This window comes from Bifidobacterium sp. LCP19S3_E9 (assembly GCF_052121135.1).
Taxonomy (GTDB): Bacteria; Actinomycetota; Actinomycetes; order Actinomycetales; family Bifidobacteriaceae; genus Bifidobacterium; species Bifidobacterium thermacidophilum.
This window is the reverse complement of sequence record NZ_JBQKEV010000007.1, coordinates 57,672-113,785: the sequence shown is the minus strand read 5'-3', so window position 1 is coordinate 113,785 and position 56,114 is coordinate 57,672. Positions and strand designations below refer to the sequence as shown.

Genomic DNA, 56,114 nt, shown 5'->3' with positions numbered 1-56,114 from the left:
CTAAGACCTGGCACGGCGATGGTACTGCACCCGGAAGGGTGTGGGAGAGTAGCACGCCGCCGCACCCAAACCTCACAGGGAGGGGACACCACCAGCGTGCCCCCTCCCTTTCTCATACCCGCACACAACCGCCATCGCACCCCCGCACGCCGGAAACGCGAGGCGAATCCCATACCCGGACACACGACACCGGCACACCGGGACAACCCCCACGGCACACCCCGTCCATGAACCGGCAAAGACGCCACGGCATACACGCCCGACTCCACCTCCACCCAAACCAGTCACACCCAGGCAACCCGCCGACGCAACCGGTTCGGGAGAAGCCGGGACCGGCCCCAACACGCGGGATACAGCAGCTGACGGTAATCACCAGCCCGGCAATCAGAAGTCCACAGCATCAGGATCACTGCATGCGCCGCCGATGCCGCGCAGTTCATCAATCACCTGCATGTCTTCATCCGTCAATTCGAAATCGAACACGTCTATATTTGACCGCATCCGATTCATATGCACTGACTTCGGAAGTGGCAACACATCATGCTGCAATGCCCAGCGTACGCAAACCTGAGCACTGCTTTTCCCATACTTTTCGCCGATTGACACAAGCGTCTGGTTTGTGAGCACATCCTTGTGACCGAATGGTCCCCACGCCTCAACTTGAATACCGTGATCCTGACAGTACTTCACAGCAGTTGTTTGAGGCCAACCCGGATGCACTTCCAGCTGGTCGACCATCGGCGTGATGGCAGCCGACTGGATCAATGATGCAATATGATGGGGCAGGAAATTCGACAATCCGATTGCTTTCACGCGTCCACTCTTATACAGCTCTTCGAAAGCCCTCCAGGTCTCCGCATTGAGCTCCTGTGCCCGATCCCCGAACTGCTTGCGATTCGCCGGCCAATGGATGAGATACAGATCCAGGTAATCAACCCCAAGTTCGTTGAGCGTCTGTTCGCACGCTTTTAGGGTGTTCTCGTAGCCACGCTCGGTGTTCCATAGTTTGCTGGTCACAAACAGCTGGTCGCGAGGTATTCCGCTATCACGGATTCCCGCGCCAACTGCCTCCTGATTGCCGTACACCGCCGCAGTGTCGATGTGCCGGTACCCGGTTTCCAAGGCTTCGCGCACTGCTGTACGTGCTTCGTCGGCCGGTGTTTCGAACGTCCCGTAACCGATGCATGGGATTGCCGTCCCGTTCGATAGGGTAAATGTGTCGGTGCATGACGTGAATTGCATGATGCCTCCTGATGAGTGACAACTGATGTCTTGATGGCTATCGTCGCGTGGGTCTTGCCGGCAAGGCCCCGGATTGCTGATACGTGGCACGATGGCACGCACGGCATCGCCTCACGTATCTGCCGATTCCAGTCAAGCACGCCTAGCTGTGGGAACGGTGAGGTTGCCGCGTTTCCGCTGGAGGCGAATAGCAATCTCACCGGCAGACGGGTAGTCGCCGCCCCAGAGCATCCATGCTTCCTCGTTGGCCTCTCGCTATACTGGTAAATGAGGATCCTTCCCAAGGCCGTCCATATGACGGTAACGCAGCGTGCATGTCAACGGAAAGTGCAGACGGCTTGTCCGTCATGTTCTTGTCGCGCGAACGCACGATCTGTTCAAACTCGCCTGGCGGTTGTGCCGTCCAGACCAAGAAAGGAAAGCTGGGGACAGCCTTACTATGCATGACTGAACAACAGCAAAACCGTGATGCCGCAGAGCAGCAATCCCACGATGCCGCCCCGATCATGTCTGCCGAGAATACCCATATCACACAACCAGAACCGATTCCGCGGACCTTGATTCTTTCGATTTTGGCGACAGGAATCATGGCGTTCATCGGCATTCTCACTGAAACCTTGATGAATGTGCTGTTCCCGATTCTGATGGGGGAGTTCCATATCAGCACGTCCACGGTCCAATGGCTGACCACCGGGTATTTGCTGGTGGTTTCGCTTGTGGTGCCGTTGTCGTCATATCTCAAGCGCAAGCTTCCTGTGAAGCGGATCTTCCTGATTGCCATCGTGCTATGCATTGTCGGGTGCATTGTCGGCGCATGTACGCTGAATTTCCCGATGCTGATGCTCGCCCGCATTCTCCAAGGCGGTGGTACGGGTATCGCCCTGCCGTTGATGTTCAATATCATTCTTGATCAGGCGCCAAAATCGCGTATCGGTCAGCTGATGGGTGTCGGCAGCTTGGTTGTGGCGACGGCACCGGCGCTCGGTCCGACGGTCGGCGGATTGGTCGGCACATACATGCCTTGGCGGTGGATTTTCGTGATTCTTCTGCCGTTCCTGCTCATCGCCCTTGGATTGGGCCTCGCCAATATCCAGCAGGGGTCGCCTACGGTTGACGCGCATCTCAACCCGTTGCACGTGTTGCTCATGGCGGTGGGCTTCGTGGCGTTCGTATTTGCGATTGACGAGGGCGGCTCCGCGATCACCGCATTCAGCCAAGGAGCTTCGGGCGCCGGGAAGACCGCGGTGTTGGCCGTGGTGTTGCTGATCGTCAGTGTGGTGGCGCTCGTGGCATTCGCCCAACTGTCACGCCGTTCGTTCTCTCCGCTGGTCAGGCTCGGTGTGTTGCGCAGCGTACCTTTCCGCTGGCATCTGCTTGCTTATGTGCTGCTGCAGATTTCCATGATCGGTTTCAGTTTTGTCATTCCGAACTCTGCGCAGCTCGGGTATGGCATTTCTGCCTTGGTTTCGGGTGTTCTCGTGCTTCCGGGTGCGTTGTTCGGCGCTATGCTTGCCCCGGTGTCCGGTTCGTTGCTTGACCGCCAGGGGCCAGCCAAACCGATTTCCGCTGCCCTTACCGTCACGTTGATCGGTGTGCTGCTGTTCTCTGTGTTCGTCAACGGGTCATCCACGGCAGTGGAGTTGGGTATCTTCTACTTCGTGTTCATGGTCGGCTTCTCCATGGCATTCGCCAATACCATGACCAGCGGCCTCAACCAGGTGGACGCCCAGTTGAAAGCCGATGGCAACGCCCTGTTCAGTACCTTCCAGCAGCTTGCGGGCGCGGTGAGTACGACGATTCTGTCCGTCTTCCTCGCTTCCGCCCAGGCGGGGCATGGCGAGCCGGGAACCGCCACATACCGGGCGGCGACTGTTGTCGGAGCCCACAACGGCTACATCTTCCTCACGATTGTCGTGATCTGCGCGTGCCTGTGCATGGTTCATGCGTTCGGGTATATGAAACGCGAGGGCGCTCTCAGCTGACGCCCCGGGCGGCCGGTGGATTGTTGTCCCCGGCCGCCCGGCATTGTCTGCACCCCTGTACGTTCCCGTGCGTTGTGTCCTTGTGTTTCTTCAGCGAAACGACGTACACTCGGCTGTATTATGCATTACTTCACTCCAAAACGGTGCACTGAATCGAACAAGATCATGTACCACGATAAAGCGCAGGCGTTGCGCGCGGCCGATCAGAGCTGGCGCGAACGTGGCGCCGAGCTGTGGGTGTATCGGTGTGAGTATTGTGGCAGTTGGCATTTGACGCATCATGACCCATCGTTGCGTGATGCGGTTCCCCATATGGACGGGCCGCACAAGCCCCACTCGCGCAAACGCGGGTATAAACCTCGCAGACGATGATTCGCCGTGCTGACCGTGCATACTATGAAGGCCGTAGACATCAGGGAACCGATGTCTACGGCCTTCAATCGTTGTATGCGATGAACGGCAGGACGGCTCAGCAGGACGGCCCAGTGCAAGGGTTCAGCGCGAGAGGTCGAATCCTTGTGCTTGCGCGTCGCACAGCCCGCGATCAAGCGCCGATTCGTCCTCGGCGATGCTGGCGATTTGGTCGCTGAACGCATCCACGGGCCGCGAAGTATTGCGCAAGTCGTAGTACTGGTGGACTTCCTCGTCGAATGCCTTGAGGCCCTTGATCGGCGTGTCGTCCGTAGGGTACGCGTTGTCGAAGAACTGCATGGAACGGGGCATGCGAGGTTTGGACGCAGGTTCCTGATCAGGCTTGCCGATGGCCAGTCCAAGCACCGGGAACGTGTATTCCGGCAGCTTCAGCGCGGCGATCAGCTCGGGGATGTCGTTGAGGATCGAACCTAGGATCACACACCCCAGCCCCATCGAGTTTGCGGCGGTTTCCATGGCGTGCAAGGCGAGAACGGCGTCGTTCTGGGCCTGCGAGAACCGATAGCCGTACCGCAGGGCAAAGCGCTCGGAGGAGACGTCCACGCCTTTGGCCTGCGCAATCATCGCGTTGCGGTGCTCGTCAAGGATGAACACGTACAGCAGCGGGGCGGTGGCGATGTACTCCTGATGCCCGATACGCGCAAGCTTGCTCTTCAGCTCGGGGTCGGTTACGCGGATAACCGACCAATCGTTGAGGAACTGGCTTGACGCGGCATGCTGGGCTGCGGATTCCAACGCGTCCACGGTGTCGGGGTCAATCGCCTCCGGCTTGAATTTACGAATTGAGCGACGCTCGAGCAGGGCGTCGACGGCTGGCTTTGAAGAAATAGTCGTACTCATACAGCTATTGTCTCAGGCTCAGGTCACGGCTGCCCGGTGACTTTTGCTCTCCGTGAAGATATCTGCGAGGAACTGCGGAAATGAGGTGTCGTGGCGCTGGTGTGGCAGCGTGCGCTGTCTGATGATTGCAACGCAGCCGATTTACGCCGTGGCGTTAATCATGTGCTGGCGTAGGTATAGCGGCGCTGAACGCATGCTGACCTGCACGTTGATTGCGCGGTGCTGGCGAACGCGCCGCTCCCCAACCTTCTGTACGTCAGCGATGATGGCGAGCGACAATGGACTGCGCCGCCATGCTGGACAATTGGTTGGTTATTGCCGCGACCGCTGCGGATATCGCGGTACGTGACAAGCTCGCGAACAGGCTTGTTGTGGCTTTCGTGTTCCCACCGGCGATGCTTCGACGCTCGATGCCTGTCCATACTGATTGCATGATGCGCCCGACCACGATACCGGCAACGGTAGGCAGTGCGAACAGCAGGATTTTGTCGCCGAGCGTTTCGGGGTCGCGCTCACGCCGGTCTTTCAACGCGGCGATCGCACTGTCCACCGTTTGCAGACGCGCGATGATGGCATCCACATTGACGCCGCCTGCGCTGACGGTATGGAACGCGTTGACAGCGTGGTCCGCGTGGTCTGTGCTGCCCGACGTCGGAACTGCCTTGGCCGTGTCTCGTCCGGTTGATTTGTTGCCTGTGCTCATACGTTCATGATATGCCATCCCCATCGTCAAATGTGGCAATGACGCGGGGAATATAGCCATTGCAAAAGGCCTTGGACATGGGTCTGCGCATCGCGTCCCATGCCGAAAGCCATGCCGATTTATGTTTTCCGGTATTTCCCTGACATCCGGCCGTTTGAGCGGTACAATGCCCCTATGACTGCAATTCATCTCCCTGGCGACGACGCCACGAAACAAGGTCATCTCGTTCTGCTCCGCCACGGGCAGACTGTGTGGAGCGTGTCGGGGCAGCACACCGGACGCACCGATATCCCCCTGACACCAACAGGGCAGGATCAGGCGCGGCAGGCCGGCGCGCGGCTGTTGCAGGTGTTCCCGCAAGGATTCGCACCGGACCACGTATTCGTCAGCCCGTTGCGCAGGGCACGGCAGACCGCGGCGCTCGCCGGGTATCCGCAGGCCACAGTGCTTGACGGACTTGCCGAGTGGGATTACGGCAGGGCGGAGGGCCATACCCGGCAACAAATCAGTGAGGCGAGTGGTTTCGCATGGGATGTGTGGCGGGACGGCCCGAGCCGGGTCAGCATGGAACTCGCCGGCGACTGGACCGCCACATTGCCTGGGGGCGAGCAGGTGCCCGTGCACAACGGTGAGGGCGAGACCCTGGCGGAGGCGGCGGAGCGTACGCGCGGTGTCATTCGGCAGGTGTCGGCTGCGTTGGATGACGGGCATGATGTATTGCTTGTCGCCCACGCGCATATTCTGCGCATTTTGACCACGCAATGGTTGGGTGTGGATCCGCACGACGGCAGGTTGCTGCGGCTTGACACGGCGCATTACTGCGTGTTGGGGCAGTATCATGGCGACCATGTGATTGTGCACTGGAACTGCTAACTCTGCCCGGGCGGCAGACGCTGCTTCGTCCGTTCAGGTTTCTGGGACAGTTAGGGGCACAGGGGCTGCTGGTTTGCCGGGGTCGCGTGACGCTCAGCCCGGTGGTTGAACCTGCATCATGATGCCTGATACCCATCATTGATTGCGGCTCAGACAGGGGAAAGAAGAAACGCCGTGTCAGCAAACGGTTGCATGTTGTGCAACTCTGCAAATCCCTTGGAACAAGCCATTTATGTTTGCTCTGCCCGCTGAAAATCACGACACACCGACAACTTTTCCTGCCATCGTTTGCAAAAATCCGGGGGAACGTGCATAATAGGAAACGTCGAAAATAGGACGGCACGACGTAAGTGCCGACTTCCGAGCAACATCGGAACGACAGCGGAAGAGAAAGGTTCGATGATGAATCGTACAGTCAAGTCAGCGATCGCTATCGCAGCAGTGGCGGCTATGTCGGTTGGCGCCTTCGCAGGTTGCGGCAGCTCCAGCAGCAGCGACAACGGCAAGGGCAAGGTCTACTACCTGAACTTCAAGCCAGAAGCGGCGGATCAGTGGAAGGCCCTCGCCAAGGAATACACCAAGGAGACCGGCGTCGAGGTCACCGTGTCCACCGCGGCATCCGGCACCTATGAGCAGCAGCTCAAGAGCGAGATGGCGAAGAGCAACGCCCCAACCCTGTTCCAGGTCAACGGCCCTGTTGGTCTTGCCAACTGGAAGGACTACACCGCCGACATGTCCAACACCGAGCCGTACAAGCAGCTCATCAACAAGAAGGTCGCCCTCAAGGACGGCAACAAGGTCGTCGGCGTGCCGTACGCCATGGAGACCTATGGCCTCATCTACAACAAGAGCATCCTGAACAAGTACTTCGCTCTTGACGGCGCGAAGGCCAAGTCCATCGACGACATCAACTCCTTCGATACGCTGAAGGCCGTTGCCGATGATATGCAGGCCCGCAAGAGCGAGCTGGGCATCAAGGGCGCCTTCACCTCCGCAGGCTTCGATTCCAGCTCCGACTGGCGCTTCAAGACCCATCTGGCCAACCTTCCGCTCTACTACGAGTTCCAGAAGGACAAGGTGACCACCGAGCCGGCCAAGGTCAAGGGCACCTATCTGCCGGAGTACAAGAACGTGTTCGACATGTATCTCAAGGACTCCACTACCGATCCGAAGCAGCTGAGCTCCAAGACCGGTGATGACGCGAACTCCGAGTTCGCGCTCGGCGAGGCCGCCTTCTACCAGAACGGCACCTGGGCCTGGGCCGACCTACAGAAGGCCGGCATGAAGGCCGACGATGTCAGCATGCTGCCGATCTACTTCGGTGTCGACGACAAGAACGAGGGTCTGGTCACCGGTTCCGAGAACTACTGGTGCATCAACTCCAAGGCTTCCGAGGCCGACCAGAAGGCTACCGCGGCCTTCCTCAAGTGGGTCATCACCTCGAAGACCGGCATCTCCTCCATCAGCGACAAGATGGGCCTGACCACTCCGTTCAAGTCCTTCGACAGCGTGAAGATCACCAACCCGTTGACCCAGGCCGCTGTTGACGATCAGAAGTCCGGCAAGACCCAGATTGATTGGGACTTCGCCTTCATGCCTTCCGAGCAGTGGAAGAACGGTCTCGGCAACGCGCTCCTCGAGTACGCTCAGGGCACCGGTAAGTGGGATGCCGTCAAGACCGCCTTCGTCGATGGCTGGGCCAAGGAATACTCCGCCGCCCATGAAGGCTGAGCCGCTTATGGAATCTCGCTGACATGAGGGCCGGTTGGTTTGCGGCCGGCCCTCCATGTTTTTCTCCTTTCTTCTTTGTTTGATGGTTGGAATGACCCCCACCGTGGATCCACGGTGGGGGTCATTCTGTTGGTGTACGTAGTCAGCCGCGATAGCCGGGGCATTCCCGGACTGGGGTGATCCGGCCCGTGGCCGGCGGCGTGGCGTGCGGGAAACGGAATGGCTGGTCTTGGGGTTCAGCGCCCGGTATGCCGTGGCAATGCGCAGCTAGCGAACGCGTGCCAGGAAGTCGGCCGTGCCGGGAGTTCGTGGCGGATGAGCCTACATGACGATGTTCTCCCGGGAGAACCAACGGATTTTCCGGTTTGCGCTTGTTTTCCCATATTCGGCGTGGGAGTTTATGGGAATCCCACGCCATGGAGACTGATTTCCCAATGGAAACGCTGGAATCCCGCGGTTCCTGAAAACGCTCCCGAAGCCGGATCCGGGGAGTTCACCGGCTGACGGCCGATTCGCAAGAGATCTCCCGCGCCAACCATGGGAATCCACACAGATACGGGCTGTTATGGCGGAAAGCCCGTATCCGGCGGCACGGACGGCCGGCGGTGCGCTCACGTCTGGGCTCAGCGGTCTTCCACGCGCGCGGTTGAGGAGCGAACGACCAGATGGGCAGGGAATACCTCGTTGCGCTTCGACGGCGTATGCCCCTCGATTAGATCCAGGGTCTTGCGGGCAGCCGAGCGTGCCATGTCGATAGGCAGCTGGCGGATGGTGGTGAGCCCGACATCATGCGCATAGATGCTGTCGTCGTAACCGATGACCGAGATGTCTGAAGGCACGGAGAACCCGTTACGCTCCAGCTGGAAGATCAGCGGTATGGCGATGCCGTCTTCTTGGCAGGCGATAGCCGTAGGCATGTCGGGCAGGCTGAGGATCTGGGTGATGAGGTTGTCGATGCGGTACGTCCCCTCCTCTGCGGTGACGACGGTCGGTTCGATGCCTTGGCTGCGGCAGTAGCCCAGGAATGATTCGATACGCTCCTGCACGCTGAAATGCAGTGATTGCGCGGGGTTGGTCCGCACGTACAGGATGCGCCTGTGCCCGAGCTGGATGAGATGCCGGGCGGCGAGGATGGACCCTTGGTGGTCGTCGATGTTCACGGTTGCCGAGAAGCTGTTTTGCAGGACGGAATTCACGCCGACAATCGGCACGTCGACACTGCTCAGGCGATTGATTTCCTCCTCGTCGATGTCGAACGAGGCGATGACCACGGCGTCGGCATTGCGGCGCACCGGCAGGGTGTCGAAGAACTCCCTGCGCTGCTGGCGGCTGTCAATCTGGATGATGGACAGGTCGTAGCCGGCAGCGGAGAATTCCGCGTTCAGCCCCTCGATGACCGAGGCTGAGAACCAGTTGCTGATGTGGTCGCTCACCAGCAGTGCGATGCGCAGGGACTGTCCGGTTTTCAGCGCTGCGGCGGAACGGGAGATGGAGAAGTTCAGCTCGTCCGCCACGGCAAGCACTTTTGCCCGCGTTTTGGGAGATACGAGATCTGGTCGTGTGAATGAGCGCGAAACCGTGGAAATGGAGACTTTCGCGCGGTTGGCGACATCTTGGATTGTGGCGGTCGTGATAGGCTCCTTCGTGGTGCGGGATGCCGGCGCCGCGACGATATCGCCATGGCGTCTTGATTGCATTCGGTTGCAATGCTTTCCCCAAAAATTGTATGCTCCAGTATAGCAGCAAAATGAGCAAGGTATGAAGAATTTCCCGGAAATCAGTATCTTAAACGGTTAAGAAAAAACCGCCACGCCGAAATGAAAACGTTTGTATTTTTGGATGAAACCGCGTACCATATGAGCTGTTGGTTCAATCAGCGGGTCGAGGTAGCCCGCCGTTGAGTCGGATAGATTAGTTTTGCAAGCGTTGTCACTACGAGGTGACGGCGAGAGAGATAGAGAGGAGAGAGCAAGATGATCACCATGGCCGGCAAGTCCATTCGCCGCTGGTGGGCGCTGTTCGCGTTGCCAACCTTCGCGGCGTTCATCATCGGTTTCCTTGTGCCGTTCATCTTGGGCGTCTACTTGAGCTTCTGCAAATTCACGACGGTCACCGATGCCCATGTCGTGGGTCTGCGTAATTACCGCGTGGCGCTTCAGGACAAGGAATTCTGGCATGCAATGGGGTACACGACGGCATTCACCATCGTGACCACCATCATCATCAACGTCGTGGCGTTCGCCATCGCGTACATGCTCACCAAGGCCTTCAAGGGCACCAACATCTTCAGGTCCGTGTTCTTCATGCCGAATCTGATCGGCGGCATCATCCTGGGCTATGTGTGGTTGCTGCTGCTCAACGGCGTGCTCGCTCACTGGGCAAGGTCCATCACATACTCGTCGACATACGGCTTCTGGGGTATGGTCATGCTCCTGTGCTGGCAGCAAATCGGCTACATGATGATCATCTACGTCGCCGGTTTGCAGTCCCTGCCTACCGACGTCATCGAGGCGGCCGAGGTTGACGGTGCTAACGGGCGCCAGCGTCTGTTCCACGTCATCATCCCGCTCATGATGCCGAGCATCACCGTGTGCACCTTCCTGACCATCACCAACGGCTTCAAGATGTACGATCAGAACCTCGCGCTCACCAACGGCGCCCCGTCCAACACCTCTGAACTCGTGGCGCTCAACATCTACCGCACCTTCTACGGCCGCATCGGCTTCGAAGGCGTCGGCCAGGCGAAGGCTGTGGTGTTCTTCATCATCGTGGCGGTTGTGGCCTTGATCCAGAACCGTCTGACTTCCAGCAAGGAGGTTGAGGCATGAACGACGAAAAGGAAATCGACGCCTCGGAGCGCGTCCATCATCCATGGGCTTGGACGATTTTCTTCACCATCCTCAGCTTGGTGTGGATCTACCCGATCGTCCTGGTGTTCATCAACTCCTTCAAGAAGAAGGTGTACATCTCCAAGAACGCGTTCTCCCTGCCCGACAAGGAATCCTTCGCGGGATGGGAGAACTACACCACCGGCATCGAGCGCACGAACCTCATCGGCAGCTTCGGCTGGACCGTGTTCATCACGGTCGGCGCCGTCGCGCTGATTCTGCTGTGCTGCTCCATGTGCGCATGGTGGATTGTCCGTGTGGACAATTGGGCTGCGCGTCTGCTGTACACGCTGTTCCTGTTCAACATGATCGTGCCGTTCCAGATGGTGATGTTCACCCTCTCGAAGCTCGCCGATATGCTAAGCCTCAACACCCCGTGGGGTCTGTGGATTGTCTACCTGGGCTTCGGCGCAGGTCTGGCGGTGTTCATCTTCACCGGCGTGGTCAAGGGCATCCCGCAGGAGCTTGAGGAGTCTGCAATGCTCGACGGTGCATCCGTGCCGCGCATCTTCTTCAATATCGTGGTGCCGATCATGCGGCCGTCCATCATCTCCGTGGCCATCCTTGAGACCATGTGGATCTGGAACGACTACCTGCTTCCGTACCTGACCCTCGACCTCAACAAGTACAAGACCATGTCGATCGCCGTGCAGTACCTCAAGGGCGGCTATGGTTCAGTCGATATGGGCGCGATGATGGGCTGCCTGGTGTTGGCCATCCTGCCGATCATCATCTTCTACTTGATCTGCCAGAAGTACATCGTGAAGGGTGTGATTGCTGGCGCAGTCAAGGGCTGAAATTCTTCCTCTGAACTCCTAACAATGAAGGCGGACCGGTTTCGACTGGCCCGCCTTCATCGCTTTCACGGTGTATAGGTGCCGGTGTGTGAGGATCGGTTCCACACACCGGCCGGGTGCTTCTCGCAAACCGGTGACGCGGAGGCGGGCGTTAACGTAGACAGTTTGTGAAAGGTGTGGGTAGCAGGTGGGACGGGAACCCTCACAAGGCTGGGCTGAGAATCCCTCAAGCGATGGTATCAGCCTTGCGCCAACCGGCGCATCACATGACAACGATTGCTGGTGGCGGTTGCTAGGATGAATAGGAACCCTGCCACCCCAAGGAGTCTCCCATGCATTTCCTTTCCCCGGATTCCCCGTTCATGCGCGGGCTGAGCAACCTCATCGATGCCATCTGGATCAACATCCTGATGCTGGTGACCTCCATCCCCGTCGTCACGATGGGCGCGGCGCTTGCCGCGGGGCACGATGCCGCCCGCCGGTCCATACTCGGCGAAGGCCATGTGACAGTGAATTACTTCAGGGCGTTCAAAAACAATTTCCCCAAATCCACATTGGCATGGCTGATATTCGGGCCAATCGGGGCTGGGCTCGTGGCATCCTGGATCTTCCTGCAGATCACGCCGCTGCTTATCCCCAAATTCGCGTTTACGATCCTATGGGTCATCGGATTCGAATGGGTATGGGCGTTGCAGGCGCGCTTCGAGAACGGTTTCGGGCGCACCCTCGCCAACGCGTACATCTTCGGTGTCTCGCACATCGGCGTCACGGTGGGCATGGTGGCCATCGACGCGGTGTATATCGCGCTAATCGCGGTTTGCTGGCGGTACATGCCGCAGGGGTTGTTCCTGTTGTTGCTCATGGGGTACGGCACGTGCGTGATGCTGCACATCCCGTTGCTGGAACGCGTATTCACCCCCTACACGAAGACCGTGGAAAGCGGCAGCCATGATGATGCGGATTGGCTCAACGGCGGCACGAAAGCCATACAAGAGGCGTAAAGATAGCAGTCGGTACGGCGCACGCCATGTATGATACGGCATGATGATGGCCGCCCGCTTCCGATTGGGAAGCGGGCGGCCATCATCGTTGCCAGCCCGGCACAGCCGGCTCACTCGCCGCGCATCACGGCAGCCAGCGACAGCACGCGTGGATTCTTGAACACCTCATCCGTATGGACCAGATTGCCATCGGCATCATGCAGCGGCACGCGCCAGTTGCAGTATTCCGTGCTGGTACCCGGCTGATTCTGGGTGTGGTGTTCGCCGGTGCCATCAACCAACGCTGCTTGTAGCAGCAGAGACGGAGCGTTGAGCAGCATTCGGTGCATCGCCTCGACGATTTCCTGCTCGTGGGCGGGAACATCCTGTGCTGCGTCGGCATCCAGCCAGCCACCGTCGACCAGCAGCTTGAGCATCGCATCGCGTTCGGCGCTTGCTGCCTTTTGGAACTCCTCCACGGGTTCGCTCAGCAGGTGCAACTCTTCGCGTAGCTTGACATGCTCGAACTCGAGATATCCGGCAGTTGGCGGCAAATCGTGCGTAGTGACGGAAGCCAGCGCGTACTTGCGGTACGTGGACGGGTCGGCGTACGGGTCGCCGGCGGTCGGGGAGTTGTTGACACGGGCGAACCATTCCACCACCGTGCCGAGCACGCCATGGTCGGCAAGCACTTGGGACACGTAGGCGGGAACCGTTCCGAGATCCTCTCCGATGACCATACCGCCTGCTCGGCTCGCCTCAATCGACAGTACGGCGAGCATTGCGCGGTAATTGTACGTGACATACGCTCCGCCCTTGGCACCTTCACCCTTTGGAATCCACCACAGGCGGAACAGGCCGAGCACATGGTCGATACGCACCGCACCAGCATGGGCGAACACATTATGCACCATCTCGCGGTAGACACGATAACCGGTGCGCTCCAGATATCGCGGATTGAACGGCGGCTGGCCCCAATCCTGGCCTTGCTGATTGTAGAAGTCCGGCGGGCAGCCGACAGTGACGCTGCCGACCGCGAATCGTTCTGGATTCCACCACACGTCCACGCCGTACGCGTGCACGCCGACCGCCATATCCTGCATGAGACCGAGCGCCATGCCGGCATCCTTCGCGGCGGCCTGTGCCTGAGCAACCTGTTCGTCAGCAATCCATTGCAGCCAACGCTGGAAATCGAACAGATCCTGATGCTCGCGAACCAGTTCGGCGACTTCGGGCGAATCGCGATTCAGTGTCGAGAACCAGGGGTTCTTGTCCTCTTCCCAAGGCGCGCCCCACACTTCGAACGCCACACACCATGCGGCGAACGCATCGAGGTCCGGGCCGGCGGCCTTGACGAAGGCGTCGAACGCGGCCTGGCGTTCCGCAGAACGGCCGTGCTGGTAAATCACCCACAGCGCCTTGCGCTTGGCGGTCCAGGAAGCGTTGAGATCCAACGGATCCGGGTTGTCGTTGGCCGCCTTGACGCTGTCGTGCAGGGCGTCGACCTGTGCGCGAGCGTCGGGGTCAAGCTCGGCGTATTCTTCGATTTGCTGCGGGCGGATGTACGTGACATTGAGGAATCGGCGTGATTCCGGCAGATACGGTGAAGGTTCGATCGGCGGGATCGGGGTGCCCGCGTGAATCGGGTTGATCAGCATGAAATCGGCGCCCTGCTTGCCAGCGTCGTGCAGCAGTTCGCGCAGGTCACCGTAGTCGCCGACACCCCATGATTCCTTGGAACGCACGGAGTACATCTGGGTCATCCAACCCCAACGGTGGTGCTGCGCGACCGGCTCGGGAACGGGAATCCGCGCCGGGGCGCACAGGACCGTGGCGTCGGCGGACCGGTTGCCATCGGCTACATGGAGGGTGTGGTAGCCGGCCGGCAGGTTGCCCGGCATGGTCAGCGTGTAGGCGTGGGGAATCGCCGGATCCGCGTCGGCGTCCTTGATCAGCAGGGCGTTGAGATCGCCGTCATAGGCTTCGCCGTTTTCGAGGGTGAGCGACAGTTCGGGGGCCGCCGTGGCCGCATGGACCGGCACGCGGGTCGCGGCGCCTGAGAACACCACAACCGTCGGCGGCACCAGCTGGTCGCAGGAGGCACGGTGGAAGGTTTCCAGCGACGCTTCGATGGCGTCATCGCTGGAAGCATCGACACCGAGTGCGGCAAGCACGCTCACCAGCACTTCATCCCTGATTTCAACGTATGTGCCGAGCTGGTCGATATATGAGGTGGAAATTCCGCTTGCTTTGGCAAGCCTGATTAATGGCCGCGCGAGACGTTCCGGGCTTTCTTCCCGCCGGACGTCTTGGCTGGATGGCGACGATGCCGTCTGATCGGACATAATGCGCTCCTTCGCTCCTCTCGAGTATGCGATGACAGGTTCCTGCCGGCGGCTTTGACCGTCATTGGGACAGCCGCCGAATCTGGATATTGATATTTTAGCGCGTATTGAAATCGTTTGCAATATCTCGGGTGCGTTGAGATTGTTGATGAAAAGAGGGGGTTTGGTCTGGGGTACGGCGTATTTGGGCTTAGAATCTTACTATCGTTTGCAATCCTAATGAGAAAGACCCCACGCCCGGCGTGTCGCAGATGGAAACGACATGCGGGACGTGGGGCCTGACGGGTGTCACCGCGGGGACCTGCCGCCCGGGACGGTGAGCGCCCGTCGCAAGCGCGTCACTGCAACGCGACCACCACAAAGGTACGTGCCGGTACGGAAAGCTCGGTGCCACCGGCGACCTGCGCCTTGCCATCGGCGGCACCCGCCGCCACATCCGTCGAATCGGCGATGACCGCCCAATGCCGTGTGGCATCAGCCGTATTCTGCGGCAACCTGACTGTCACACCATTCGTGGTGGGGTTCGCGCACACCGCCAGGTCGTCGCCAACCTGCGCTGCGATGACCTCCTCGGGGGAATCCAAAGCGATGCGTCGGCCGTCATAGAAGTCCGGGTGGGCTTTTCTCACCGCAATCAGTGTCCGGTACCATTCGATCAACGATGACAGGCGGGACGCCCTGCCCCAATCCAGCCAATTGAGCTCAGCGCTGCGGTCGAAGGAATTATCGCAACCGTACTTCGTGCGGGTGAACTCCTCGCCGGAGAGCATGAACGGCAATCCGGCGGACGTGAGCACAAGCCCGGCGGCGATCGCGTTGGCCGCGAGGATATCCTGCACATCCCCAGTCGCGTCATAATCGGCGTGTGCGGGGTCGTCGCGCATGGTCAGGCAGAGTTTGTCCCACAGCGTCAGATCGTCATGCGCCGACACATACTGGATGATTTGCCCGACCTGCTTGCCTTGAGCCTCGGTGCCGCGCCAGCCGTTGAGCGCGTGACGGACCAGTTCAGCGAATTCGGACGGTTGCCCGTTGACGTATCCGGGCTTGCGCCCGAGCATGACATTGCCTTTGATGGAGTCACGGCTTTCGTCGCAGAACCAGCCGATTCGCGCGTCCAGCAGCCTGCGTCCCTGTTTGTCCGCAAGTGTGAACGACGGTTCGGCATTCGTCTTGTCGGCGGACCACGGTTCACCGTACATGAGGATGGATTCGCCGCCCGGCAGTTTGTCCAGCTCCTTGCGCGCACGATTCAAGGTCTGCGTGTCCAGCAGGCCCATCAGATCGAAGCGGAATCCGTCCACATGGTACTCGCGTGCCCAATATACGAGCGAATCCACGATGAACCGGCTGAACATCGGCCGTTCGCTGGCCATGTCGTTGCCGCAGCCCGAACCGTTGGCGAATCCGCCGGTATCGTCACGACGGCAGAAATACCCGGGGGCCATGCGCTCGAATTCGTTGTCGTTCTCGTACATGTGGTTGTAAACGACATCCATGATCACACGGATGCCCGCCCGGTGCAGCGCTGCAATCATCGACTTGCACTCGCGGATGCGGACGGCCCCGTCATACGGGTCGGTGCTATACGAGCCTTCCGGCACATCGTAAGTGACCGGGTCGTACCCCCAGTTGTAGGGGCTGCCAGTCGCCTCATCGACCGACCCGTAGTCGTAGAACGGCATGATTTGCACGTGGGTGACACCCAGACGCTTCAGATACGCGATGCCGGTGGGGAATCCGCCGGGCTGGTTGTCCAAGGTCGTATGCGCATCGGTGAACGCGAGGAACTTGCCGCGATGCCCTTTGGGGAATCCGCCGTGCGGGTCGTTGCTGAAATCGCCGACATGCGTCTCCCAAATCACGGTTTGGGAAGCGGGAATGTCGGGGGAGCGGTCGGACAGCCAACCGTCGGGATTGGTCGAATCGAGATCGACGACCATGCTGCGTTCGCCGTTGACGCCGCTCGCCTTGGCCCACGGGTCGGCGGTGCGGATGGTGACCGTGCTTTCGGCGGCGTTGATGATGGCGTCGCTGGGCACGTTGCTGACCGCGGATGCCGGGAAGGTCAGCATGTAGTCGTAGTAGGTCCCAGCGAGCCGCTCGGCGCTGCGATACTGCCAAGCCCCATCCTGGGCACGTTCCAGCGCGACGGTCGCCGACGGGCCGTCCTTTGGATCGCTGGTACTGAACAATCGCAATGTGACTGCAACCGCGGAAGGCGACCACACGGTGAAGACCGTGCCGTGGTCAAGCAGCTGAGACCCGAGCGGGCCTGCGTAATCAGGCCACGATGTTTCGGCAAAAGACATGAGTTCCCCTTGTGATACCGGGTGTCTGCCCCTGAACGGGGTATGTCCGGTCAAGATTGAATGGTGTGTGTGTGATGCGCGGCTGTTGGCCGCATACGAAAGGGGACGGCCCGGAGCCTGAATGCCCCGGATCCGTCCCCTTGATTGGTATTGCCGGGAATCAGCCCTTGACTGCGCCCGACATGGACTCCTGGTAGAAGCGCTGCATGACGATGAACAGAATCGCAATCGGGATGGAGACGCACACTGCGCCGGCGGCGAAGCGGGCGTACCACTGATTGATGTATTCCTTCTGCAGCATCTGCCACAGACCCAGAGCGACAGTGAAGTTGTCCTGGGTACGGGCGATTGCCTTCGCCATGACGAAGTCGAGCCACGGGGTCAGGAAGCCGATAATCGCCTGGTACACGATCATGGGCTTGCAGATCGGGATGATGATTTTGGTGAACACCTGCCACTTGGTGCAGCCGTCCAGGTAGGCGGCCTCGTCAAGCGACATCGGGATGGTGTCCATGTAGCCCTTCATGACGTAGAAGCCTGCGCCTGAACCCGCCGAGTAGACGAGAATCAGGGCGATGATCACGAATCCGCCTTCCGTCAGGCCGAAGGCCTTCAGGATGAAGTAGATGGCGATGACGGCCATGATGGACGGGAACATGCCCAGAATGAGGGCGATGTTCATGAAGGTCTTACGTCCGCGGAAGCGCAGACGGGACATGCAGAAGGACACGGACAGCACGAAGAACAGCGAGATGATGCACACGAAGATGGCGATGACCAGCGTGTTGAGGAACATGCGCGGGAAGTTCATCACGTCGGTCTCCGTGAACAGCTGCACGTAGTTGTGGAACGTGTACTTCGTCGGGAAGAACGTGCTCTGGTACGGCTGTGTGTTCTTGTTGAAGCTTTCGAGGAACACCCACACGATCGGCATGAGCCAGATGACGGCCATGACGGTCAGGAAGATGTAGGCGACGACATCGCCGGCGATACGGCGCTTGTACGAATTGCCCTTGGCCTTCTTGGCGACTGTGGTGTCAGCAGTTGGATTACTCACCGGAAGCCCTCCTCATTCTTGTACGAACCGGAGCTGCGGTAGGTCAGCAGCGAGACCACGGCAAGGACGATGAACGTCATGATGCCGATGACCGCACCCAGGTTGTAGTTGTTCTTGTCGACCGTCAGCTTGTACAGCCAGGTGATCAACAGATCGGTCTTGCCTGCGGACGCGCCGACCGGGGTCGGTTCGCCGCCTGTGAGCAGGTAGATCACGTTGAAGTTGTTCACGTTGCCTGTGAAGGTGGTGATCAGGTACGGTGTGAGCACGAAGAAGATGTACGGCATGGTCACGTTGCAGAACCGCTGCCACCAGTTGGCGCCATCGATTTCAGCCGCCTCGTACAGTTCGGTCGGCACGTTCTGGAGAATACCGGTGATCTGCATGATGGTGTACGGAATACCAATCCACAGGTTGATCACGATAACCGTGACGCGGGCCCATGTGGCGTTCGACAGCCACGGCAGCGGACCGCTGATCCAGCCCCAGCTTTCCAGCAAGCGGTTGATCGCGCCGTCACGCTGGAGCATGGTGTGCATAACCAGCAGGGATACGAACTGCGGCACTGCGATGGACATCGAGAAGCATGCGCGCCAGAAGGCCTTGCCCTTGATGGTCTTGCGCTCGATGATCATGGCCATGAACATACCGAGGAAGAAGTTCAGGAAGGTGGCGAAGAACGCCCAGATCAGCGTCCATGCGAGCACCGAGAAGAACAGCTTGGCGTTCACGTCGCCGCCGCTGTTGCCGAGCACGGTGCCGAAGTTCTTCAGGCCTACCCAGGAGAACAGGACCGTGTGGTTCTGGTCGTAGCTGGTGAATGCCATGGAGATCATGAACACCAGCGGCAGGATGGTGAAGACCACGATGCCCAGGGTCGGCAGGAACATCAGGCCGACGTGCGCGTTCTGGTCGAACAGGGAACGCAGGTCCTGGCCGATGGTGTTCGGACGCTCGCCGTTCTTGATGGCGACCTGTGCCTTGTACGCGCTGCGCAGGGACAGGGAGGCAAGCAGGATGAGCAGAAGCAGCACGAACACGCTCATGACGCCGTACAGCAGGATGATGACCGAGTTGTCGCCGGCCTGGTAGACCCAGAAGCCGTTGACCTTGACCTTGGTCTGCTTGGCGGTGCCCAGTGTTGTGAGCTTGCCCAGATAGGTGCCGCCTTTGTTGATCAGGTACAAGATGATAAGCACTTCACTGGCCAAGAACGCCAGACCCTTGACGATTTGCTTGCGGGCGAGATCGCCGAGGCCGAAGATGAAGAGTGAGAGACGTGTCAGGACATCCCCGTTCTTCCACGCCACGGAGAATCTGTATGGTGACGGCTGAAGACCATCAGAGTTGCTGCGCTTACGCTTGCGCACTCTGCGTCCCGCCGCGGCTGTCGCAGTTGTCATGCGGACGACCTTTCGATTGTTTGATGGGTACTATGCAAGACGCCCCGCCCCGCAAAGCCGGGGGCGGGGCGTCTTGCAGACACTGTTACATTATTCGCTTACGCGAGCCTGCTCACTTGGAGCTGCTGCTGGCGGAAGCGATGTTCTTGTAGCCGTCGAGCCAAGCCTGAGCCTTCGCCTGAGCGTTGCCAGCGTTCACATCGCCGTTGACGATGGCGGTGCCGAAGGTCTTGCACGGATCCCAGAAGTTGCCCATCGCGGCGATGGTCGGCTGCAGGGTCGAGGTGTTCGCGATGGTGTCGTTCTGAGCCACGGCAGCCGGATCGTTCTTGTAGGTCGAAGCCAGGGACTTGTCGGTCGGGACGATCTGACGCATGGTGTAGTGGGCCTTCTGAGCCTCGGTGGAGCCGAGGTAGGTGGCGAACTCAGCAGCAGCCTGCGGATACTTCGAGTTCGGGTTGAAAGCGACTGCCTTGGAGCCGTAGAACGCCTTCATCTGGTAGGTTTTGCCACCGGAGGTGGTGAAGGAAGGCAGCTGGGCTGCGGCGTAGTTGTCACCGAGGGCCTTCTTCACGTCAGAAGCGGACCAGGTGCCGGAGAAGATGGCGTCCACGGTGCCGTTCTGCATGGCGGCGAGGCCGGCGCCCTCGTCGTTGTCCACGACGAAGTTCGGGTTCTTGACCAGGTCAACGAGGTACTTGGTGACGTCGGTCGCGGCGGCGGAATCCATCTTCACGCCGTCCTTGGCGGTGGCGCTGTCCTTGCCGAACAGGGTCATGCCAGCGCCGGTGTAGAAGGCCGGCAGGTACCAGGAGTTACCGAGGTTGAAGGAAACCTTGCCCTTCTGGAGCATGGTGTCGAGGGACTTGATGTCGTCAGACGAGAACTTGGACTTGTTGTAGTACATGAAGTAGGTGTTGCCGGTGAACGGAACGCCGTAGATCTTGCCATCGGTGCCGGTGACGGACTTGATGACAGCCGCGTCGTCCTGCTTCTTGATCTGTGCCTTGGCGTCATCGGAAACCTCGCCGATTGCCTGGGCGTCGATCAGGGTACCGAGCTGATCGTTCGAGAACATGTAGACATCGGCTGCGGCGGACGGATCCTGCTTGACGGTCGTGCCTGCGTCACCTTCGGAGACCACTGCGTTCTTCCACGTGATCTTGTACTCCGGGTGAGCCTTCTCGAACTGCTTTTCCATGGTGGGCAGCCAGGAGCTGGACTTCGCCTGATCCTCGGACGGGCCCCACACGGTCAGCTTGATTGCCTGGGTGCTCTTCGCTGCAGTGCCGCCATTGTTGCTGGAACCGCAGGCGCTCGCTCCGAGCAGCATCGCCACAGCGGCGGTGACGCCCAGAATCTTCTTCATGTATGTCATCCTTGACCTCCTAAAATTCCGCCCCGCTTTCGCGGAGCGAGTGTGTTTTCGGTGCAGCGGTCCGCACCCGGCCTTCTGCCCCTTCGGGCTATCTGACCGGATGCACGCCCGCTCACCGAAGTGGGCGGATTGTTGCGTACCTCCGAACCACAACACAGTATACATGGATTTGCATACGTTCGCAAAAAACGATGCAAATTTCACGGTTTCGCGTGTCTTTTTGCGGTGGGGACCCGGCGAAATGATTTTGGTACAACGGTTACGGGTTGATATTATGCGGTTTTTGACTCCTTCTGAGATGTCTGCACCGTCTGCGGGTGTCGAAGTGCATCTCGTGTGCTAGCGTTTGCTGAACTACTGAACACAGTGGTGCAACAGACACAGACGGGTGCGTGCTGGTAAGGCGCATCCCCAAGCGTGCGCAGCGTCGCATACGCGGCATCCGCCCTTGTACCGGCAAGGCAAACAGGCCGGATGGCGGAAGCCAGAAAGAAGGGAACGACATGACGACAACATTCACGCGGCCGGCATGGCTGGATACAGCCGTGTTCTACGAAATCTACCCGCAAAGTTTCTGCGACACGAACGGCGACGGCATCGGCGACATTCCCGGCATCACCGGCAAGCTCGACTACATCGCCTCGCTGGGGTGCAACGCGTTATGGATCAACCCCTGCTATGACTCGCCTTTCAAGGACGCCGGGTATGACGTGCGAGACTACCGCAAGGTCGCCCCGCGTTACGGTACCAACGACGATCTGGTCGAGCTGTTCCGCCAGGCGCATGCGCGCGGCATCCACGTGCTGCTCGACCTTGTGCCCGGGCACACCAGCGAGGAACATCCGTGGTTCAAAGAAAGCCAGCGCGCCGAACGCAACGAGTACTCCGACCGCTACATCTGGACCGACAGCGCGTTCGAAGGTTACTCGATGCCGTTCATCGGCGGGGAAAGCGAACGCAACGCCACATATATCCTGAACTTCTTCAAATGCCAGCCTGCACTGAACTACGGCTTTGCGAAGCGTGACCGGCGGTGGCAGTCCTCCACCGATTCGGCCGCGGCGAAGGCTACGAGGGACGCGATGGTGGACGTCATGCGCTTCTGGCTTGGGCTCGGCTGCGACGGATTCCGCGTCGATATGGCGAACTCGCTGGTCAAAAACGACGGTGAGGACAAGCCGGAGACTATCAAGGCATGGCAGGAGATGCTCGGCACCATCAAATCCGAATTCCCACAGGCGGCTTTCGTCTCCGAGTGGGGTGTGCCCGAACAGGCCCTGGAAGCCGGTTTCGATATGGACTTCTACCTCGACTGGCGTTTCGGCGGCAATCCGAACGGCTACAACCTGCTCGCGCGGAACACGGACAATGCGCTCGACACCGCGGACGACCACAGCTATTTCAGTGCCAAGGGTGGCGGAAGTGTGCAGGAGTTCCTCAGCCAGTACATCCCGCAGTATCAGGCGATCCGCGGCAAAGGGTATTTCTGCTTCATCACCTGCAATCACGACACGCCGCGTCTCGCGCCGCGTCTGACCAAACGTGAGCAGCAGGTGGCGTTCGGTATGTTCCTGACCATGCCGGGCGTGCCGTTCATCTATTACGGCGACGAAATCGGCATGCGCTACCGCGATCTGCCGACCAAGGAAGGCGGGTACGCGCGCACCGGCAGCCGCACGCCCATGCAGTGGGACAGGTCGAAGAACATGGGATTCTCCAGCGCGGACTCGGATTCGCTCTACCTGCCGGTCGACCCGGCTGAGGATGCGCCGAACGTGGCCGAACAGGAGCGGGAGACCGATTCCATGCTCGCATGGGTGCGCGCTCTGCTGTCGTTGCGTGCCGACCATCGCGCGTTGCGGGCCAAGGCGCCGCTCGTCGTGCTCGCCCAACCCGAGCGGGGGCGGTCCTTCGCCTACTCGCGGGTGGCGGAAGACGGTTCGGAGCGTCTCGTCGTCGCGATGAACCCGGGGCTGAATACCGAAACGATCACCGTCCCCGCGCAAGGCGACAAGGCCAATGACCCGACCGTGCTGCTGTGTCTGGGCAATGCGCAGGCGCGCGGTAGCGAAGTGACCTTGGGGCCGCAGAGTTTCGTGATTGTACACGTGTGACGGTTGCCTGGTTGTTTGCGACCGTTCGGCTGTTATTGGCCGTTTGATCGTCCGATTGCGGGCGGTTGCGCAGGTCCCGGCGGTATGCTGCACGGTTCGGCCAGTGTGCCAGCGTGGTCTGGCGCATGGTGCCGTTCGGACTTAACATGCATCCGCCCGCCGTCATTCCACAAAACCGCCCATATACGCGTCATGGCATCATTGTTCTGCGTACAATGGCAGGAAAACCGGTTGAATTGAAGCGGGCCGTCACGACGTCCGTCATCTGGTGGGTACTGCAAAGCACATGATTTGGAGGAGCGAGGAGCGTGACTATGCGATACGAGGTGGTGCTATTCGACCTGTACGGGACATTGATTGACATCCACACGGACGAACAGGCGGCGAAGCCGTGGCAGGAGTTGTGGGAGTTCCTCGACGCCACGGGCGCCCATTACGATGACGCAGCCCATTTGAAGGCGAGTTTCGACCAGCTCAATGCGGTCAACGTTCAGGAAGCGCGCAAGGGCGCGGAACACCCTGATTGGGTGGAGCCAGACGTGCTTCCGGTCTTCCAGCGTTTGTATGCGGCCGGCGGTTCGATGGCTTCGCCGCAGCTCGCTGCGAAGGCCGCGTGGGTGTTCCGCAAGGCCAGTACCAGCAAGTTCGGCCTGTACCCCGGCGCCCTCGAGATGCTCGGCAAACTGCGTGAAGCCGGCATTCGCACTGTGCTCGCCAGCAATGCGCAAGCTTGCTATACGCGTCCTGAAATCGAGGTGACCGGACTGAACAAGGCCCTCGACCGCATTGTCATCTCCAGTGAGGAAGGCATGCGCAAGCCATCGCCGAAGTTCTTCCTGCGCGCGTTGGAGTACGAGTACACGACGCCTGACCGCGCGCTGATGGTCGGCAACGAGGAGCGGTGCGACATCCAAGGTGCTGCCTCTGCAGGCATCGATGGGGTCTACTTGCACACCGCGATTTCACGCCAGGACGATCCTGAAATCTGCGAACAGGCGGTGCTTTCCCTCAACGGCGCCGATTACGGTGCGCTGACCGCTTTTGTGCTCGGCGAGTGAAAACGCCGCATTTGCAGACGGCCTCCAGTACTGTATGGGATAATGTCCCCCAGTTGCCGGCGGCCGTGGCATTCAGGCCACGCCGCCGGAGTCATGGACACGACTGACGGATAGGTGGTGCAAACCGGATATGGAAGACACCGTGACGGAGGAGTACGCGGACAATCAGGCGGCGCGCGGAGGGCGTAACCGCCGGCGGGGAATGACGACATTCCGCGTGAAAACCGTCGGGTGGCTGTTTGTGCTTCTTGCCACCATCGGCACGACCATCCTGCCGTCCATGCTCGGGTATCAGCCCGGATCCGACGACATGGTCGCGATGACGGTTCTGGTCATCTGCGAAGTGGTCTCCTGGACCGCCGTGCCCCTGTACGCGTGGTTGCTGGTGCAAGGGTATCGCCACACGCATAGCGTCGTGCAATACGGGATACGTCTGCTGGCGCTCGCCATCATCTCCGAAGTTCCATACGATATGGCGACATCTGGCAAAGTCTGGGATATGAACTCGCAGAACCCGGTGTTCGCGCTGATGATCGCGCTGATCGTGATCGCGGCGGTCGACTGGGTGCGCAAGAACCTACAAGGTGTGGCGAAATGGGCTGCCATCGTGCTGGTTGCCGCCGCAGGGCTCGCCTGGGCGCTGCTCCTGCATGTCGGTCTGCGCCAAGGCATGTTCAATATGGGTGTGCTGCTCATCGGCATGGCGTTGGTGTTCTACGCGTTGGACGCGCACGAGAACACGATGATGATGACCGCAGGTGTGCTCGGGGCGGTGTTCTTCATCATGCCGGCGGTCGGCGTGGCGATGCTGCACACGCGGCGCGACGAACTGGGGTACGGCCATCCGTGGACGAAGTGGGTGTTCTACGCGTTGTACCCGGTGACGTTGCTGTTGTGCGCGCTGCCGGTGATGTGAGCTGCCGGTGGTGTGAACCGCCGAGCTGCGCTGCCGTTACTTCTTGAACACGGCGTCTGACCCGCGCAGCACCAACTGGGGTTGTATTGTCTCGTGCGGGTTGTCCAACGGTTCGTCGGCGATGAGCTTGAGCGCCTTCATGGCGGCGTTTCGTCCCATATCGCGCGGATTTTGCCGCATGGTGGTCAGATTGATCGTGTCGGCGTACGGGCTATCGTCGAAGCCGATGATTGAGTAGTCCTTCGGCGTGAAGTGGCCGTAATGCTCGAGCTTGAGCACCAGCGGAATGGCCATCATGTCCATCTGGCAGCAGATGGCGTCCGGGAATTCGTCGAGCGCAAGCAGCGCCGTGAGTGCGGAATCGGCGAACGCACGGCCGCGGGGGACGGACAATACCTGCCATTGCAAGTCGTGATTGTGCTCGGCGGCCTTGCACGCGCGTATGAATCCGCGCCCGCGGTCGTCGATGCTTGATGTGATGCCTTTGGCAGGTTCCGAGCACGTGTACACGATGTGACGGTGCCCGAGATTGATCAGATGCTGGGCCGCCATGAACATGCCCTCTTCGTCATTGATGCTGACGGAGGCGTCGAAATTCGAGGCGGACGGTGTGTTGATGCCGATGATCGGGACGTGGATGCGTTTGAGCTGTTCGACCTCGTAAGGGTCGATGGAGAACGAGTTGACGAATACGGCGTCGACGTTGCGGCGGACCGGCAGAGTGGTGAAGAACTCCTTGCGGTTCTCGGCTGTGTCGATGTGCTGAAACAGGGAGATGTCATATCCGGCATCGTGAAGGATGTCGTTGATTCCGGCGAAGACTTCGGTGTTGAACCAGCTGGTGATTTCCTCGTTCATCAGGAGCGCGACACGGTATGCCTGACCGGTTTTCAGAGCGGTGGCGGAGCGGGAGATGTTGAAGTCCAGCTTGTCCGCGGCACTGAGCACTTTCCGTCGGGTTTTCTCTGATACCAGTTCTGGGCGCGTGAAGGCGCGCGAAACCGTTGAGATGGATACTCCCGCCACTTTGGCGACATCTCGAATGCCAGCTTTTGCCATTCCTGCCCCTTTGCTTCATGCTCGTGCCATCAAGATTCAACGCTGATTCCGTCTCGCAATTGTACAGCTGTTTCATAATATTTGCAAACGTTGTCAGCTTCGGCGCCGATGATTGCGCCACCATCTTTCAAAAATCGCGAGAAAGCACGAATTCTCTGAGAATTCACCAAGAGTTGGGATGCCCCTCGACTGTGCGAACGTTGCCCGATGCTTTGCCGGCATAGCGTGCAATCGGACGGAAACCGGCCCAGCAGCAATCGGTTTGCAGATGAACGAACAGGAGCCTGCCGGTTTTCGTCGAGGAAAGGAATAGAAGTGAAACGACATGCAATCATCGCCGGGGCTGTGGCGGCCGTCACCGCCTGCAGCCAGATCGGTGAGACCGACGACCTCGACAAGGCGATCTCCGCTGCGCTGAAGAAGGTCGATCTGTCCAACACCTTGATCATCGTCACCGCTGACCACGCGCATACGAGCCAGATCGTCGGCGAGCCGCCGGCCTACGCGCTCAGCACCATCCTCAAGTCTCCGGTTGATGGCGCCCAGATCGTCGTGTCTTACGGCACCGCGACCGTCACCGATCCGGATGCGGAGGACGCTTCCAGGGGATACAACGACGGTGGCATGGAGCACACCGGCACCCAGCTGCGCATCGCGGCTTCCGGCCCCGGCGCATCTCGTGTCGACGGCTTGACGGATCAGACCGACAATTTCTACACCATCGCCAAATCCCTTGGACTCGCGGCCGATACTGACGCGCAGAACGCGCTGTCCTCCAACGCCAAGGTTTCCGTCAAGGACGGCGTGGCGAAGGTCGCCGGGTTCAACGGCGACGCAGTGCTCGGCTACCAGCTGCAAGACACGGAAACCGGTGCCGTGCTCGCCTCATCGAACGATGACACCCCGGTCTCCGGAGTGCGCGTCGCCACCGGTGAGACCACGACCATCGGCTTCAACGGCGTCAAGGGCTTCGACCCGAGCGCATCGACCTACACGCTGACCGTCACCGGCAAGCAGTCCGGCACGAAGATCGCGACCGAGTTCGGTCTCACCGGCAACGGTGCAAGCAACGTCGTGATTGCGCCGAAGACTGGTGACAAGGCTGGTAACAAGGCTGGTAACAAGGCCCGGCAAGCCGGGTTGGGCGGCGCCTTGGTGGGTGCCCTCGGCCAAACCGGTACCCGCATCCTCGGCACGGTGATGATGGCGCTTGCGCTCGCCGTCGCCGGTGGTTTGCTCGCCGCATGGCGCCGCGGCATATTCGCTCGGAAGTAAGCCCTGCGGCGGTGTCAGCGGTGGCGCCGCCAAAGAGCTCCGGCGAATGCCGCGATAACTGAATAGGGAGTCCCCGCATGTCCTTCGGTGTGTTGTGGCTGCTGCCGCTGTCCCCGGAGGGCATTCGGGTCGGCCGATTGGCTGGACTGGCCTTTCGCGGGTCGGGTTTGGCGAGTACGGCAGGCTCGAAATCATCCGGATGCCCTGTCGGGGCTCCGTGGGGAATCTCTGAATCCTTCTTCTCATATTCCTAGTGTGTGACGTCCTTCGGGGCGAACAACGCCGGCAGGTCCGCGATTGCGCGGGCGGCCGGCGTTTGTTGTTAGGGGGAGCTGGTCTGGCCCGTTTCAGGCATGCGTGTTGTTGGCTTGCTGACGGCATCGGTGTGGCTCGCTTGCATGGGCGGAAAAAATTTTCGTGACATGTGGGAATAAAAGTTGGCCATCCAAAGTTGAGTGATGTAGGCTCAAGTTTGGAAGCATCCAACGGCACGGCCTCCGGGCGGTGCCGATTGAGCGAAGACGTAGATAACAGAACAACAATAAAGGAGAACATATGGGACGCGCAGTTGGTATCGATTTGGGTACGACAAACTCCTGCATCGCAACGCTGGAAGGCGGTGAGCCCACCGTTATCGAGAACGCGGAAGGTGCTCGCACCACCCCGTCGGTGGTCGCCTTCAGCAAGTCAGGTGAGATTCTGGTTGGCGAAGTCGCCAAGCGCCAGGCCGTCACCAATGTCGATCGCACCATCAGCTCCGTCAAGCGCCATATGGGCACTGACTGGACGGTTGGGATCGACGGCAAGAAGTGGACCCCGCAGGAGATTTCCGCGCAGATCCTGATGAAGCTCAAGAGGGACGCCGAACAGAAGCTCGGCGAGCCCGTCACCGACGCCGTCATCACCTGCCCGGCGTACTTCAACGACGCCCAGCGTCAGGCCACCAAGGACGCCGGCAAGATCGCAGGCCTCAACGTGCTGCGTATCATCAACGAGCCGACCGCCGCGGCACTGGCCTACGGCCTTGAGAAGGGCAAGGAAGATGAACGCATCCTGGTCTTCGACCTCGGCGGCGGCACCTTCGATGTCTCCCTGCTGGAAATCGGCAAGGACGACGACGGCTTCTCCACTATTCAGGTGCAGGCCACGAACGGCGACAACCACCTCGGCGGCGACGATTGGGATCAGAAGATCATCGATTGGCTCGTCGGCGAAGTCAAGAACAAGTACGGCGTTGACCTGAGCAAGGATAAGATCGCGCTGCAGCGGCTCAAGGAAGCCGCCGAACAGGCCAAGAAGGAACTGTCCAGCGCCACCAGCACGCAGATCTCCATGCAGTATCTGGCCATGACGCCTGACGGCACCCCGGTTCACCTCGACGAGACGCTCACCCGTGCGCACTTCGAGGAAATGACCTCCGACCTGCTCAACCGTTGCCGCACGCCGTTCAACAACGTGCTGTCCGACGCGGGCATCTCCGTGAGCGACATCAACCATGTCGTGCTCGTCGGCGGTTCCACCCGTATGCCGGCGGTCAAGGAGCTCGTCAAGGAGCTCACTGGCGGCAAGGAAGCGAACCAGTCCGTCAACCCGGATGAGGTTGTCGCCGTCGGCGCTGCCGTGCAGTCCGGCGTCATCAAGGGCGACCGCAAGGACGTCCTGCTCATCGATGTGACCCCGCTGAGCCTCGGTATCGAGACCAAGGGCGGCATCATGACCAAGCTCATCGACCGCAACACCGCCATCCCGACCAAGCGTTCCGAGATTTTCTCGACCGCCGAGGACAACCAGCCGAGCGTGCTCATTCAGGTCTATCAGGGCGAGCGTGAATTCGCCCGTGACAACAAGCCGCTGGGCACCTTCGAGCTGACCGGCATCGCTCCGGCCCCGCGTGGCGTCCCGCAGATCGAGGTCACCTTCGATATCGACGCCAACGGCATCGTGCACGTGTCCGCCAAGGACAAGGGCACCGGCAAGGAGCAGTCCATGACCATCACCGGCGGCTCCGCCCTGCCGAAGGACGAGATCGACCGCATGGTCAAGGAAGCGCAGGCTCACGAGGCCGAGGACAAGAAGCGCAAGGAAGAGGCCGAGACCCGCAATCAGGCCGAATCCTTCGCCTACTCCACCGAGAAGCTCGTCAACGACAACAAGGCCAAGCTGTCCGACGATGTGGTCAAGGAAGTCACCGAGAAGGTCAACGCCCTCAAGGAAGCCCTGAAGGGCGACGACATCGAGAAGGTCAAGACCGCACAAAACGAGCTGATGACCTCCGCGCAGAAGATTGGCCAGGCGCTGTACGCCCAGCAGGGCGCTGAAGGTGCCGCTGGCGCCACTGGTGCAGGTGCCGCCGGTGCAGCAGGCCAGGCTTCCGGTGCGGCTTCGTCCTCCGACGACGACGTGGTTGACGCCGAAGTCGTGGACGATGACGACGACAAGAAGGACAACAAGTAATGTCCGACTTCAACAAGGACGATTACCTCAAGGACCTGCCGGATGTCGACTCGCTCAACGGCGAGGGCGCGTCCGGCCAGGCCGGAGGATCGCATGAGCAGAACGCGTCGGCATCCGCGGGCGGACAGTCCGTAGGTGCCGGCAGTGCCGCCGATCAGCCGCACGAGCAGGCATCGGACACCGCCAAGGCGGGCAGCGCAGCGTCGTCAGACGCCAAGTCTGCCGCAGATGAAGACGGCAAGAAGCAAGCCGCGCAACCTGCGCAAGATGACGCGCAGCATGCTTCCGCCGGTGCTGCCGACAACGGCAAGGACGGTGACGCCGACCATGATAAGGACGGCTCCCTGACCCCTCTGGGCCAGGCGAAGAAGGAAGCCGCCGAGTACTTGGAGGCGTTGCAGCGTGAGCGGGCGGAGTTCATCAACTACCGCAACCGCATGAACAAGGAGCGCGAACAAAGCCGCCAATACGGCATTGTGGACGTGCTCACCTCGCTACTGCCGGCGTTGGACGATATCGACCGAATCCGTGAACACGGGCAGATGGACGATTCGTTCAAGGCCGTCGCCACCAAGATCGACAAGACCTTCGCCAAATTCGGCGTCGAGAAATTCGGCGAGAAAGGCGAGGATTTCGATCCGACCAAGCATGAGGCGGTCCTGCAGAAGCCGGATCCCGAAGCCAAGAAAGAGACAGTAGACACCGTCGTCGAGGCGGGGTACCGAATCGGCGATCGCGTCGTGAGGGCGGCCCGCGTCGTGGTGTCCATGCCTCAGAACTGACCGAAGTGGCGGGAACCATACTCCCGCCATGCCGGTCGCCGTGCATCCCGCGGGTGGCGCCATACGCTTCCTGACAGATGCGGCCGACGGCCGGATATACGTTCGCCGGGCCGCGCCAGTCCAGCTCAACGGTTTGGCGCGGCCCCGGCATCAAACAAGCAAACACTACACGTGTGGAAAACAGGAGCGGAAACGCAATCACGTACCGCGCAAATCTATGGGGATTGGAGGCATAGATGGCTGAGAATGAATGGCTGAGCAAGGATTTCTACAAAGTCCTCGGTGTCTCCAAGGACGCCAGCGAAGCCGATATCACGAAGGCGTACCGCAAGCTGGCGCGCAAATATCATCCTGATCTGAACAAGACCAAGGAAGCGGAGGAGAAGTTCAAGGACATCTCCGAAGCGTACGACGTACTGAGCAACAAGGATCAGCGTCAGAAGTATGACGCGATCAGGCAGTTCGGTATGGGTGGTGCGAGGTTCGCCGGCGGCTCCGGGCAAGGCGGATTCGACGCGTCCGGATTCTCCGACATCTTCGGGTCAATGTTCGGAGGTGGTTCCGGCAACGGAGGCACGCGCATCCGGTTCTCGACATCCGGGGGCGGCCAGCCGAATATGGACGATATCTTCTCAATGTTCGGCGGCGGTGCAGGCGCCGGCGCAGGTTCGCCGTTCGGCGGGGCGCGCAGCGAATACCAGGAGACGCCTCGCCCGCAGCAGGGTGCCGACCGCAAGTCGAAGATCACCCTGACCTTCCGTCAAGCGGTCAAAGGCGCCACGGTCTCCTTGCGCGTGGACGGCAAGCAGTTCAAGACCCATGTGCCGGCGGGCGTCGAAGATGGGCAGAAGATTCGTATCCCCGGCAAAGGCAAGCCGGGACTGTACGGCGGCAAGCCGGGCGACATGTACCTCACCGTCCATGTCAAGGCGGATCCGAAGTTCTCGCTGCGTGGCCACGACATCGTCATGGACCTGCCGATCAGCGTCGGCCAGGCGGTGTGCGGCGGCAAAATCAGCGCGACGGATATTGACGGCAATGACGTGACGTTCAAGGTGCCTGCCGGTTCCTCGAGCGGCACGGAAATCAGGCTCAGTGGACATGGCGTTCCCGGGCATGACGGCGATTTGGTCGCTCGCGTGCAGATCCAGGTGCCGTCGAAGCCGGGTCTGGGCATCAAACACGCGGCGAAGGAATTCGACTCCGCGACTGGCGATTTCGTGGACAAACTCGCCGAAGGACGCTGAGACGTTGACATTGATATGTGCCGATGCGTGGCGATACGTGCGGCACATACCGACTCGTAATGAAGAGAGGAATTATGGCACGGGTGACACCACAAGTGCGCGCGCTGTACGACATGTGCGCGATAGCGCTGGTCGAAGGCCGTGCCGACCTCGATGGCGCGGACGATGTGGGTTTCGATATCGACATGCCGCTGTTCACCGTCGGGCATACCGCGCAGCTCTCGGACATGCACCCGCAGACGCTCCGGCAGTACGACCGACTGGGGCTGGTCACGCCGCAACGTACGGAAGGCGGCGCCCGCCGGTACTCGCTGCGCGACATCCACCGGCTGGTTCAGGCGCAGCGGCTCAGCCAGGATGAAGGCGTCAATCTGGCCGGTGTCGCGCGGATTCTGGAGCTTGAAGAGGAAAACCGCCAATTGCGCCGACAGAACAAACGGTTGCGTGAGCCGAAGGATTCCAGTATCTTCGCAGCTGACGCGGATGGTGGCATCATGCAAGTGAAGCGTTCACGACGTGCCCGTATGTGGCGGCGCGATATTCACGAGGACACCCGTGCATTGCCGTCAAGCGGGACGGACGCGCAACGCTCCGCATCGCGATCCATGGTCATCTGGGGGTACCGGTAAACCGTGCCCATGACCGTACCGCGGGGGAATCCCGCGTGCCGCTTACGCGTCGAATGCCGGTGACGGCCCCGGCAATTCAATCGTGCATCTACCGCATGCCCACTTGGGTGTGCGGTTTTTTGTTGTGTCTGGGCGGGCCGCAGAGGCATCGGGTGTGTAGGGGCGTTTGAGGGCGGCGCGAATCCCGGGTGGTTTCGGGAGATTGTCTTGAGATGGGCTAGTGGCTGATGATGTCCCGGTTTGGCGTGGGAGTTTGTGCAGCCATGGGATGGTGTGCGGTGATGTCCCGGATTTGTGTGGGAGTTTGTCACGGATGTGCTGATTGGGCGGTGTTCTCCCGTTTTGGGCTTCTGGGGTGCTTTTCTTGAATCGCGGATTTCCAACGTTCTTGTTGGGAGTTTGTCCGGTGGATGACCGATTCCCTGCAATCTCCCGCGCTCGATGTGGGAGTTTGTGCGGGGATTGGGAAAATCCGTCAGTTCTCCCGGAAGAATTACGCCTGCAAGGCTTTGTGCGAGGCTGCTGTCCATGCCGATGGCTCCTGCGCGCTCTGACAGCTTAACCGAACCAGCTTCTATGTGCCATATGAGAAGATAGCGACGGTGGGTTGCCCGGGCAATGTCCCGCAGGCGGCCGCGCATCCGCACGACTTTTTACAAGTGAGGCAGACATGTTGAAAGCAGTGTTCTGGGATATGGACGGCACGCTTATCGACTCAGAACCGTACTGGCATGAATCCGAGCTGCGTCTCGCGGCCGCGCACGGCGGGTACTGGGACGAGGATCTCGCTTGGCAGGGCTCCGGAACCCCCGTGCCCCAAGTCGCCCGGCAGATGATTGAACGCGGGACGGCGCTGACGGTTGAGGAAATCTCCAAAGGCATGGTTGATTATGTCGCCCAGCAGGAGCGTCTGCGCATGCCTTGGATTCCGGGCGTGTTGGATGTACTGCGCTCGCTGGCGGCGGCGCGAATCCCCTCGGTGCTGGTGACCACATCGCCGCGCAATCTTGCACAAAACCTGGTCGCGCAGGCGCCGGAGGGCGTGTTCGCCGGCTATATCTGCGGGGATGATGATGTCGCGAAGAAGCCAGATCCGGCGCCTTACCTTGCGGCAGGGAAGCTGCTTGGCATCGGGGCGGATATGATGCCGTACTGCGTTGCCGTCGAAGATTCGATGAGCGGTCTGCGTTCGGCCGCCGCATCCGGGGCGACTACCATCGCCCAGACTGGATATATGCGGGCGGATACGTCCAACGGACCGCAGTATGCGTCGATACGCGGCTATCAGGGAGTCACCACCGAAACGTTCGAACGGTTCGTGCGGGAACGTGTGGCTGGGGCGTCCGGAGCGGCTGGAATGTCCGGGGCGGCCGGGGCGGCTTCGAATCCGCGCTAGGCTTGGAATCAGGAGGTTTGCTGTCGAGTAACGCGGAGGTGACCATATGCGAGTGGTGCCGTTGTCATGGATGGATGTCGTCGCCGTCGTGGCGGCGCTGGTGTTGTGTGGTCTCATTGGTTTCGAGCGCGAGGTGCGGCGCAAGGACGCGGGAATCCGCACACATATTCTGGTCGGTCTGGGCAGCTGCCTGTTCGCCATGGTGTCGATTGAGGGTGTGCCGGCGGTCGTCGGAGCTTCTGTCACTTGGGATGCTTCGCGTATCGCCGCTCAGGTGGTGACGGGTATCGGATTCCTCGGTGCAGGCGTGATTTTCTTCAACCACGATACGATTCGCGGGTTGACGACCGCATGCGCGATTTGGATTGCGGCGGCCGTGGGCATGGCGTGCGGGGCAGGGATGTTCCCGCTGGCGTTACTGATTACGGGACTGTATTTCGTGGTGGTGCTGGCGATTGCGCCTTTTGTGGTCTGGGCGCTTAAGCGCGACCGCGACTACGTGATTCGGGTCACCTACCAGGACGGTAAAGGTGCTTTGCGTCAAGCCTTGTTGATCGCCGCGCGGCATGGGTTCGAGACGCAGGTCGTCTCCACGCACGATGTCGACGGGGATTCATGGCAGGGTGCTGCGGTCGAACTGCGGCTCGCCGGCAACAAAAGTGATCTGCACGACTGCATCGGCGATATCGCGCAAGTCGACGGCGTGCGCGACATCGACGTCCTCTCCCGCGACGACTGACGGACGGCCACGATTGGTTGATCAATCAATCAGCTAATCGATCAATCGGCCCAACGAGTCAACGCCTCCCTCCACAAACTGTCTACGCAAACTAGCCGTCTGGCGTAACTGGTTTGTGTAGTTGTGACCGCGGCGGTGCTATCGGGCTACTTCGCCGTGGTAGTTGGTGTCGGGGCGGTGGATGATGCTTCGTCGTTGGCTCGCGTGCCTGTGAATACTGAAAATCTCGAGCGATGCGCCGTTCTCGTTGAGTTTTTCAGAGAAAAGTCTGAAAATCTCACGCTCGAGGGCGGATTCCAAGAGAAATTGAGATTTCGAAGCAGGTTGGCTCCTGTTGCCGGTTCGCAAAAAGCTTGAAATATCTACGATTCTGAGTAATCAACACCGCTCGGCGGCAACCGCGAAATCTGAAAAACTCGCCGTATCTCCCTCAACGCAGAGATTTTCGGACTTTTTTCTGAACAACTCTCCCGATTGGGGCTGGCACGGGAGATATTGAGATTCCGACGCATGATGGCATCATGCAGATCGCCCTGCCGCAATAGTCGGGTAATCGTCAACGCGTCGAGAACATCGATCATGAGACGTCGTGATTGCTCTTCAGTTCCTGCTTCTGCCGACGCGGGGATGCCGTTGAACGTCGGCAGAAGGTAAGGTATGGGTAAACCGCTGGTGGATGCCGTCGTCGGACAAACCTTTGGCCGTAACCTTGATAACCCATAACTTCGACGGTTACCCCAGAACCCCGCCATCACCTCGCATGGTAAAGAAAAACCCTCCTGCGGTGGAATGCAGAAGGGTTCTTCGTGGAGCTGATGGTAATCGAAACCACGACCTCTTCGATGCGAACGAAGCGCTCTACCAACTGAGCTACAGCCCCGTGTCCGGTGATTGCTCATCGAGACAACTCACCAAAGTCTAGTACAAGATGTTGCCAAGTGCAATCCAGCACGGTGTCATAGGCGTGTTGCGTCTGATTGTGCCCGGGTTACCGGCAACCAGCCGCAACACAACAGCCGTCATGCGCAAAGTCGCCATTGCGCCAACGACGACGATGAGCCCGCCTGCGTTAGTCCTGCTTCAGTCCTGCGGCGTCGCCTCGGTCAGATCGGCGGCGTCCTTGACGGTTGCAGCGGCGATGGTTTCCGCGCTCAGCACGTCTGCCCCTGACAAGTCATTGGAAAGCATCTCAGCACCGATACCGGCGTCAGCGGCCGCATGCCGGGCTGGTTCCGCACTGCGCCCGCGCTGTTTGCCGGTCCGCGCCTTGATCAGCCCGACGAAGGTTGGCGTCAGCGAAATCAGCAGAATCGCGACAATCACCAGCTCAAAATTGTTCTGCACGAACGGAATCCCGCCGAAGAAATACCCGAGCAGCGTGAACAGGGTCGACCAGGTCAGGCCGCCCAGCACGGAGAACGGGGTGAAACGGCGCCATTTCATGCCGGAAATGCCGGAAATAAACGGCATGAACGTGCGGATGAACGGGAAGAAACGCCCTAGGAACACGGCGAGCGGACCCCACTTGTCGATCATGCCTTCGGTGCGTGCGAGGCGTTCCGGCGTCATCGCCTTGACTTTGCCGGATTCGATGATCCGCCGGCCGAAGAAATGACCGATGAAGTAATTGCATTGGTCGCCGATGACCGGGGCGGCCCACACAACGGGCAGTAGCATATTGAGCGGGAGCGCGGCCTTGCCTGTCGTCGCGTCCGCGGCGGCGAAGCACCCGGCGGCGAACAGCAGCGAGTCGCCCGGCAGGAACGGGAAGAACACCACGCCGGTCTCAATGAACACAATCAGGAAGATGAACCCCAACGTGGGCGCGACGCCCATGGCAATCCAGGATGCGATGGCCGCGCGTGGATCCTTGAGCAGCCGGATCAGAAAATCAATGAACCCCATAATATCCTTGTCGAATGTCGGATGTCGCGTGCCAACAGGCAGCGGCCGTCCGTCTGGCGGTGATACGATTGCCGTTCAAGCCTACCGCGTGCGCCCCGCGAGGTAGGGTGTACGACCGCCAGTTTCACGAGATTATCGTATAGAAACATATGACGAACCCGCGGTGAACATATGGTGTCACAAGCTGAACTCCGGCTTGGGCAAAGCGTTGATGCCGGTTTCGCCCTGAGATGCAGAATCCGTGGTGGCGCCTGAAGACACCGGCTCCGACGAGCTTGATTGGTCGTCTTATCGGGGTGACGGTACGTGAATCGCGGTAATCCTTGATAATACCCAGGCTGAATCTGGTGGTTCTGGCTGGGATGTCCACGAGAGCGGAAATCTCACAGTAAGTGATGCGGCTCGGTGCCGGGAATCGACGCAATCAGGGGGGGTGTCAAGGCGGTACGGGCGCGGACCTGCGAATCCATCAGGTTCCTGGATGAGAAGCAGTGCACGCCAGCGCGTGCTGACGGAAGCTATCCAGGCGCGGTGCAATCGGGAGGGCGCATGCCTACCGGGTAGCGTCGGCCGTGGGCGGATTTGGGATGGTATCTGGCTGTGGTGCGACTGTGTGGTCGCACGGCGCCCGGATACCGCAGGCGGCGTCTTGGCACGGCACACAGGTACCGGTTCACCGTGCGACTTGTCAGTCGCACCACACGCCGATAGGTCGGCATCGGTCGCGGCCGGTTGCTGCCGATCCCGACCGGAGCCTCAAATCCACGACTTGAACCACATGTGGCTCAGCCAGAACTCGTACGGAACGGGCATCGCCGTCCAGATCGGGTAGAAGAACACCGACACCAGCAGAATCGGCAGCAGCGTGGCCGCCAGCGTAATCCGCCATGTTCCGGCGCTGACCCGTCGGCGTACATGGTCGCCGACATAACAGATCGCGAGAATAATCCACGGCAAGATGACAATCGAGTAGAACGTGAAGGTGGTGCGGTGCAGGTATTGCGCCCACGGCAGCCACCCGCCGATGAAGCCGGCGAGCACCGCCCAGATGCGCCAGTCACCGTGCTTGACGATGGCGATGATGATCCCGATGATCACGCACAGGGAGCCAAGCCACCAAATCAGGGGATTGCCCAGGGATGTCACGGCCGCCACGCATTTGGAGTGGGGTGCCAATGAGCACAGCCCCGGATGCCCGTCAAGCTCCTGCCAGTAGAAACTGGTCGGACGTACCTGCAACGGCCATGTGAGCGGGTTCGCCTTGTAATCATGCGGCGTGTCGAGCGTGGTGTGGAACTGCCACATTTCCACGTGATATTCGGCAAACGACCGCAATCCCTCCGGCAGCCAGGTGATGCCTTGGCCGGGGTTGTTGCGCGCCCAGTCGTGCATGTACGAATCCGGGTGGATGAACCAGCCGATCCATCCGGCAAGATACGTGCCCGCCCATAGCGGGAGCATATACAGCGCGGTCAGCGGCGCGTCGCACAGCAGCCCGGTGGACAGCCAGCTGCGGTAGCCTGCGCGGTAGCGTTCCCATGCGTCCCAAATCACACTGATGACGCAGAACGCCGCCATGAAGTAGATGCCGGACCATTTGACGCCGGTCGCCAGACCGATAAGAATCGCGGCGGCGGCACGATACCAGGAGAACGCGATGACCGGGCCGCGCGCGTCAAGCAGCATGCTTTGGTTGCGTCCGGCCGTGTTGGCCGATGACGATACTGCGGCGCCGGCGGTACCGGTCGTATCGTTGGCATCGCCGCCGGCAACACCCGAATCGCCGGCTGCTGCCTTGCGCTGCGCCCGGCGTGCGTGACGGGACGTGTCCGGGACCCAGTGCGCATCCCGACGCGCGGCATCGACCGCGTAATGCGCCCGGAGCTTGACCCGCGCCCAATCGCGGTGCATCAGCAGTAAATCAAACGCGCCGAGTACGAACACCATGATGAAGATATCAAGCAGGCCGGTGCGACTGAGTGTGATGCCCACGCCGTCGACGGACATGAGCAGGCCCGCGGACAGCGCGATCGACATGTTGTTGAAGAGCCGCAACGCCACGCGGATCATGATGATAATCGCGATTGTTCCCGCAATCGCCGTACTCGCACGCCATGCGAAGGTGTTGCCGGCGCCGCCGAACAGTTTCAGCCCGAGCGCGATGCACCATTTGCCGACTGGCGGATGCACGACATATTCGGCGCTGCTCAGCCACCGGTTCGTGTCGCCTTGCGCGAACAAGGTGTTGACGGGGAAATCCAGGCTGTCGCGCGTCAAGAACTCCGGCCAGTTGCGCGGCTCGCCGGTCAGTAGCATCGTCCACGCGTCCTTGACGTAATAGGTTTCGTCAAACACCACAGCGCGTGGCTCGCCAAGCCGGATGAACCGCAGCAGGCCACCGAAGAAGGCCACCAGCACAGTCAACAGCCAGGAAACCAAACGGGGTGCGGCAGCGAGCCGCGCACGCAAGCGGAGCTGGGAGCCGCCGACGCTCGCCGACGGGCGTGTTCGCCCAGAATTCACGGAACTCAACACCATCACTCCTAAAGGTAGAGGATACTGGATATATGACCAGTGACATCGAAGGACGCCAGTCGGCGCCGCAGTCCTTACATGATAGACACCAACACGCGGAAAACGACATGTGCACGGAGACATCCGCCGGTGTGCGTGTCGAAGTACCCGCCGGGACGGTGGTACTTGCAGCCACGCCGATCGGCAATGTGGGCGACGCATCGGCGCGGCTGGTGGCCCTGCTGGAGCGCGCGGACATCGTCGCCGCGGAAGACACCCGGCGCCTGTACGACTTGGCGAACCGCCTCGGCGTGCATGTCAGCGGCAAAGTCGTCGCCTACCATGACCACAATGAGCGCAACAAGGCGGACGGGCTGCTGGACAGTGTTGAGGAGGGTGCCACGGTGCTGGTGGTTTCGGACGCCGGCATGCCCACCATCAACGATCCCGGCCTCGCGATTGTGCGCCGAGCCATCGAGCGTGGCCTGCCGGTGACATGCGCACCCGGGCCGAGCGCCGTGCTGGATGCGCTCGCGCTATCGGGGTTGCCTACAGACCGGTTCTGCTATGAGGGTTTCGTGCCGCGCAAGCATGCCGAACGTATGCAGCGTCTGCGTTCGCTGCATGCCGAGCAGCGCACCATCGTATTCTATGAGACGCCGCACCGCATTGCTGAGACCATGCCTGACCTGCTGGGGGAGTTCGGGCCGGATCGTCGGATGGCGTTGTGCCGCGAGCTGACCAAGGATTATGAGCAAATCAGACGCGGCACGATTGCGCAGATCAAGCAGTCGGTGGATGACGATCCGCCGCGCGGCGAAATCGTGCTGGTCATTGAAGGCGCGAGCGACGACGAGGCGCGGAATAGTGCGCCTTCCGCGTTGAGTGTGGAGGATCTGGCCGTGCTGTCAATAGACCGCGCGCGCGAAGACGGACTGCGCATCAAGGACGCCATCGCGCAGGTTGTACAGGAACACCCCCTGCCGGACGGCTCACTCGCCAATCGCAAGCAGGTGTATACCGCCGTGCTTGAGATGCGTTCCTGATTCGCGCGTCCCCGATTGCGCTGTTTTCGGCGCGTCCCCGGCATCGTCCGACTGTGTGCCGCTCGCTTCCGTCCGCCTCGTCTCTGTGGTAATCGGCCGTCTGCCCGTTCAGCCGTCTTGGGCAACCGCGCCCGTCCCACGTTTTGTCCATCATGCGGTCATGCTCATCCCGTGGTCTCCCCGCTCGTGGCCTCCCCGAACAGAATGTCGAACGCGTCGCGGACACCGGGCCCGCCCGCCTGTGACACATATTCAAGCAGGGCGGCATCCGCCTTGGGATTGGCGATGAGCCATTTGCGCAGATGTGGGTGCTCGCGCGCAATCAGCCACAGCGTGGACATATCGGTATCAGGGTCGCAAGCCATGCCGGGCGTAACCACCAGCGGCGGAGGCGGGGGAGACAGCACACCCGGCGCGGCGATCGGCGCGGCGCCCGGCTCCACACCCGGATGCCCCGCAGAGTCTGCAGGCGCCCATCGTTGTCGTCGCAACCGTTGCGCTGCTCCCATCGCTCCCGTCGCCTCAGCTGTCCTGTTCGGTTTGGATGTCGCCGATAAGCGTCGTCGTATGCTCATGTCGGCTCCTGTCTGCCGTCCGGCGCGCCCGCCGCGGCGGTCAGCAGCTCGCGGGCTTGCCGGATATTCGGCCAGTGTCGGCTGTCCGTATTGAAGATGGCAAGACAGTCGGCCATGCCGAATGAGTAGCGGCTCATCAGGCATCGGATGGTTCCTGCCACCTCAAGCTGTTCGTCTGACGCGTCGATCTGCACCAATGCGAGGTCACACGCGGTCCTCGCCGGCGACGTGACTTTCATCCCCCCGACCGTGATGATGTACTGACTGTCGATCTGCCGGTTGAACGGACGGATTCTGCGCCCGTGCGCCGGCGAACGGTAATGCGCGTCAGACACCACATCGATGGTTGAGGGAAAGTCCCCTCCCACCCAGATCCATGCGGCGAGCGACGCACAGGCGACCACGTTCATCGGCGATGCATGCCGGCAAATCAGTCCTCTGCCGTCAGGAGTATCGGAATGTTCCCCCAGATATACGCTGATGTCATCGAAATTGTGCAGCACGCCATAATCGGTCATACGCGTGATGCACATCGGGCCGGGCAGGCGGCATGTGCGGATGATCGGATGACCGTGCTGAATCGCGCGACGGCGTTCCGGCGTCCCCTTGCCGCCCGCACGATATCGCGCATCCCCCTCGTAATCGCCGGCGTGCCTCGATGCCGCCGGACATGATTGGTGACGCCGCTCGGATGCCTCCGGACGACGGTGAGCCTGTGCGCACCCTGGCGGTGCGTTTCCTGTCAACATAGTCATACGAGGAAAGATACCGGCGGGATTTCGCGTCGGCAACGACGTCGGACCGAAATGTGCATAACCGTGATTACCCGTTGCATGACAATCATCTGCCCTGTGGATAACTCGCGGACCGCAGAACGGATTGGCGGTATTTTGCGCAAAATTCCGATGCGGATTCCGCACGCTTGGCAAGGTTGTCGCCGTGCCGGCCCGTACTTGGTCAACGACGACCGTGTCAGACCCGTATCAGGCGTGCCAAGCGTGTGTGAGACCCGCGTGAAGCCTGTGCGGGGCACGCGTGGCGTCTGCCGCGCCCTTGTGCGCGGCTTCCTCTGTCCGCGCTGGGCCTGATAATCGGGCGTATGAGTCATATTTTGGTCAATGTTGCGTGGCCGTACGCGAACGGTCCGCGCCATATCGGGCATGTCGCCGGCTTCGGCGTCCCGTCGGATGTGTACGCGCGCTATCAGCGCATGAAGGGCAATGACGTGCTGATGGTGTCCGGAACCGATGAGCACGGCACCCCGATTCTCGTTGAGGCCGATAAAGAAGGGGTCAGCGCGCAGGAACTCGCGAACCGCTACAACCGCGTGATTGCCAAGGATTTGTGCGATCTCGGCCTGAGCTACGACCTGTTTACCCGCACCACCACCACGAACCACGAGCATGTCGTGCAGGAACTGTTCAAACAGTGCCTGAAGAACGGGTACATCTACAAGGGCACGCAGAAAGTCGCCATCTCCCCGTCCAGCGGGCGTACCCTGCCAGATCGTTACATCGAAGGCACCTGCCCGATCTGCGGCGCCGACGGTGCACGCGGTGACCAGTGCGACAACTGCGGCAACGAACTCGACCCGGACGAGCTGATCAACCCGGTCTCCAAAATCAACGGCGAAACCCCGCGTTTCGAGGAAACTGAGCATTTCTTCCTCGACCTGCCGGCGCTGGCCGAAGCGAACCTCGCCTGGCTCAAGACGCGTGAAGGTTGGCGTACCAACGTCATCAACTTCTCGCTCGGTCTGTTCAAGGAAGTCAAGCCCCGCGCCATCACGCGCGATATCGACTGGGGTATCCCCGTGCCGGTCAAGGGCTGGATTGACAACCCGAACAAGAAGCTGTACGTGTGGTTCGACGCGGTGATCGGCTACCTGTCGGCATCCATCGAATGGGCCCGTCGCAAGGGCGATCCCGAGGCGTGGCGCGCCTGGTGGAACGACCCGGAAACCCCGGGTTATTACTTCATGGGCAAGGACAACATCACCTTCCACTCCCAGATCTGGCCGTCCGAAATGATTGCTTACAACGGCGCCGGCTCAAAGGGTGGCGAGACCGGCAAGCTCGGCCCGCTCAACCTGCCGGAGCAGGTCGTGGCCAGCGAGTTCATGACCATGGAAGGCAAGAAGTTCAGCTCCTCGCGCGGCATCGTGATCTACGTGAAGGATATTCTTGCACGCTACCCGGTGGACGCCGTGCGCTACTACATCTCCGTGGCCGGACCGGAAACCTCAGATTCCGATTTCACGTGGGCCGAATTCGTGCGGCACAACAATGAGGAGCTCGCCTCCAGCTGGGGCAACCTGGTCAACCGTGTCGCCAACCTCATCTACAAGAACTTCGGTGCGATTCCGGAGCTTGACGAGGATTCGATGACCTCCGAGGACCGTGCGCTGCTCGAGGAGACATCGGCGGCCTTCGACGTGGTTGGCGGGCTGATTGAGCGCCACCACCAGAAGAACGCGCTGAACGAGGCGATGCGCGTAGTCGGCGATATCAACAAGTACATTTCCGCCACTGAACCGTGGAAGATCAAGGATGACGAGAAGCATCTCGCCACCGTGCTGCATGTGGCCGCGCAGGCCGTCGCGGACGCGAACCACCTGCTCGCTCCATTCCTGCCGCATTCCGCGCAGAAGGTGTGGGAGGCGCTCGGCGGCAAGGGCACGTTCTCGCCGCTGCCGCATATCGAGGAGGTCGAGGATCTTGATAATCCGGACTTCCACTACCCGGTGATCACCGGCGATTACAAGCTCGGTGTGAATGTGCACCCGTGGAAGAGCGAGGCCATTGACACCGGCGCTCCGGTCGCCAAGCCGAAGCCGCTTTTCGCGAAGATTCCGCAGGAAGCTGTGCAGGAGGAGCTCGATCGCTTCGAAGAGCAGCTTTCCCAGCGCAAGGCCGCGGAAGCCGAGCGTCTGGCCAAGGCGAAGGCACAGCTGGCTGAGGAAGAGGACGCTGACAAGCCGGCCAAGACGGCTGAATAATCGCCGGCTGAACAATCGCGGATTGCGTGAATCACGCGAATCAAGCGAATATGCCAGGCGGCGGGATCTGCCCTGTGGGGTGGGCCCCGCCGCTTGGTTGATTTTATGATGGTTTTCAGCCTGATATTCTGCGAACCGATTCACCTTCTCGAAGCGATATCGCGCAGCGTGGCGTCGATGTCGGCGTCGATGAGGATGGACCGATCGGCGATCTGCGGTGCGGTGACCGCCTCGCCGAGATTGATGCTCGTGTAGATTGCATTGCGGTTGACCGAAGTCCACTGCATGAACGGGAATTTGAAGATGATCGGCGTGTTCCCGCCGCTGCCCAAGTCAAGGAACAGCGTCCGACTGCCGTCAGCCTCGCATGCCCGGCGGGTGTCGAGGAAAGTCTGGTATCGTTCCGCGCACTCATGCCATGTCTCGTCCTCAGCGAAGGTGTCATCGCAGCGCAGGTTCGGCGCCATGGGGGAGCCATCTTCCGGGCAATACGGGATAAGGTCGTCCGGAATTGTCATGCCGATGCCGGCCCATTCGCCGGCCTCGTCTGGCGCAATCAGCTCACCCCAGTCGTCGGCGGTGTCGGCGGTCATGTGCGCGAAGGTGAAGCCTTGCGCGAGTAGCATGCGCTTGATATCCCGCTCGTTACCGTAGGTGCGGGAGGTGCCGGTGCGTGAGCTTTGGAACAGCCCGTAATCGCCCTGCGTACAGAACAGGCGGTCGTCGGGGAAGCCGACCCGCTGGAAGCAGTGGTCAACATTCGTGGTGATGACCGTGTAATCATGGCCGTCGAGCAGACTGCGCAACAGCCCGTACGTATTCTTGGGCGGGGCCATATAGCGGTTGATGTAGATGTGACGGCTCCACCACGCCCAGTAGGTGTTGAGGTCCGGGTATTCGGCGAACCCGCCGGAATACATGTCGCCGATGCCGTATGCGCGTGCAAAATCGCTGAAATACCGTTCAAAGCGTTCGCCCGAATACGTGTATCCGGCGGATGTGGACATACCCGAACCTGCGCCGACCACCATGGTGTCCGCATCGTGGATAGTGTTCGTGAGACGGGTGATGGCGTCCTCGGATGTGTCGCGATCATCCGTCGCCGGTGGATTGATGGCCGATGGCGTGAACAGTGACGTGAACGGCATGGTGGCTTCTTTCTGCGGGTTCCGCGGGGTTGTGATGGATGCTGGCGCGCTGTGGGCCCGGCGCTGTGGGTCGGCGGTGTGCTTGCCGCCTATGCCGCCTGGTTCCCGGGAATGCCGAGCAGCTGGCGGTAGATATGCTCGTCCGCCTCGCCGAAGACGTCGAAGATGACGGTCGGCGTTGTCGGGGTGCTGTCATGGTCTGGATCGGCCGGTTCGCCTGATTGGTCGGCCCTGGCGCTTGTGTCCGCATGCCGGTCAAGCCACGCACGCACAGTGCGTACGGCGATTTCAGCCGCCTCCTGCTGTGGGAAGCCGAAGACCCCGGTGCTGATGCAGCAGAATACGATGCTGTGCAGGCCGTGTGTGACGGCGAGGTCGAGACAGCTGCGATAGCTCGAGGTGAGCAGTTCGCGGTCGCGGTCGCTGGGGTGCCCTGCGGCGATTGGCCCGACGGTATGGATGACATGCGCCGCCGGCAGATTGTACCCCGGCGTGATTTTCGCGCGTCCGGGCGCCTCGGGCGTGCCTTGTTCACGCATAATCCGCGCGCATTCCAGGCGCAGCTCGACGCCTGCGAAGGTGTGGATCGCGTTGTCGATGCACAGATGCCCCGGCGCCCAGCACCCCAGCATCTCGCTGTTGGCCGCATTGACGATGGCGTCCGCCCGGATCGCGGTGATATCGCCCCGCCACAACCGCAGTCGCGGGTCGGTCGCGGAAGGGATGACGCAGGCGTCGTCGATGGCGGTGATACCCCGGTCTGCGATGATATCGTGCAACAGGGCGTCCTGGTCCTTGAGCCACCCCCTGTCCGGCTCGATCGGTTCGCGCGTGTTCACGAACGCACGGAACAGCGCCCACAGGTCCTGCGCGGTCATGGCGGACAGGGCCGCTTCATCGGTGCGGATACCCGGCGTCCAGCCGCCGGTGTGGGCGCGTTCATCGGCAAGATAGCGCACCAGCGGTGTCAAGCGTTGCGCAAGCTGGTTCATGTCATGCCTTTCTGGGGGTGGGGGTTTCCGTTTTGGGTTTGTCTCGTGTCCGGGGCGCGCTCGTAACATCGCGTGACAGACAAGCCCACCTCTCATGACGGTATCGTACCGGTCGTGGGGGGTGGGCATTGGCTTGACGTCGATTATCGCGAAGAGCGGTAAGGGCGCGGTTCAGGCTCAGGCGCGCACCACGGAGATACGCTGGCCGATATGGTTGCCCTTGGCGATCTCATCGACGATGACGATGGCATAATCGGCGTAGCTGATGATGGATTCGCCGCGGTCATTGAGCTTCAGCTCCTCGCCGGCGAGAATATACTTGCCGGTGCGCTCGCCGTCGGCCTGGAAGTCGGCTGCCGGGGAGACGAAGGTCCAGCGCACGTCCTTGCGTTCGCGAAGCTCGGCGAGTGCTTTGCCCTGCGCCTTAGCGAGCGGCTTGAAGGCGTCCGGGAAGTCCGGAGTGTCGAAGAGCTGCGTCTTGTGCTCGGGATCCACATACAGGGATCCTGCGCCGCCGACCACGATGAGACGGGTCTGCGTGCCGGAGAGAATGTCCGCCAGGTGCTTGAGCGAGGTGGAGTGCTGCGGCAGGGTGTCGGGGCTCCAGGCGCCGAAGGCGTCCACAACCGCGTCGAAACCCTTGAGATCGTCGGCGGTCAAATCAAACAGGTCCTTGATGATGGCGTGCTGGGCGACGGTCTTGTTCTCGTCGCGTACGATGGCGGTGACGTCGAATCCGCGATCGACGGCTTCCTTGACGATGAGCTTACCGGCCTTGCCGTTTGCTGCGACTACTGCGATGGAGGTCATTGGTGTTCCTTACTGTTTGCTGGTTCAGGCTCGATTCGTGGCGCGTTGCCGGTCTGGCGGCCGGGCTGTGGACCATGTTGGTATCATTTCGAACCTTGGTATCTTTTTGACACTATCGACTATAACGTATATAGTTACAAAAAGAAACAAAGCAGGGAAAAGTGCCTTGGGTACTTCTCGGTAACAATTTGATAGTTCCAAGGAAAATCAGGAGAGAACATCGTGTCTGAATATACCGCCATCGGTGTGTCGCCTCGGGATTTGCCGGCCTGTCCGGTCGAAACCACGCTCAAACTGATCGGCAACAAGTGGGAAGTGCTTGTGCTGCGCGATCTGATGCCCGGCACCAAGCGGTTCGGCGAGCTCAAACAATCCATTGGCGGCATCTCGCAGAAAGTGCTGACGTCGAAACTGCGCGAGATGGAGGCCGACGGCTTGGTCGAGCGGCATGTCTTCGCGGAAGTGCCTCCTCGTGTGGAATACTCGCTGACGCCGCTGGGGCGCACCTTGAAGCCGGTTCTCGATGCGATGGAGCAGTGGGGCACGGCCTATAAGAAAAAGATGGCCGCCGGGCGATAGTGGGTTTTGGCTGGTAAATGCGACAACATGCTGGAATGTGACCACATCTACACAGTTTCGTTACATATTTGCCAGAGTTTTTTCAGAAACGCGCATCGTTATTCCAAGAATTGAGCGGTTACATAATACATGTCAACGGTTCGACCGGTGGCGAGGCCCATAGGTCGGCCCCATAATTGAACCCCTTCTTCTCTCTTCTCTCTCGCCCGGCGGCTTCTCACCGCCGGGTTTCTTCTTTCTTGCGACAACATGACGTGCGGCGGCATGGCACGTAGTGACGCGATACGCGGCGGCACGACAGCCAAGTGCTGCGCCGCGGGCCGGACCGCCGTTCCCTTTTACAAACTGGCTACGCTGGGATCTCGCTCAGCGTAGCCAGTTTGTGAGGATGACGGGGATTTCAGTCGCAGCGGCGGGTCAGCGGCTGCCACGGCTCGATATCCACTGGCTCGGTTTCGAGAATCGCCTTCGTCGCCTCGTCCAGATATTCCTTGCGGATGATCAGCTCGGTGACAAACCGATCGAACCAGTCGGCCGACGCGACATAATAGCCGTCCTTGCCTGCGTCCTTGCCCCAGCTGTTCTCGACCTTCCAACGATTCGGCTTGCCGTTGGCGTCCAGATTCACGCCGGTCAGCGTCATCGCGTGATTGCTTGCGGAATCCCAGTATTCCAAGCCCTGACCCTTATCAAAGGTGAACTCGGTGTCGAACAGCTGGTCCACGCGCACGGTGCCGCGGTCGAAAATCCCGGCGTCGCGCAGCGAGAACTGCATGCAATCGCACGCGAACCAGATCGGATGCCCCGCGCTGAGCTGGTCGATGGCCGCCTTGCGGAACACATCGAGCGGCACGTTGACGAACTCCATATCCCCGGCTTCCGCCACATTCGCGGTCCATTTGATTCGGTAGCGCTTGCCGAACGGGGTGCGGGCCATCGGCGCGTTGCACAGCGTGACCGCGTCATTGACATCTACCGGCACATACTTGCGCACAAATTCAAGCGGCGTGATGCCGTATTCACGGATTTGCGGGCGGTCGTCGCGGCCGTCCTCGCCTTTGCCGCCCTTGCCTTCGGTGTCCTTGTCACCCTTGGCATCAGTTGTCTTGCCGGCATTCGACGCATCCGCAGACGCCTTGTCGTCGCTCTTCTTGCTGTCGGCGTCATCGTCACCCTTGGTGCGGGCCAGGAAATCAAACCGTTCCGGCGGCTCGCCCAGCGCGATGCAGCAGATGCGGTACACGGTCGCCATGTCCTCGGTTTTCGCCGCGCGCAGCGCTTCCAGACTCTCGCCCGCCGCATGACGGTCACGCAAATCGGCGGCGAACTCGCGCAGCTTGGTGTTCAGATATTGTTTGAATGCGTCGGAATTGCGGGAATTCGCGGATTCCGGGTATGCGGACTTCGGGACCAGACCATACTTGTTGACCAGCGCAACGAACATCTGCCACCAGCCGCCGTCATCGGCAACAGTATCGTTGATGATTTCGAACACGCGGCTGTCGGTCGGCTCGTCAAGGGTTGCGAGCACGTTCTCTAGATACGTATTCGATTTCTCGATTGTGTCCCAGAAGAACAGGTAGGATTCGGAGAACTCGAAATCCTCAAGCTTCCAACGATGCATGAGCTCATAGCGCAGGGTGTTGAGCGAGGCGAACATCCAGCAGCGGCCGGAATGTTCCTGATTCGTGATCGAGCCCTGCTTGAGTTCAATCGAGAAATCGCGCGGCAAGGCGCGCACGCCATGGTAATCGGTGGCGGCCTTCAGTATGCCCACGCTGGTGGCTGCGTTTGCCGCGACCGCGTTCGCCCGGTCGGCGTTGAACCGCTGGGAGAATTCGTGCAGCTGTTCTGGCCGCAACGCCTTGGAATCGTCTGGATTGGTGGTGTCGTTCTTCGCCATGATGCTCCTTGCTTGTGTGTGTCGGTGTTGAGTGTGTACGCGTGCCATGCGTATATGTCCAAAACCTTCATCGTACTCCGGGCTGGTTCCGGGCGGTTGCTTGCCGTCGGCTGTGTGCCGTCGGCTGTGTGCCGTCGGTTGTTTGCTGTCAGTCGCGTGCGGTATCGCGTGTATGCCAAGACATACGTCGCGTGTCAGAAGCAAGCGTTCGGCAGTCCGCAGATGTCGCTTGTGCGCTGTCGCGTATGTCCGGACATGCGTGAGTTGACGGATACCAAGGGGTTTCGCCGTCCTTCTGCGCCTTACGCATGGTTGCGTATGTCATCGCATACGCGACCGGGCGGAATATTTCGGGCAACCGGGCAGTCGGAAACCGGGCAGTTGGACAGCCGGGCAACCGGGCGATCAGGTAGCCAAGCAATCAGGCAGTTGGACAGTCAAGCGGTCAAGGAGCCAATCAGCCAATACCTTGGCCCATCAACGCCGCCCCCGATTGATTAGACTGGAAGCCATGTCCAAGCATCACCATCGCGACCGCAGCTGGGCGCCCGCCCCTGAGCCGCTTCCCACCGACGCGCGCGTCATCGACGATCACACGCATGTGGCGAGCGTCGTCCCCTTCTCCCGCGAAATGAACCGGCAAGCCATCGAACGCGACCAGCCGCCGGTGCCCGTGTACTCGGTCGATGAGCTGCTCGCACAGGCGCAGGCCGTCGGCGTTGAGGGGGTCATCGATGTCGGCTGCGAATATCCGAATCTCGACACCGCCGTCCAGATGTCCCTCGACCACCCGGGTGTCGTGCATGCGGCGCTCGCCATCCACCCCAATGAGGCCGTATTGCACGGTCACCGCGGCGTTCCTGGGCCGGACGGTCTGCCACTGAGCTACAAGCCCTACCATGACGTCAGTTTCGAGGATGCTCTCGCGAGAGTGCACCGGCTGGCCCTCGACCACCCGCGCGAAGTGGTAGCGATCGGCGAGACCGGCATGGACCTGTTCCGCACTGGTGAAGGCGCCAAAGAGCTGCAACGACAAGCATTCCGCGACCATATCGCGCTCGCCAAGGAGTTGGGCCTGCCCATGCAGATCCACGACCGCGACTCGCATCGGGAAGTCATCGACACGCTGCTTGCGGACGGCAGCCCCGAACGTACGGTGTTCCACAGCTATTCCGGCGACGCCGAGATGGGTCGCATCGCGGCCGAACACGACTGGTATCTAAGCTTTTCGGGAACCGTCAGCTACAAGGGCAACGACGGGATCCGTGAATCGGCGCGGCTCGTCGGTCTCGACCACATCATGGTGGAGACAGATGCTCCGTATCTGAGCCCGATGCCCTACCGCGGGCGTACCAACGCGCCGTACATGATTCCGTACACGCTGGCCGCGCTCGCCGAGGTCTTCGACCTGCCGGTGGCTGAGGTCGCGCGCGCCACCCGTCGCACTACGCGTAAGGTGTACGGCATTTGAGCGGACGGATTGCCCGGCGTCTCAGGGATGTGCAGCAAGTTGCCGATGACGGCGTATTCCCGGTGGTTGTGAAAATTAGACAGAACCGTGGAATACCCCCATTTTGCGCCCGGATTGTTGCAATATCTCGTGACCGTCGTATAGACTTGCGGCTGTCTGTAAAGGAATCGTGATGGTACTACGATTCGCTTGCCAGGCATGAGTGTTCACGAGCGGGGAGGGTCCCCGCCGATGGAGGAATGTTATGGCGGAATCACGGCAGCGCGAATCTTCGCATACCGCCAATCAGTCTAAGCAATCAGAAGAGCAGCAGGCTGATGAACGTATGCGTGAGACGTTGCTGAAGGCCGATACCTTCACCAACGCGCCCAAGGTCTCTCGCAAGACGACAACCAAAGAAGAGCGCGAGGTAATCGCCAAGCAGCAAGAAGAAGAACATAAGGAAGCAGAAAAGCTCGCGAAAACAGCGACCAAGGGAGCTATCGGCCGCTGGTGGACCCGCGTGCAATCCGGTCCGAACAAGGTCACCTTCGCGATGGCGATTGTCGCGCTGGGCGTGGTGTACGGCGATATCGGCACCTCGCCGCTGTACACGATGCAGACCTTCCTTGCCGGACAGGGCGGCATCCAGCACGCCGACAGGGAAGCGATCCTCGGTGTGCTGTCGTTGGTATTCTGGTCAATCACTCTGATTACCACCGTCAAATACGTGCTGATTGCCATGCGCATCGATAACAAAGGCGAAGGTGGTATCTTCGCCCTGTATTCGTTGATTCGTAAGTATGGCGGCTGGCTAGCGATCCCCGCGATGCTCGGCGGTGCCGCGTTCCTTGCGGATTCGGTGCTTACCCCTGCCGTCTCGATTTCCTCGGCAGTCGAAGGTCTGAAGACTATTCCCGTGTTCGAACCGCTGTTCCGGGAGAACACGAACCTGACGATGATCATCACCGCGATCATCATCCTGTTGCTGTTTTCGGTGCAATCACGCGGTACGGAAAGCATCGGCCGCGTATTCGGCAGCATCGTGATGGTGTGGTTCGGCTTCCTCGCCGTCGTGGGCGTGTTCAACCTGGGCAATGATTGGAGCGTGTTCGCCGCCCTCAACCCGGTGTACGGCATCCGTTTCCTGTTCAGCCCGCATAACGCGGCCGGCATCGCCCTGATGGGCACGGTCTTCCTGTCGACCACGGGCGCCGAGGCGCTGTACTCGGATATGGGCCACGTGGGTCGCGGCAACATCTACTTCACTTGGCCGTTCATCAAGATCGCGCTCGTGTTCAACTACTTCGGGCAGGGCGCGTGGATGCTGCGCAACCAGCACAATCCCGCTCTGGAGAATGTGGACAGCCTCAATCCGTTCTTCCAGATGATGAGCCCGGGTGTGCGTTATCTTGCGGTCGCGCTGTCGGTCACCGCAGGCATCATCGCATCTCAGGCGCTGATCACCGGCGCGTTCACCATGGTCGCCGAAGCCACCGGCCTCAACTGGATGCCGCATCTGCAGGTGCGTTACCCGGCCCGTACACGCGGTCAGCTGTATATCCCGGTGGTCAACGGCGTGCTGTGCGTCTCCACGCTCGCCGTGCTGTTCCTGTTCCGCGATTCGGAGCATATCTCCGCCGCCTACGGCCTCGCGCTGACCATCACGATGATCACCACGACTGTGCTGCTCGCCGTGTACATGTGGTACAACCGACATAAAGTCGGGGCAATCGTGTTTTCGATCGTGTTCCTGTCCATCCAGATCATGTTCTTCATCGCCTCGATGGCGAAGTTCATGCATGGCGGCTGGTTCACGATGCTGCTGACCTTGATGATTCTGATGATCATGGTCACGTGGAACGACGGCACGAAGATCGAACGTTCGCAGCGTCGCCATATGAAGCGCAAGGATTTCCTGCCTGCGCTCGAGAAGCTGCACGGGGACTTCCGCATCCCGTATTTCGCAGACAATATCGTGTATCTGACATCCGACAGCGAAATGAAGCGGCTTGACACCGACATCTTCTTCTCGATTTTCGCGGACCATCCCAAGCGTGCGCGCGCATGGTGGGCCGTGTCCGTGCAGACGACCGACGAGCCGTTTACCCGCGAGTATTCGGTGGAGAATTTCGGGACCGATTATCTGTTCCGTGTGAAGATTCGGCTCGGATTCAAGGTCTCTCAGTCCATTCCTGCATACATCCACCAAATCATGCACGATCTGGAGCATACGGGCGAGCTGCCGCAGCAGAAGTCTCAGTACCCGAAGCTCGACGCCGATCCGGGAGTAGGCACGATCAAGTATGTGCTGATCCACAAGGCGCTGATGCCGGAATCCACGATTTCGCAGCGTGGTGCGTTGTCCTTGCAGATGAAGTACGCGATTCGCCATGCGGCGGGTTCGCCGGTCAAGTGGTTCGGTCTGGCTCCGTACAATCCGCTGATCGAAGTGCAGCCGCTGTTCCTGTCGACGCGTCGGCCGCCGAGGCTCAAGCGTGAAGCGAATAATCTGCGGCAGATTGAGTCCAGTGAGGACGTGCTCGCGCTGACAAAGCCCACAGCGAAATCGTCGGCGAAGTCGTCAACGAAACCGGCGGTGAAACCAGCGGTGAAGTCCGAGCAAGCGTCGAAACCCGCGAAAAATGCGACTGCCGCCAAGCCCGATACTACGTCGAAAGCAGATAACTCCGTGAAGCCCGGCAGCAACGCCGACAAGCAGTCCGTTGCTAAGCCTGCGAAACAAGGCTCGCAGCAGGGCGCCGAGGCCAAGTCCGACCGCGCCTCGCAGCATCACGGCACAGCAAAATCGGGTGGTTCGTCGCGCCAATCAACAGGCCAGCGCAAGAGCCAGTGACCGAAGCCGCTGCTGAACCGGCGACAGTAGCAATGACTGCAGCGATTGAGAGCCGTCCGCAGGGGCGGCTCTTTGCTATAACCAACCCCTATAGCCACGCGCACCAGCTGTGTCCCGCCGCCCGTTAGAGTGGATGGTTATGTGCAGGTTACTGGGTTATGCGACTGCGGGGCTCAACCGCAGTCTGGAGGATGTGCTGGGCGGTCAGGCTGTCAAGGACTTCCGTGCAATGAGCGTGGTCCACAATGACGGCTGGGGCACCGCTTCGTTGCGCACGCCCGAGGAACCGCCGTACCGCAGGGATGGCGGCGCGCCTTCGCCTGAAACCGGCACTCGCCTGTACAAGACCACTACGTCGGCATTGCACGACCCGGTGTTTGAAGATCTCGCCCAGCAGCCGGCTCGCGGCGCGCTGTGGCATTTGCGTCTCGCCAGCTCGCATCTGCCGCTGATTCTGGAGAACCAGCAGCCGTTCTTCGCCAACGGGCTGAGCTTCATCCATAATGGCGATATTTCGGACGATCAGGGCCGCAATATCATTGAGAACCGTGATTTTCCCGTGGATCACAGCGTATTCCTGTCCACGGGCGGTCGCAGCGATTCCGCGGTGTTCTTCGCGGTGATTCTGGAGTACATCGGTTTCGGCTTCCCGCTGGATGAGGCGGTCGCCCAGGCGGTGCGCGAGCTGCGGCAGAGCTACCCGAAATCCAGCTACAACTGCATGATTCAAAGCGGCGACCAGCTGGTGGCGTTGCGCGCGTCCGGGCGGACGGAGGTTCCGCCACGCATCATGGAGGTCTACTCGGGGTACGGCTGGCAGCAGCATGCTATCGACTATCGCGTGATTCGGTATCGGCGAATTCTGGGCGTTGACGGCACGGCGGAGGGCGTGGTCGTCGCCAGCTCCGGCTTCTCGCAGAGCGAGGCCGACGGCTGGACGGAGCTTGACAACGACCAGATGCTCGTCGCCTCGAACCGCACCGGCGAGTTCCGCGTCGAATCCATCTGAGTTGCGGGCGGTCGCCTACAACTTGTCCACGCTAGGGGCTTATCAGGGGCAGCTCCCTGCGATTGCTCCCGTGTAGCTCCTTACAATGGATGGTATGAGTGGATATGTTCCGACACTGGCCCAAGTCGATGAGCTGCACAGGAAAATCGCGCCATCGCAGGCGGCATATGATCTGATACACACGCATTGCGTCATCGTGGCGACCATCGCCCGCGAAATCGTTCGGCACCAGAATGCGCTGTTCGTGCGGCGCTGCACCCTGCCGAAAGATGATTCCGGGCGTCCTGACCCATCGCAGGCCGCCGCATCCGACGGCATCACCGGCGGCGAAATCCCGCCGAGACTGCTGGATGAGAACCTTGTGGTGATTGGCGGACTGTTGCACGACATCGGCACGTACCGTGTGCTCAAGCACGACGGGTCCGACGGCGAGCCCCTGAAATTCGACGGGCCGCACTACATCGAGCACGGCCTGCTTGGCTACCAGTACCTGCTGGATGAAGGCGTGGACGAGTCCATCGCCCAGTTCGCTCGCAACCATACCGGCGTGGGGCTCACGAAAGACGAGGTAATCCGGCAGGGTCTGCCGTTGCCGCCGGCGGACTATGTGCCCGTGAACCTCGAGCAGGAGGTGGTCATGGTCGCTGATAAATACAACAGCAAATCCGTGCCTCCGAAGTTCCTCACCGCGCAATCTTACGCGAACAAGGCGGCCCGTTTCGGCGAGGAGAACCGCCGAGCATGGCTCGACTTGGTCGACAAGTACGGCGAGCCGGACATTCCAGCGCTCGCCGAGCAGTTCCACCAGCGCGTGGTATGAGCTTAGCTTGGTTCCGGGTTGCTACGCTCTTGCTTAGACAACCTGGGCACGGTTTGACAATGGCCTGCATCCCCACTTTCTCAGGTGCAGGCCATTGTTCTATCGCTCATCGGCGCTAGCGTTTGTTCGGCTGTGCCGATTTCCGTCAGTCGTACAGTGTGAACGCCTCGTCGCAGGCGTCGGCCACGTCATCATTGTCGGTGACGATGATGACGCAACGTCCGGAATCTGCGGTCCGCCGATTCGGGTGGGCGAGCTTGTTGAGCAGGTCGAGGATGGTCGCGGAGTCTTCCTCGTCGAGACCGCCCGTCGGCTCGTCGAGCAGCAGGACCTCTGCCTCGCAGCAGATGGCACGCGCGATGGCCAGACGCCTGCGGTCAATCTCCCGAAGCTTGCCTGCAGGCGTGTGTACGAGCGCTTCATAGTTCTCGACGGCAAGGTCGCTGCCATCGCCGAAACCGGTCTGGTCCAGCAAATCACGCGCAATATCGGGCTTGGGCTGCAGGAAGTTACGGCCGGATGCATCCATCGTGTACACGAGGTTGGCGATGGCGTCCAGATCGTCGCGAATCGCATAGCGTTGCGGCACCACGCCTAGACGGTGTGCGCGCGCTTCAGCCGGGTCGAAGGAGGCGAGATCGCTGCTTTTCAGCATGACCCTGCCGCTGGTCGGGAACACCATGCCTGAGGCGACGGCCATGAATCCTGCGCGCTGCTCAGCGTCATCGGGGTCGACCATGATCGCGTAGGTGCGGCCGATATAGCAGTCCATGCTGATGTTGTCGAGCACGTCACGGCCGGTTTTGCGGTTGCTCAGGATGACGTTGTTGAATGCGAACGACGGGTATGCCTTCAGTGTGATGTGGCGGCGTTGGC

At 60.5% G+C, this 56,114-nt stretch carries 43 protein-coding genes and 1 tRNA gene (1 of these 44 only partly in view); 24 read left to right on the top strand and 20 right to left on the bottom strand.

Annotation, left to right across the window (positions count from 1 at the left end):
• Positions 1 to 384 precede the first annotated feature (384 nt).
• Positions 385 to 1,242, bottom strand: coding sequence for an aldo/keto reductase (locus tag ACTQYB_RS05390; protein WP_441482376.1), 858 nt, complete (start codon positions 1,240 to 1,242; stop codon positions 385 to 387).
• 443 nt (positions 1,243 to 1,685) lie between these two features.
• Here ACTQYB_RS05390 and ACTQYB_RS05385 point away from each other — a divergent pair, with 443 nt between their 5' ends.
• The gene (locus ACTQYB_RS05385) at positions 1,686 to 3,224 is read left to right on the top strand and encodes an MFS transporter (protein WP_441482377.1); all 1,539 of its coding nucleotides are present in this window, start codon (positions 1,686 to 1,688) and stop codon (positions 3,222 to 3,224) included.
• A gap of 120 nt (positions 3,225 to 3,344) precedes the next feature.
• Positions 3,345 to 3,596 carry a hypothetical protein gene (locus ACTQYB_RS05380; RefSeq protein WP_026650559.1) on the top strand — a complete coding sequence of 84 codons (252 nt, stop codon included), beginning with the start codon at positions 3,345 to 3,347 and terminating at the stop codon, positions 3,594 to 3,596.
• Positions 3,597 to 3,719: 123 nt separating this feature from the next.
• Here the strand turns inward: ACTQYB_RS05380 and ACTQYB_RS05375 are convergent, their stop codons facing one another.
• Positions 3,720 to 4,496 carry a nitroreductase family protein gene (locus ACTQYB_RS05375; RefSeq protein WP_321046604.1) on the bottom strand — a complete coding sequence of 259 codons (777 nt, stop codon included), beginning with the start codon at positions 4,494 to 4,496 and terminating at the stop codon, positions 3,720 to 3,722.
• Positions 4,497 to 4,752: 256 nt separating this feature from the next.
• On the bottom strand, positions 4,753 to 5,199 hold the full coding sequence (locus tag ACTQYB_RS05370) for a DUF4235 domain-containing protein (protein WP_441482378.1): 447 nt from the start codon (positions 5,197 to 5,199) through the stop codon (positions 4,753 to 4,755).
• A gap of 174 nt (positions 5,200 to 5,373) precedes the next feature.
• Between ACTQYB_RS05370 and ACTQYB_RS05365 the strand changes: the two genes are divergently transcribed.
• Positions 5,374 to 6,072: a histidine phosphatase family protein gene (locus tag ACTQYB_RS05365; RefSeq protein WP_033507144.1), complete on the top strand. Its 699-nt coding sequence runs from the start codon at positions 5,374 to 5,376 to the stop codon at positions 6,070 to 6,072.
• Positions 6,073 to 6,471: 399 nt separating this feature from the next.
• Positions 6,472 to 7,803 carry an ABC transporter substrate-binding protein gene (locus ACTQYB_RS05360; RefSeq protein ID WP_441482379.1) on the top strand — a complete coding sequence of 444 codons (1,332 nt, stop codon included), beginning with the start codon at positions 6,472 to 6,474 and terminating at the stop codon, positions 7,801 to 7,803.
• Between the two features lie 623 nt (positions 7,804 to 8,426).
• Here ACTQYB_RS05360 and ACTQYB_RS05355 read toward each other — a convergent pair.
• Entirely contained in the window at positions 8,427 to 9,500 is a 1,074-nt protein-coding gene (locus tag ACTQYB_RS05355) for a LacI family DNA-binding transcriptional regulator (RefSeq protein ID WP_441482380.1), read from the bottom strand.
• A gap of 276 nt (positions 9,501 to 9,776) precedes the next feature.
• Here ACTQYB_RS05355 and ACTQYB_RS05350 point away from each other — a divergent pair, with 276 nt between their 5' ends.
• The 3 genes from ACTQYB_RS05350 (at position 9,777) to ACTQYB_RS05340 (ending at position 12,489) form a co-directional block, all read left to right on the top strand.
• Positions 9,777 to 10,631 (top strand): carbohydrate ABC transporter permease, encoded by an 855-nt coding sequence (locus ACTQYB_RS05350; RefSeq protein ID WP_033507060.1) that lies wholly within the window; start codon positions 9,777 to 9,779, stop codon positions 10,629 to 10,631.
• Positions 10,628 to 11,488 carry a carbohydrate ABC transporter permease gene (locus ACTQYB_RS05345; protein WP_441482381.1) on the top strand — a complete coding sequence of 287 codons (861 nt, stop codon included), beginning with the start codon at positions 10,628 to 10,630 and terminating at the stop codon, positions 11,486 to 11,488. Before ACTQYB_RS05350 ends, ACTQYB_RS05345 begins: the two co-directional genes overlap by 4 nt.
• Positions 11,489 to 11,820: 332 nt before the next feature.
• On the top strand, positions 11,821 to 12,489 hold the full coding sequence (locus ACTQYB_RS05340; RefSeq protein ID WP_044098697.1) for a DUF624 domain-containing protein: 669 nt from the start codon (positions 11,821 to 11,823) through the stop codon (positions 12,487 to 12,489).
• Positions 12,490 to 12,599: 110 nt separating this feature from the next.
• Here the strand turns inward: ACTQYB_RS05340 and malQ are convergent, their stop codons facing one another.
• From malQ to ACTQYB_RS05315, 5 genes are all read right to left on the bottom strand, one after another.
• On the bottom strand, positions 12,600 to 14,813 hold the full coding sequence (malQ, locus tag ACTQYB_RS05335; protein ID WP_441482382.1) for a 4-alpha-glucanotransferase: 2,214 nt from the start codon (positions 14,811 to 14,813) through the stop codon (positions 12,600 to 12,602).
• Positions 14,814 to 15,151: 338 nt separating this feature from the next.
• On the bottom strand, positions 15,152 to 17,125 hold the full coding sequence (gene pulA, locus ACTQYB_RS05330; RefSeq protein ID WP_412171373.1) for a type I pullulanase: 1,974 nt from the start codon (positions 17,123 to 17,125) through the stop codon (positions 15,152 to 15,154).
• Between the two features lie 160 nt (positions 17,126 to 17,285).
• Positions 17,286 to 18,182, bottom strand: coding sequence for a sugar ABC transporter permease (locus tag ACTQYB_RS05325; RefSeq protein ID WP_441482383.1), 897 nt, complete (start codon positions 18,180 to 18,182; stop codon positions 17,286 to 17,288).
• Positions 18,179 to 19,585 (bottom strand): carbohydrate ABC transporter permease, encoded by a 1,407-nt coding sequence (locus ACTQYB_RS05320; RefSeq protein ID WP_033507069.1) that lies wholly within the window; start codon positions 19,583 to 19,585, stop codon positions 18,179 to 18,181. Before ACTQYB_RS05320 ends, ACTQYB_RS05325 begins: the two co-directional genes overlap by 4 nt.
• Before the next feature lie 112 nt (positions 19,586 to 19,697).
• Positions 19,698 to 20,963, bottom strand: coding sequence for an extracellular solute-binding protein (locus tag ACTQYB_RS05315; protein WP_412171371.1), 1,266 nt, complete (start codon positions 20,961 to 20,963; stop codon positions 19,698 to 19,700).
• A gap of 503 nt (positions 20,964 to 21,466) precedes the next feature.
• Between ACTQYB_RS05315 and ACTQYB_RS05310 the strand changes: the two genes are divergently transcribed.
• From ACTQYB_RS05310 to ACTQYB_RS05300, 3 genes are all read left to right on the top strand, one after another.
• A complete protein-coding gene (locus ACTQYB_RS05310) occupies positions 21,467 to 23,077 on the top strand; it encodes an alpha-amylase family glycosyl hydrolase (RefSeq protein WP_441482384.1) in 1,611 nt (536 codons plus the stop codon).
• A gap of 314 nt (positions 23,078 to 23,391) precedes the next feature.
• A complete protein-coding gene (locus ACTQYB_RS05305) occupies positions 23,392 to 24,135 on the top strand; it encodes an HAD family hydrolase (RefSeq protein WP_321046611.1) in 744 nt (247 codons plus the stop codon).
• A 130-nt stretch (positions 24,136 to 24,265) separates the two neighbouring features.
• Positions 24,266 to 25,051, top strand: a complete 786-nt coding sequence (locus ACTQYB_RS05300) for a TraX family protein (RefSeq protein ID WP_321046612.1) — start codon at positions 24,266 to 24,268, stop codon at positions 25,049 to 25,051.
• A 36-nt stretch (positions 25,052 to 25,087) separates the two neighbouring features.
• Here the strand turns inward: ACTQYB_RS05300 and ACTQYB_RS05295 are convergent, their stop codons facing one another.
• Positions 25,088 to 26,110 (bottom strand): LacI family DNA-binding transcriptional regulator, encoded by a 1,023-nt coding sequence (locus ACTQYB_RS05295; protein ID WP_033507078.1) that lies wholly within the window; start codon positions 26,108 to 26,110, stop codon positions 25,088 to 25,090.
• Positions 26,111 to 26,425: 315 nt separating this feature from the next.
• Between ACTQYB_RS05295 and ACTQYB_RS05290 the strand changes: the two genes are divergently transcribed.
• The 7 genes from ACTQYB_RS05290 (at position 26,426) to ACTQYB_RS05260 (ending at position 34,632) form a co-directional block, all read left to right on the top strand.
• Entirely contained in the window at positions 26,426 to 27,385 is a 960-nt protein-coding gene (locus ACTQYB_RS05290; protein ID WP_441482385.1) for an alkaline phosphatase, read from the top strand.
• A 555-nt stretch (positions 27,386 to 27,940) separates the two neighbouring features.
• Positions 27,941 to 29,839 (top strand): molecular chaperone DnaK, encoded by a 1,899-nt coding sequence (gene dnaK, locus ACTQYB_RS05285; protein ID WP_441482386.1) that lies wholly within the window; start codon positions 27,941 to 27,943, stop codon positions 29,837 to 29,839.
• Positions 29,839 to 30,621, top strand: coding sequence for a nucleotide exchange factor GrpE (gene grpE / locus ACTQYB_RS05280; RefSeq protein WP_412171369.1), 783 nt, complete (start codon positions 29,839 to 29,841; stop codon positions 30,619 to 30,621). Before dnaK ends, grpE begins: the two co-directional genes overlap by 1 nt.
• A gap of 236 nt (positions 30,622 to 30,857) precedes the next feature.
• Complete coding sequence (locus ACTQYB_RS05275) at positions 30,858 to 31,868, top strand: DnaJ C-terminal domain-containing protein (RefSeq protein WP_015451196.1); 1,011 nt, start codon at positions 30,858 to 30,860, stop codon at positions 31,866 to 31,868.
• Positions 31,869 to 31,942: 74 nt separating this feature from the next.
• Positions 31,943 to 32,497, top strand: coding sequence for a heat shock protein transcriptional repressor HspR (locus ACTQYB_RS05270; RefSeq protein ID WP_152570403.1), 555 nt, complete (start codon positions 31,943 to 31,945; stop codon positions 32,495 to 32,497).
• A gap of 670 nt (positions 32,498 to 33,167) precedes the next feature.
• The gene (locus tag ACTQYB_RS05265) at positions 33,168 to 33,893 is read left to right on the top strand and encodes an HAD family hydrolase (protein ID WP_441482195.1); all 726 of its coding nucleotides are present in this window, start codon (positions 33,168 to 33,170) and stop codon (positions 33,891 to 33,893) included.
• Between the two features lie 46 nt (positions 33,894 to 33,939).
• On the top strand, positions 33,940 to 34,632 hold the full coding sequence (locus tag ACTQYB_RS05260) for an MgtC/SapB family protein (protein ID WP_441482196.1): 693 nt from the start codon (positions 33,940 to 33,942) through the stop codon (positions 34,630 to 34,632).
• An 807-nt stretch (positions 34,633 to 35,439) separates the two neighbouring features.
• Here the strand turns inward: ACTQYB_RS05260 and ACTQYB_RS05255 are convergent.
• From ACTQYB_RS05255 to ACTQYB_RS05245, 3 genes are all read right to left on the bottom strand, one after another.
• Positions 35,440 to 35,512, bottom strand: a tRNA-Ala gene (locus ACTQYB_RS05255).
• Between the two features lie 200 nt (positions 35,513 to 35,712).
• Positions 35,713 to 36,537 carry a DedA family protein gene (locus tag ACTQYB_RS05250; protein ID WP_412171310.1) on the bottom strand — a complete coding sequence of 275 codons (825 nt, stop codon included), beginning with the start codon at positions 36,535 to 36,537 and terminating at the stop codon, positions 35,713 to 35,715.
• Between the two features lie 756 nt (positions 36,538 to 37,293).
• Complete coding sequence (locus tag ACTQYB_RS05245; RefSeq protein ID WP_441482197.1) at positions 37,294 to 39,075, bottom strand: dolichyl-phosphate-mannose--protein mannosyltransferase; 1,782 nt, start codon at positions 39,073 to 39,075, stop codon at positions 37,294 to 37,296.
• Positions 39,076 to 39,179: 104 nt separating this feature from the next.
• Between ACTQYB_RS05245 and rsmI the strand changes: the two genes are divergently transcribed.
• Positions 39,180 to 40,097 carry a 16S rRNA (cytidine(1402)-2'-O)-methyltransferase gene (gene rsmI / locus ACTQYB_RS05240; protein ID WP_441482198.1) on the top strand — a complete coding sequence of 306 codons (918 nt, stop codon included), beginning with the start codon at positions 39,180 to 39,182 and terminating at the stop codon, positions 40,095 to 40,097.
• Positions 40,098 to 40,261: 164 nt separating this feature from the next.
• Here the strand turns inward: rsmI and ACTQYB_RS05235 are convergent, their stop codons facing one another.
• Together ACTQYB_RS05235 and ACTQYB_RS05230 are read right to left on the bottom strand one after the other, a co-directional pair.
• The gene (locus ACTQYB_RS05235) at positions 40,262 to 40,672 is read right to left on the bottom strand and encodes a variant leucine-rich repeat-containing protein (RefSeq protein ID WP_239646938.1); all 411 of its coding nucleotides are present in this window, start codon (positions 40,670 to 40,672) and stop codon (positions 40,262 to 40,264) included.
• Complete coding sequence (locus tag ACTQYB_RS05230) at positions 40,669 to 41,427, bottom strand: hypothetical protein (RefSeq protein WP_441482199.1); 759 nt, start codon at positions 41,425 to 41,427, stop codon at positions 40,669 to 40,671. Before ACTQYB_RS05230 ends, ACTQYB_RS05235 begins: the two co-directional genes overlap by 4 nt.
• Positions 41,428 to 41,771: 344 nt before the next feature.
• On the opposite strand from ACTQYB_RS05230, the gene metG reads away from it, so the two are divergent.
• Positions 41,772 to 43,670 (top strand): methionine--tRNA ligase, encoded by a 1,899-nt coding sequence (metG, locus tag ACTQYB_RS05225; RefSeq protein ID WP_441482200.1) that lies wholly within the window; start codon positions 41,772 to 41,774, stop codon positions 43,668 to 43,670.
• Between the two features lie 140 nt (positions 43,671 to 43,810).
• Here the strand turns inward: metG and ACTQYB_RS05220 are convergent, their stop codons facing one another.
• The 3 genes from ACTQYB_RS05220 to ACTQYB_RS05210 all read right to left on the bottom strand — a co-directional run bounded on the left by ACTQYB_RS05220 (position 43,811) and on the right by ACTQYB_RS05210 (position 46,620).
• The gene (locus tag ACTQYB_RS05220) at positions 43,811 to 44,818 is read right to left on the bottom strand and encodes a Sir2 silent information regulator family NAD-dependent deacetylase (protein ID WP_441482201.1); all 1,008 of its coding nucleotides are present in this window, start codon (positions 44,816 to 44,818) and stop codon (positions 43,811 to 43,813) included.
• 89 nt (positions 44,819 to 44,907) lie between these two features.
• Positions 44,908 to 45,810 (bottom strand): protein-ADP-ribose hydrolase, encoded by a 903-nt coding sequence (locus tag ACTQYB_RS05215; RefSeq protein WP_441482202.1) that lies wholly within the window; start codon positions 45,808 to 45,810, stop codon positions 44,908 to 44,910.
• Between the two features lie 177 nt (positions 45,811 to 45,987).
• Positions 45,988 to 46,620: an NAD(P)-dependent oxidoreductase gene (locus tag ACTQYB_RS05210; protein WP_318356096.1), complete on the bottom strand. Its 633-nt coding sequence runs from the start codon at positions 46,618 to 46,620 to the stop codon at positions 45,988 to 45,990.
• A gap of 222 nt (positions 46,621 to 46,842) precedes the next feature.
• On the opposite strand from ACTQYB_RS05210, the gene ACTQYB_RS05205 reads away from it, so the two are divergent.
• Positions 46,843 to 47,199: a winged helix-turn-helix transcriptional regulator gene (locus tag ACTQYB_RS05205; protein WP_304326275.1), complete on the top strand. Its 357-nt coding sequence runs from the start codon at positions 46,843 to 46,845 to the stop codon at positions 47,197 to 47,199.
• A gap of 400 nt (positions 47,200 to 47,599) precedes the next feature.
• Here ACTQYB_RS05205 and ACTQYB_RS05200 read toward each other — a convergent pair whose 3' ends face one another.
• Positions 47,600 to 49,102, bottom strand: a complete 1,503-nt coding sequence (locus tag ACTQYB_RS05200; RefSeq protein ID WP_441482203.1) for an aminopeptidase C — start codon at positions 49,100 to 49,102, stop codon at positions 47,600 to 47,602.
• A gap of 511 nt (positions 49,103 to 49,613) precedes the next feature.
• Here ACTQYB_RS05200 and ACTQYB_RS05195 point away from each other — a divergent pair.
• The 4 genes from ACTQYB_RS05195 to ACTQYB_RS05180 all read left to right on the top strand — a co-directional run bounded on the left by ACTQYB_RS05195 (position 49,614) and on the right by ACTQYB_RS05180 (position 55,238).
• Positions 49,614 to 50,573, top strand: a complete 960-nt coding sequence (locus ACTQYB_RS05195; RefSeq protein ID WP_441482204.1) for a TatD family hydrolase — start codon at positions 49,614 to 49,616, stop codon at positions 50,571 to 50,573.
• Positions 50,574 to 50,898: 325 nt separating this feature from the next.
• Positions 50,899 to 53,409: a KUP/HAK/KT family potassium transporter gene (locus tag ACTQYB_RS05190; protein WP_441482239.1), complete on the top strand. Its 2,511-nt coding sequence runs from the start codon at positions 50,899 to 50,901 to the stop codon at positions 53,407 to 53,409.
• A 139-nt stretch (positions 53,410 to 53,548) separates the two neighbouring features.
• A complete protein-coding gene (locus ACTQYB_RS05185; RefSeq protein ID WP_441482205.1) occupies positions 53,549 to 54,418 on the top strand; it encodes a class II glutamine amidotransferase in 870 nt (289 codons plus the stop codon).
• 94 nt (positions 54,419 to 54,512) lie between these two features.
• Positions 54,513 to 55,238, top strand: coding sequence for an HD domain-containing protein (locus ACTQYB_RS05180; RefSeq protein WP_015451170.1), 726 nt, complete (start codon positions 54,513 to 54,515; stop codon positions 55,236 to 55,238).
• 145 nt (positions 55,239 to 55,383) lie between these two features.
• Here the strand turns inward: ACTQYB_RS05180 and ACTQYB_RS05175 are convergent, their stop codons facing one another.
• A protein-coding gene (locus tag ACTQYB_RS05175) for an ATP-binding cassette domain-containing protein (RefSeq protein ID WP_441482206.1) crosses the window boundary here: on the bottom strand, positions 55,384 to 56,114 show its 3' portion. 340 nt of this gene lie beyond the right edge of the window; the window shows 731 of its 1,071 coding nt (coding positions 341-1,071); its start codon lies beyond the right edge, outside the window — the gene reads right to left on this strand; the stop codon is at positions 55,384 to 55,386.

What these genes read in the sequence shown, in the direction of transcription:
- ACTQYB_RS05230 (WP_441482199.1), bottom strand. Translation starts at nt 41,427, where the DNA reads ATGACTATGTTGACAGGAAACGCACCGCCAGGGTGCGCACAGGCTCAC.
- rsmI (WP_441482198.1), top strand. Translation starts at nt 39,180, where the DNA reads ATGTGCACGGAGACATCCGCCGGTGTGCGTGTCGAAGTACCCGCCGGG.
- ACTQYB_RS05360 (WP_441482379.1), top strand. Translation starts at nt 6,472, where the DNA reads ATGATGAATCGTACAGTCAAGTCAGCGATCGCTATCGCAGCAGTGGCG.
- metG (WP_441482200.1), top strand. Translation starts at nt 41,772, where the DNA reads ATGAGTCATATTTTGGTCAATGTTGCGTGGCCGTACGCGAACGGTCCG.
- grpE (WP_412171369.1), top strand. Translation starts at nt 29,839, where the DNA reads ATGTCCGACTTCAACAAGGACGATTACCTCAAGGACCTGCCGGATGTC.
- ACTQYB_RS05380 (WP_026650559.1), top strand. Translation starts at nt 3,345, where the DNA reads ATGCATTACTTCACTCCAAAACGGTGCACTGAATCGAACAAGATCATG.
- ACTQYB_RS05235 (WP_239646938.1), bottom strand. Translation starts at nt 40,672, where the DNA reads ATGAGCATACGACGACGCTTATCGGCGACATCCAAACCGAACAGGACA.
- ACTQYB_RS05200 (WP_441482203.1), bottom strand. Translation starts at nt 49,102, where the DNA reads ATGGCGAAGAACGACACCACCAATCCAGACGATTCCAAGGCGTTGCGG.
- ACTQYB_RS05300 (WP_321046612.1), top strand. Translation starts at nt 24,266, where the DNA reads ATGGAAGACACCGTGACGGAGGAGTACGCGGACAATCAGGCGGCGCGC.
- ACTQYB_RS05315 (WP_412171371.1), bottom strand. Translation starts at nt 20,963, where the DNA reads ATGACATACATGAAGAAGATTCTGGGCGTCACCGCCGCTGTGGCGATG.
- ACTQYB_RS05250 (WP_412171310.1), bottom strand. Translation starts at nt 36,537, where the DNA reads ATGGGGTTCATTGATTTTCTGATCCGGCTGCTCAAGGATCCACGCGCG.
- ACTQYB_RS05220 (WP_441482201.1), bottom strand. Translation starts at nt 44,818, where the DNA reads ATGCCGTTCACGTCACTGTTCACGCCATCGGCCATCAATCCACCGGCG.
- ACTQYB_RS05210 (WP_318356096.1), bottom strand. Translation starts at nt 46,620, where the DNA reads ATGACCTCCATCGCAGTAGTCGCAGCAAACGGCAAGGCCGGTAAGCTC.
- pulA (WP_412171373.1), bottom strand. Translation starts at nt 17,125, where the DNA reads ATGTCTTTTGCCGAAACATCGTGGCCTGATTACGCAGGCCCGCTCGGG.
- ACTQYB_RS05340 (WP_044098697.1), top strand. Translation starts at nt 11,821, where the DNA reads ATGCATTTCCTTTCCCCGGATTCCCCGTTCATGCGCGGGCTGAGCAAC.
- ACTQYB_RS05310 (WP_441482384.1), top strand. Translation starts at nt 21,467, where the DNA reads ATGACGACAACATTCACGCGGCCGGCATGGCTGGATACAGCCGTGTTC.
- ACTQYB_RS05355 (WP_441482380.1), bottom strand. Translation starts at nt 9,500, where the DNA reads ATGCAATCAAGACGCCATGGCGATATCGTCGCGGCGCCGGCATCCCGC.
- ACTQYB_RS05345 (WP_441482381.1), top strand. Translation starts at nt 10,628, where the DNA reads ATGAACGACGAAAAGGAAATCGACGCCTCGGAGCGCGTCCATCATCCA.
- ACTQYB_RS05320 (WP_033507069.1), bottom strand. Translation starts at nt 19,585, where the DNA reads ATGACAACTGCGACAGCCGCGGCGGGACGCAGAGTGCGCAAGCGTAAG.
- ACTQYB_RS05305 (WP_321046611.1), top strand. Translation starts at nt 23,392, where the DNA reads ATGCGATACGAGGTGGTGCTATTCGACCTGTACGGGACATTGATTGAC.
- ACTQYB_RS05260 (WP_441482196.1), top strand. Translation starts at nt 33,940, where the DNA reads ATGCGAGTGGTGCCGTTGTCATGGATGGATGTCGTCGCCGTCGTGGCG.
- ACTQYB_RS05190 (WP_441482239.1), top strand. Translation starts at nt 50,899, where the DNA reads ATGCGTGAGACGTTGCTGAAGGCCGATACCTTCACCAACGCGCCCAAG.
- ACTQYB_RS05370 (WP_441482378.1), bottom strand. Translation starts at nt 5,199, where the DNA reads ATGAGCACAGGCAACAAATCAACCGGACGAGACACGGCCAAGGCAGTT.
- ACTQYB_RS05180 (WP_015451170.1), top strand. Translation starts at nt 54,513, where the DNA reads ATGAGTGGATATGTTCCGACACTGGCCCAAGTCGATGAGCTGCACAGG.
- ACTQYB_RS05385 (WP_441482377.1), top strand. Translation starts at nt 1,686, where the DNA reads ATGACTGAACAACAGCAAAACCGTGATGCCGCAGAGCAGCAATCCCAC.
- ACTQYB_RS05185 (WP_441482205.1), top strand. Translation starts at nt 53,549, where the DNA reads ATGTGCAGGTTACTGGGTTATGCGACTGCGGGGCTCAACCGCAGTCTG.
- ACTQYB_RS05270 (WP_152570403.1), top strand. Translation starts at nt 31,943, where the DNA reads ATGGCACGGGTGACACCACAAGTGCGCGCGCTGTACGACATGTGCGCG.
- ACTQYB_RS05275 (WP_015451196.1), top strand. Translation starts at nt 30,858, where the DNA reads ATGGCTGAGAATGAATGGCTGAGCAAGGATTTCTACAAAGTCCTCGGT.
- ACTQYB_RS05295 (WP_033507078.1), bottom strand. Translation starts at nt 26,110, where the DNA reads ATGGCAAAAGCTGGCATTCGAGATGTCGCCAAAGTGGCGGGAGTATCC.
- ACTQYB_RS05375 (WP_321046604.1), bottom strand. Translation starts at nt 4,496, where the DNA reads ATGAGTACGACTATTTCTTCAAAGCCAGCCGTCGACGCCCTGCTCGAG.
- malQ (WP_441482382.1), bottom strand. Translation starts at nt 14,813, where the DNA reads ATGTCCGATCAGACGGCATCGTCGCCATCCAGCCAAGACGTCCGGCGG.
- ACTQYB_RS05390 (WP_441482376.1), bottom strand. Translation starts at nt 1,242, where the DNA reads ATGCAATTCACGTCATGCACCGACACATTTACCCTATCGAACGGGACG.
- ACTQYB_RS05215 (WP_441482202.1), bottom strand. Translation starts at nt 45,810, where the DNA reads ATGAACCAGCTTGCGCAACGCTTGACACCGCTGGTGCGCTATCTTGCC.
- ACTQYB_RS05265 (WP_441482195.1), top strand. Translation starts at nt 33,168, where the DNA reads ATGTTGAAAGCAGTGTTCTGGGATATGGACGGCACGCTTATCGACTCA.
- ACTQYB_RS05365 (WP_033507144.1), top strand. Translation starts at nt 5,374, where the DNA reads ATGACTGCAATTCATCTCCCTGGCGACGACGCCACGAAACAAGGTCAT.
- ACTQYB_RS05350 (WP_033507060.1), top strand. Translation starts at nt 9,777, where the DNA reads ATGATCACCATGGCCGGCAAGTCCATTCGCCGCTGGTGGGCGCTGTTC.
- ACTQYB_RS05245 (WP_441482197.1), bottom strand. Translation starts at nt 39,075, where the DNA reads ATGGTGTTGAGTTCCGTGAATTCTGGGCGAACACGCCCGTCGGCGAGC.
- dnaK (WP_441482386.1), top strand. Translation starts at nt 27,941, where the DNA reads ATGGGACGCGCAGTTGGTATCGATTTGGGTACGACAAACTCCTGCATC.
- ACTQYB_RS05195 (WP_441482204.1), top strand. Translation starts at nt 49,614, where the DNA reads ATGTCCAAGCATCACCATCGCGACCGCAGCTGGGCGCCCGCCCCTGAG.